Annotated in this window: 37 protein-coding genes (1 of these 37 only partly in view); 9 read left to right on the forward strand and 28 right to left on the reverse strand. The window is 38.7% G+C overall.

Going from position 1 to position 57,671, the window contains the following annotated elements; genetic code table 11:
* On the forward strand, positions 1-836 hold the 3' portion of the coding sequence (locus tag ABS766_RS08770) for a hypothetical protein (protein ID WP_408084762.1). It extends 430 nt beyond the left edge of the window; only the last 836 of its 1,266 coding nucleotides appear in the window; the start codon falls outside the window, past its left edge; its stop codon occupies positions 834-836.
* A 93-nt stretch (positions 837-929) separates the two neighbouring features.
* Entirely contained in the window at positions 930-2,354 is a 1,425-nt protein-coding gene (locus ABS766_RS08775) for an L-serine ammonia-lyase (protein WP_408084803.1), read from the forward strand.
* A 75-nt stretch (positions 2,355-2,429) separates the two neighbouring features.
* Here the strand turns inward: ABS766_RS08775 and ABS766_RS08780 are convergent, their stop codons facing one another.
* From ABS766_RS08780 to aroC, 3 genes are all read right to left on the reverse strand, one after another.
* Entirely contained in the window at positions 2,430-3,356 is a 927-nt protein-coding gene (locus tag ABS766_RS08780) for a T9SS type A sorting domain-containing protein (protein ID WP_408084763.1), read from the reverse strand.
* A gap of 126 nt (positions 3,357-3,482) precedes the next feature.
* Positions 3,483-4,280: a T9SS type A sorting domain-containing protein gene (locus ABS766_RS08785; RefSeq protein ID WP_408084764.1), complete on the reverse strand. Its 798-nt coding sequence runs from the start codon at positions 4,278-4,280 to the stop codon at positions 3,483-3,485.
* Between the two features lie 123 nt (positions 4,281-4,403).
* Positions 4,404-5,450 carry a chorismate synthase gene (gene aroC, locus ABS766_RS08790; protein ID WP_408084765.1) on the reverse strand — a complete coding sequence of 349 codons (1,047 nt, stop codon included), beginning with the start codon at positions 5,448-5,450 and terminating at the stop codon, positions 4,404-4,406.
* Between the two features lie 387 nt (positions 5,451-5,837).
* On the opposite strand from aroC, the gene ABS766_RS08795 reads away from it, so the two are divergent.
* From ABS766_RS08795 to ABS766_RS08805, 3 genes are all read left to right on the forward strand, one after another.
* On the forward strand, positions 5,838-6,671 hold the full coding sequence (locus ABS766_RS08795) for a UDP-2,3-diacylglucosamine diphosphatase (protein ID WP_408084766.1): 834 nt from the start codon (positions 5,838-5,840) through the stop codon (positions 6,669-6,671).
* 55 nt (positions 6,672-6,726) lie between these two features.
* Positions 6,727-7,524, forward strand: coding sequence for a hypothetical protein (locus ABS766_RS08800; RefSeq protein ID WP_408084767.1), 798 nt, complete (start codon positions 6,727-6,729; stop codon positions 7,522-7,524).
* A 101-nt stretch (positions 7,525-7,625) separates the two neighbouring features.
* Positions 7,626-8,120: a hypothetical protein gene (locus ABS766_RS08805; RefSeq protein ID WP_408084768.1), complete on the forward strand. Its 495-nt coding sequence runs from the start codon at positions 7,626-7,628 to the stop codon at positions 8,118-8,120.
* Between the two features lie 102 nt (positions 8,121-8,222).
* On the opposite strand, the gene ABS766_RS08810 is transcribed toward ABS766_RS08805, so the two are convergent.
* The 5 genes from ABS766_RS08810 to ABS766_RS08830 all read right to left on the reverse strand — a co-directional run bounded on the left by ABS766_RS08810 (position 8,223) and on the right by ABS766_RS08830 (position 16,552).
* Complete coding sequence (locus tag ABS766_RS08810; protein WP_408084769.1) at positions 8,223-9,614, reverse strand: TolC family protein; 1,392 nt, start codon at positions 9,612-9,614, stop codon at positions 8,223-8,225.
* Positions 9,615-12,044: an ABC transporter permease gene (locus tag ABS766_RS08815; RefSeq protein ID WP_408084770.1), complete on the reverse strand. Its 2,430-nt coding sequence runs from the start codon at positions 12,042-12,044 to the stop codon at positions 9,615-9,617.
* 2 nt (positions 12,045-12,046) lie between these two features.
* A complete protein-coding gene (locus ABS766_RS08820) occupies positions 12,047-14,461 on the reverse strand; it encodes an ABC transporter permease (RefSeq protein WP_408084771.1) in 2,415 nt (804 codons plus the stop codon).
* A 57-nt stretch (positions 14,462-14,518) separates the two neighbouring features.
* Positions 14,519-15,223, reverse strand: coding sequence for an ABC transporter ATP-binding protein (locus tag ABS766_RS08825; RefSeq protein WP_408084772.1), 705 nt, complete (start codon positions 15,221-15,223; stop codon positions 14,519-14,521).
* An 87-nt stretch (positions 15,224-15,310) separates the two neighbouring features.
* A complete protein-coding gene (locus ABS766_RS08830; RefSeq protein WP_408084773.1) occupies positions 15,311-16,552 on the reverse strand; it encodes an efflux RND transporter periplasmic adaptor subunit in 1,242 nt (413 codons plus the stop codon).
* 142 nt (positions 16,553-16,694) lie between these two features.
* On the opposite strand from ABS766_RS08830, the gene ABS766_RS08835 reads away from it, so the two are divergent.
* The 3 genes from ABS766_RS08835 (at position 16,695) to ABS766_RS08845 (ending at position 20,415) form a co-directional block, all read left to right on the forward strand.
* Positions 16,695-18,047, forward strand: a complete 1,353-nt coding sequence (locus ABS766_RS08835; RefSeq protein ID WP_408084774.1) for a sigma-54-dependent transcriptional regulator — start codon at positions 16,695-16,697, stop codon at positions 18,045-18,047.
* Between the two features lie 29 nt (positions 18,048-18,076).
* Positions 18,077-19,369 carry a sensor histidine kinase gene (locus tag ABS766_RS08840; protein WP_408084775.1) on the forward strand — a complete coding sequence of 431 codons (1,293 nt, stop codon included), beginning with the start codon at positions 18,077-18,079 and terminating at the stop codon, positions 19,367-19,369.
* Between the two features lie 101 nt (positions 19,370-19,470).
* The gene (locus ABS766_RS08845) at positions 19,471-20,415 is read left to right on the forward strand and encodes a hypothetical protein (RefSeq protein WP_408084776.1); all 945 of its coding nucleotides are present in this window, start codon (positions 19,471-19,473) and stop codon (positions 20,413-20,415) included.
* Positions 20,416-21,130: 715 nt separating this feature from the next.
* On the opposite strand, the gene ABS766_RS08850 is transcribed toward ABS766_RS08845, so the two are convergent.
* The 20 genes from ABS766_RS08850 to ABS766_RS08945 form a co-directional block, all read right to left on the reverse strand.
* Positions 21,131-22,792, reverse strand: coding sequence for a T9SS type A sorting domain-containing protein (locus ABS766_RS08850; RefSeq protein WP_408084777.1), 1,662 nt, complete (start codon positions 22,790-22,792; stop codon positions 21,131-21,133).
* 118 nt (positions 22,793-22,910) lie between these two features.
* Positions 22,911-24,137, reverse strand: a complete 1,227-nt coding sequence (locus ABS766_RS08855) for a SusE domain-containing protein (RefSeq protein ID WP_408084778.1) — start codon at positions 24,135-24,137, stop codon at positions 22,911-22,913.
* A 205-nt stretch (positions 24,138-24,342) separates the two neighbouring features.
* On the reverse strand, positions 24,343-26,115 hold the full coding sequence (locus tag ABS766_RS08860; protein ID WP_408084779.1) for a class I mannose-6-phosphate isomerase: 1,773 nt from the start codon (positions 26,113-26,115) through the stop codon (positions 24,343-24,345).
* A gap of 7 nt (positions 26,116-26,122) precedes the next feature.
* Entirely contained in the window at positions 26,123-27,331 is a 1,209-nt protein-coding gene (locus ABS766_RS08865) for a glycoside hydrolase family 76 protein (protein WP_408084780.1), read from the reverse strand.
* A 19-nt stretch (positions 27,332-27,350) separates the two neighbouring features.
* Positions 27,351-28,922, reverse strand: a complete 1,572-nt coding sequence (locus ABS766_RS08870; RefSeq protein WP_408084781.1) for a RagB/SusD family nutrient uptake outer membrane protein — start codon at positions 28,920-28,922, stop codon at positions 27,351-27,353.
* An 11-nt stretch (positions 28,923-28,933) separates the two neighbouring features.
* Complete coding sequence (locus ABS766_RS08875) at positions 28,934-31,957, reverse strand: SusC/RagA family TonB-linked outer membrane protein (RefSeq protein WP_408084782.1); 3,024 nt, start codon at positions 31,955-31,957, stop codon at positions 28,934-28,936.
* A gap of 142 nt (positions 31,958-32,099) precedes the next feature.
* Entirely contained in the window at positions 32,100-33,011 is a 912-nt protein-coding gene (locus ABS766_RS08880; protein WP_408084783.1) for an ROK family protein, read from the reverse strand.
* A 1-nt stretch (position 33,012) separates the two neighbouring features.
* Positions 33,013-33,735, reverse strand: a complete 723-nt coding sequence (locus tag ABS766_RS08885; protein WP_408084784.1) for a GntR family transcriptional regulator — start codon at positions 33,733-33,735, stop codon at positions 33,013-33,015.
* A 147-nt stretch (positions 33,736-33,882) separates the two neighbouring features.
* Positions 33,883-36,051, reverse strand: coding sequence for a TIM-barrel domain-containing protein (locus tag ABS766_RS08890; protein ID WP_408084785.1), 2,169 nt, complete (start codon positions 36,049-36,051; stop codon positions 33,883-33,885).
* A gap of 144 nt (positions 36,052-36,195) precedes the next feature.
* Positions 36,196-38,364, reverse strand: a complete 2,169-nt coding sequence (locus tag ABS766_RS08895) for a GH92 family glycosyl hydrolase (RefSeq protein WP_408084786.1) — start codon at positions 38,362-38,364, stop codon at positions 36,196-36,198.
* Between the two features lie 16 nt (positions 38,365-38,380).
* Complete coding sequence (locus ABS766_RS08900; protein WP_408084787.1) at positions 38,381-39,817, reverse strand: glycoside hydrolase family 125 protein; 1,437 nt, start codon at positions 39,815-39,817, stop codon at positions 38,381-38,383.
* Positions 39,818-39,841: 24 nt separating this feature from the next.
* Positions 39,842-42,145, reverse strand: coding sequence for a GH92 family glycosyl hydrolase (locus tag ABS766_RS08905; protein ID WP_408084788.1), 2,304 nt, complete (start codon positions 42,143-42,145; stop codon positions 39,842-39,844).
* 2 nt (positions 42,146-42,147) lie between these two features.
* Positions 42,148-43,953 carry a glycoside hydrolase family 2 protein gene (locus tag ABS766_RS08910; RefSeq protein ID WP_408084789.1) on the reverse strand — a complete coding sequence of 602 codons (1,806 nt, stop codon included), beginning with the start codon at positions 43,951-43,953 and terminating at the stop codon, positions 42,148-42,150.
* 61 nt (positions 43,954-44,014) lie between these two features.
* Positions 44,015-45,181 (reverse strand): glycoside hydrolase family 76 protein, encoded by a 1,167-nt coding sequence (locus ABS766_RS08915; protein WP_408084791.1) that lies wholly within the window; start codon positions 45,179-45,181, stop codon positions 44,015-44,017.
* 74 nt (positions 45,182-45,255) lie between these two features.
* Entirely contained in the window at positions 45,256-46,383 is a 1,128-nt protein-coding gene (locus ABS766_RS08920) for a SusE domain-containing protein (RefSeq protein WP_408084792.1), read from the reverse strand.
* A gap of 26 nt (positions 46,384-46,409) precedes the next feature.
* The gene (locus ABS766_RS08925) at positions 46,410-48,029 is read right to left on the reverse strand and encodes a RagB/SusD family nutrient uptake outer membrane protein (RefSeq protein ID WP_408084793.1); all 1,620 of its coding nucleotides are present in this window, start codon (positions 48,027-48,029) and stop codon (positions 46,410-46,412) included.
* Between the two features lie 11 nt (positions 48,030-48,040).
* The gene (locus tag ABS766_RS08930; protein WP_408084794.1) at positions 48,041-51,064 is read right to left on the reverse strand and encodes a SusC/RagA family TonB-linked outer membrane protein; all 3,024 of its coding nucleotides are present in this window, start codon (positions 51,062-51,064) and stop codon (positions 48,041-48,043) included.
* A 328-nt stretch (positions 51,065-51,392) separates the two neighbouring features.
* Positions 51,393-52,445: a LacI family DNA-binding transcriptional regulator gene (locus tag ABS766_RS08935; protein ID WP_408084795.1), complete on the reverse strand. Its 1,053-nt coding sequence runs from the start codon at positions 52,443-52,445 to the stop codon at positions 51,393-51,395.
* A gap of 499 nt (positions 52,446-52,944) precedes the next feature.
* Positions 52,945-54,114 (reverse strand): MFS transporter, encoded by a 1,170-nt coding sequence (locus ABS766_RS08940; RefSeq protein ID WP_408084796.1) that lies wholly within the window; start codon positions 54,112-54,114, stop codon positions 52,945-52,947.
* A 14-nt stretch (positions 54,115-54,128) separates the two neighbouring features.
* On the reverse strand, positions 54,129-56,483 hold the full coding sequence (locus ABS766_RS08945; protein WP_408084797.1) for a GH92 family glycosyl hydrolase: 2,355 nt from the start codon (positions 56,481-56,483) through the stop codon (positions 54,129-54,131).
* 226 nt (positions 56,484-56,709) lie between these two features.
* Between ABS766_RS08945 and ABS766_RS08950 the strand changes: the two genes are divergently transcribed.
* A complete protein-coding gene (locus ABS766_RS08950) occupies positions 56,710-57,438 on the forward strand; it encodes a GntR family transcriptional regulator (RefSeq protein ID WP_408084798.1) in 729 nt (242 codons plus the stop codon).
* The last annotated feature ends 233 nt before the right edge of the window (positions 57,439-57,671 follow it).

A 57,671-nucleotide genomic window follows, 5' to 3' on the forward strand; every position in this document is an offset into this window, starting at 1 on the left:
TTGAAATTGACGATAATCGCTTTGTAGAAAGTTATGAGATGACAATTCCAGATGAACCAACCTACATCATTCATAATGAAAATATTCCTGATGAGTTAAAGAATAAAATTTACTCATTACAAACAAATTCAGAAATCTTAATAAGCCATATCAGGCAGAACAACCCTCATGGTTATTGTTTATTGGGGTCTTTAGGATCAATCAAAATAATAATTAAAGACGCACCAAAGCCGTTAGATTTTGTTCCTGATTTAATAGTATCACAGCCTAAATCTAAATCGGTATACAGGGGAATTTCAAATGCATTAAAGATCAATGTACCGGATGTCAAAAGTTTTAAAATAACAGGTGATGGCAATTTAATAAGAACCGGATACAATAGCTATAACTGGAACGTAACTGGTGTATCTGCTGACAGGGCTTATCTTGATTTTGAAATCATTATGCCTAATGATTCTGTAATTCAGGATAGGTATCATTTTTATGTAAAAGACATTCCTGAGCCAATCACTCAGATAAACGGCTATGGGTGTAAAAAATGTCTTGTCGAAATGAATTTAAAAGAACTTGAGGAAGCTAAATTGACAATAGATTTTCAACAGGTAGATTTAGATATAATTCGTATGACTTATATACGGAGATTTGAAGTAGTATTTCCTGACGAAAGCAAGTCAGAAGTAGAAGGCTATAATTTTGACAAAAAAATATTGAAAAAAATCAAAGCTTTGCCATCTGGCTCAATTATTACTATAAATATTCTTGAATACAGAATCCCCGGAGTTTGTGGGTATTTAGTTAATATGCCTGGGCCCGTAAGAGTTTTACTAATTAACTAAATAAGTATAACAAACAATTTACTTACTTTATCGTTATAGCTATTTCAATTTATATACCTTTGCGGGCGTTTGTAAATACTGTTTTTTATGGCAATGACGGAATGTATTTCGGTTTTTGATATGCTTAAAATAGGCGTTGGCCCCTCCAGTTCACACACTCTTGGCCCCTGGCGTGGTGCTGAACGATTTTTAGGGGAACTGTATGATGAAGATATATTTAAGAGGGTAACACGTATTAAAGTTGACCTTTACGGTTCTCTTTCCCTTACCGGAAAAGGGCATGCTACAGATTTTGCCGTCATGTTAGGCCTAAGTGGGGCCGATCCCGAATATATCCCTGTTGAGGATATACATAATGTTATCGAAAATATCAGGCTTAAATCAGAATTACATCTGGGGAATAAAAAAACGATAAGTTTTGATATTTCCCAAGATATTATTTTTAACAGGGAGTTTTTACCTTTTCACGCTAACGGGTTTACATTTACTGCATATCACCCAAAAGGTGAATATACTTCTACTTATTATTCAATTGGCGGGGGCTTTGTTGTTACAGAAGAGCGTACTATTGCAAAAATAAAAGAAGAAATTAAACAATCTTTTCCTTACTTGGTAAACAATGCTACGGAGCTTTTAACGTATTGCCATGGTCTTAATAAAAGTATTAGCGAGGTAGTGTATGAAAACGAAAGATCACTTCGTTCAGAAAATGATATTCATCACGAACTTATGCGAATTTGGAATACCATGCTGGAATGTATGTACACCGGTTGCCATACCGAAGGTATATTGCCAGGCGGGCTTAATGTAAGGAGGCGTGCCTATGATATGCATCAAAAGCTTATTGGCCCCTTACCCTATTCATCCCCGCAGGAATGGTTGCAGGTAATACGTAAAACAGAGGTGAAGTTTAGACAAATACTAAAATGGGTAAGTTGCTTTGCGCTTGCCGTTAATGAAGTAAATGCTTCATTAGGCCGTGTGGTAACTGCTCCTACCAACGGTAGTGCGGGGGTTATACCTGCTGTATTAATGTATTATATTGTAATAGAAAACCACGAAGCAGATGAAAACCAGATCAAGCAATTTTTATTAGTAGCCGGAGAAATAGGAAGCATCTTTAAAAAAGGCGCTACTATAAGTGCTGCTATGGGTGGTTGCCAGGCAGAAATTGGCGTAAGTAGCGCTATGGCTGCAGCAGCGCTTTGCGAGGTTATGGGTGGCTCACCGGAACAGTGTCTTATGGCCGCTGAAATAGCCATGGAGCACCATTTGGGAATGACGTGCGACCCTATAGGTGGGCTCGTACAAATTCCTTGTATAGAACGCAATACCATGGGAGCCATAAAAGCTATAAACGCCACAGAACTTGCTTTAGAAACTGACCCGAGAAATGCAAAGGTCCCGTTAGATAAAGTAGTTAATACCATGTGGCAAACAGCAAAAGATATGAACAATAAATACAAAGAAACCAGCGAAGGTGGGCTTGCTGTTACTGTAAATAATGCAGACTGCTAAAAAAGCAGAGGAAAATATATAAAACAAAAAAGCAGGCTTAAATGCCTGCTTTTTAATTATGTAAGAATTTTTTATTTAGTTCTTAACAATTTTTTGAGTAGTTGAACCTTTATCAGATGATACAGTTACCATATAAATACCTTTAGCAAGGTCAGAAACATTTACGCTTGCATCAGAAACGCCTTCAAAAGCAGCAGTCCTTACAACACGGCCGTTTAGATCAGTAACAGAAATATTGTTGATAGCGCCACCATTTGATATATTAATTACATCTGTAGCTGGGTTTGGATAAACAGATACTGACGCTAAAGTATTATTTTTAACTGACGCTACGGCTGTAGATATTTGTATGTTATCAAAATATGCTTCACCTGCAAAATTATCATGTGAAATAACAAATTGTTCAACAATTGTAGCTCCAAATATACTTCCTGTATACACAGAATTATCATCAACAAAATATTCTATTGTACCATAAACATTATTTTGTACAACTTCTACATGATACCAAGTTTCAGGATTAAAGCTCACATTTTCAACAACAACATAATCTAAAGATTCTTCGTCTTCAGGATCTGTATAATCTAAAACTACCAAACTTCCATCAGCGGCAAATACAACTCGCGAACTAACAAACCCCTGTGTTGGAGACTGTGCTGAAAAATAAAAATTAGAATCTTCTTCAGCAAAAGAAGATGAATAAAAATCAAAAGAGTGAGTAATAACTTCTCCTGATTCATTAAATGTAGGACTAAAAGCTCCTAATGTAGCATGTGCTGTACCATTCTCAGGAACAAGTTTTAAAGAGTATGTACCCTCACTTGCTTGTTCATCATTAATTAAAAATGTTCCAGCAGATGCTGCTTGGGATATGCCCCAACCATTTTGTCCATCGATATCACCTGTTGTGAATCCCTCAGATGGTTCAAATGAAGTTTCCTGTGCCGTTACATTGAAAAAAGTGGCAGCAATTACTGCCCCAGTAAGTAGAATTTTTTTCATGATGATAATTTAAATTAATTTTTATCAAAAATAAAAAAATAATCATAACATAAGCATTATGATTATTTTTTTTTAGGTGTAAAAAATGTTTTTTTTGCTTCTTTTCTATAAAGAATTGATAATTAATTAATTTTTGATTATCTTTTTAGTTAATGTCCCATTGTCAGAGGTAATTGTAAGCATATAAACTCCCGCTGAAAGATCTGATATATTAAGTTTGGCTTCAGAAATTCCTTCAAAATTTACTGCTTTAACTGTACGTCCGTTAATATCTGTAAGGGCAAGGGTATTAATTCCAATATTTTTTGCTGAAATATTAATCATATTACTGGCAGGATTCGGGAATACCGAAAAAGCATCCACATCCAATTCTTTAATAGAGGCGAGAGAAGATACATTAATATCATCTAAAACAAATTGTGCCCCATCAACTCCACTATAATTAAAAGCTAAAATCGCAGATTGACCGCTATAATCAGATAGTGATACTTCTGCAGTAAAAGGGGTAAAAGAGTCTTCTGCAACAGTATAGGGTGACTGGGTTTCATCCCATATTTCTGTCCAGGTAGTACCTCCATCGGTTGAAATTGAAACGGTAAAATCATAATTATCATTTGGATCAATTGCCCAATAATAACTAAAAGACGCCATAAAACTTAATTGTCCAGCAGAAGGAACTGTAAATTCAGGAGATATAAGTGTTTCATCCTGGTCTACCAGAGCCTCATCATATTCCACCTGTACAGACTGCGCCCCTTCCAAAGGACCATCAGCATATAATTCCCATGTAAAATTTGTATTTGTCGATTCCAGATTCCATCCTTCAGGAGGAAAAGTTGTACCTTCAAAATTTTCGCTCAACTGGGCATTCATTGATGCTATTGAAGCAAATAAAAAAGCGCTAATAAGTAATTTTTTTTTCATGATGTATAATTTAATTTTAATCTAAAATAATAATAAAAAGTATTTCGAGCAATTTTTATTTAAAAATAATTAACAACATAACTCATAAATTAAAACTTAATCAGGCTTATTGTTGAACATAAATCAAATTAAAGCATAATCTGCTAAAACTAATGCAGCCATTGCTTCAACAATAGGTACAGCACGGGGTACAACGCATGGATCATGCCTTCCTTTACCCTGCATATCGGTAATCTGTCCTTTATTATTTATAGTCTGCTGTTTTTGCATTATGGTTGCAACAGGCTTAAATGCAACCCTGAAATAAATATCCATACCATTACTTATGCCTCCTTGTATACCACCGGAAAGATTGGTTTTAGTAGTGCCATCAGTGTTAAATAAATCATTATGCTCACTCCCTTTCATACGTGCGCCGCAAAATCCGCTTCCATATTCAAAACCCTTTACCGCATTAATAGAAAGCATTGCTTTACCAAGTTCTGCATGAAGTTTATCAAAAACAGGCTCTCCCAAACCTACAGGTACGTTTTGTATTACACATGTAATTGTGCCACCTACTGTATCTCCCTGTTTACGTATTTCTTTTATATAAGTCTCCATTTTTTCTGCTGTTTGTATATCCGGGCAGCGTACTGCATTAGATTCCGTTAAAGAAAAATCAAGTTCCTGATACGGTTTATTTATAAAAATATCCCCTACAGAAGACACAAATGCATTAATTTTAACCTCTGGAATAAGTTGTTTAGCAATAGTCCCCCCCACTACTCTGCTAATAGTTTCACGCGCAGAGCTCCGGCCCCCACCTCTATAATCTCTTATACCATATTTTTTATCATAAGTATAATCTGCATGAGAAGGGCGGTATACATCTTTTATATGGCTGTAATCAGTAGATTTTTGATTTGTATTATAGATAATGAAAGCTATTGGTGCCCCTGTAGTTTTACCTTCAAAAATACCACTTAAAAATTCAACTTCATCTGGCTCTTTACGCTGAGTAACAATAGAAGACTGGCCGGGGCGCCTCCTGTTAAGTTCATGTTGTATTGCCTCAAAGTCCAGTAAAACCCCCGCCGGGCATCCATCAATTATTCCTCCGATTGCAGGTCCATGCGATTCTCCAAACGTAGTTAATGTAAATCTTTTGCCAAATGTATTTCCTGCCATAATTTCTTGCTGTTAAAAAAAAGAAGTAAAGATACATAGATATGAAATAATTAGCTATCCTAACAAAATTAGAATTATTCCCATTTCCATAATTGGATTAGTATTTATTATTATTTAAAATAAATTGATTTTTATATTGAATAGCTCCTAAGGATTAAATCAACAAACCTAAAACTCTCCTGCTAATTTAATAATGAACTTTATTTTGTTAGATCCTTCAGTATTTAGAAGACTTTAAAAAAACTTATAAAGCGTAAGTATTCTCAAAATTTTACCTTTCAAAATGATATGTCATAGGAGTAATTACTTTACCAATTCTTAAAACAATTATAACTTTAAGATAAATACATGATATAATCAATCTACGTATTTTGCAGAAAACAACTTATGAAAAAACGTAACGTTGATGTAGTTGTAATTTCTGATGTACATTTAGGTACTTATGGGTGCCATGCAAAAGAATTGCTTGCCTATTTGGCAGATATAAAGCCAAAAACCCTGATTTTAAATGGTGATATAATTGATATATGGAATTTTAGAAAATCATATTTTCCAAAATCCCATTTAAAAGTTGTTAAGCGTCTGCTAAATTTTGCGGCCAAGGGTACTAAGGTATATTATATTACAGGCAATCATGATGAAATGCTTAGGAAATTTGCCGATACAGAAATGGGTAATTTTACTATAGTAAATAAAGTAGTGTTAGAGCTTGATGGAGAAAAAGCGTGGTTTTTTCATGGCGATATTTTTGATAATAGCGTGCATCATGCCAAATGGATAGCCAAACTTGGCGGTATAGGCTATGACTATCTCATACTACTTAACAGATTTATAAACTGGATTTTGGTAAAAATGGGGCGTGAGCCTTATTCCCTTTCAAAAAAAATTAAAGCAGGTGTAAAAAAAGCTGTAAAATTTATTTCGGACTTTGAAACTACCGCTGCTGAACTTGCCATTGAAAATAACTATACTTATGTTGTTTGTGGGCATATACATGAACCAAAAATAATTAAAAAACAAAATAAAAAAGGGGAGGTTTTGTATCTAAACTCTGGTGACTGGATAGAAAATCTTACAGCGCTCGAATATAATAAAGGGCAATGGAAGATGTATCAACATAGCAATGAAAAAGTAAAAGATGCAGAAATATATACTGATACTGAAACAGAATTTATTGATAACCCTCAACTTTTAGCAACTTTGTTATTTGATAAAAAATAAGTTATACTTTTTATTAAATGTTAGTTATATTAGCAAAAATTAATTAACTAACCTAATGAAAAACATCTTTATAACACTTTTTACTGTTTTTTTTCTACTATCATGTTCTGATAATGATAATGATAATAATGACAATAGTAATGAAACACAAAGTTACCTGCCTTTAAATAATGGTAAATACTGGGTTTACGATACTCAAACATCAAATGCTGCCGGCCGTGACTCTTTATATATAGCTAATGATACACTAATAGAAGGAAAGAGTTATAAGAAATTTAAAACTAAAAACACTCCTACTGGTTTTTATTCGGGTGCATTAAGTGGAAACGGAATAAGGCAAGAAGGAAGTAAGCTACTTGTTTCAGGAGGCACATCTGTAATCCTATCTGAAGAATTTCCCATATCCCTTGCGGTAAACGATTTTGTCCTTTTTGATGCTAATGCAACTGCAGGATCAATACTAAGCACCAAATCTGGTATGTTGGAGCAGCCTGTTGATGATATATATACTATTAAAATAGAATACGGCATGTCAAGCATGGCACAACAGGATAGACCAACATATACTACACCTGATGGTACTACTTATACAAATGTAAAAGTAGTAACTATAACACTAAATATCAAGATAACTGCTATTGTAACTGTTGACACATTTACCATACCTATAGAAATTATGCCTGCCCAGGACGCTTTAGTATCTACCCAGTATTATGCCGAAGGCGTTGGTGCTATACGTGTAGTGACTGATATAGATTATGAGCTTATAGATACTTCTTCACTCAATATTAATGTAACTGTGCCAGAATCAGGGTCGGAACATCAAGAGGAAGTATTAATAGATTATAATTGAGTTATGTTTAACAAAATCATAACTGTTAAAACTTTAACATAAACTTATTCTTACAAAAAGCTGATTTTATATTTGCCTTAGTTAACAATAACTCTATAACTATGAAAAAAGTAATTTTATCAGCTTTTATGCTTTTTGCATTAGCTTTAAGTGCACAGGCACAGGAAAGAAACGCATTAGGTTTACGATTGGGTGATAACGATGGATTTGGAGGTGAAATTTCATATCAGCGTACACTGGCATCGTCTAACCGTGTTGAACTTGATCTTGGCTGGCGCGACTCAAACCATTATGATGCCTTTAAACTTGCTGCCCTATACCAATGGGTAATGAATATTGAAGGTGGTTTTAACTGGTATGCCGGTGTTGGTGGCGGTGTAGGTTCATGGAGTTATAATAATGATGGCCCGGGGCCTTATCATGATGATGACAACGGAACCTTTGTATTTGTAGCAGGCGATCTGGGTATTGAATATAACTTTGATATCCCCCTACAGTTGTCACTGGATTTTAGGCCGGAACTTTATTTTAATGATGATTACGGGGGAGACAATTTTGGACCGGATATTGCTTTAGGTGTGCGTTTCCGTTTCTAAACAATATAAAACAAAAATAACATTAAGGGCTGCCTGTTTTATCAGCGGCCCTTTTAGCGTATATTAACTTTATAGTTAGCTTTCTCAATTTTTATATGTCTATTAAAAAGTATTAAACTGAAGAAATTGAAGTTTATATTTAATATACTGCACAGTATATTGAGCTTTAAGTAAATTATATTGTGCCATAAGCATTTGGTTTTTTGAAGTAGTAAAAACAATAGCTTCAACAAGGCCACTACTAAATTTAGCCTGTGTGGTTGTAAAAGACTTTTCGGCATATCGCCTTGTATCTTCCAGTTGATTTATCAATATCATATTTTGCCTTTTTTTTGCTTCTTCCTGCTCTATGGTCTGGCGTAGCTTTATTTTTTCCTTTTCGCTCTCAACCTGTCTTTTCTTATATTCAATTTTAGCAAGTTGTACGTCTCTACTTGTGCGAAGCCCATTAAATATTGGCACATTAACCTGAAAACCTATATAGTGATTTTTATTATCATTAATTTGTGTCCAGAAAGGGTTTACCTGCTGGCCACTGGCCTGGTTGAGTGGAAGGTAATAAAAAGAAGAATAGCTGTAAAAAGCATCTAAAGAAGGTAAATATTTATTTTTTTGAATTGTTACATCTTTTTTTGACATTTCAATTGCCAGGTTCGCTGCGCGTATAGACGGATAATTTTTAACTGTATTTTCAAAAACACTGGTTTCTATTTTCTCAGTCACTATTTTTTCTTCTACTTCAGCTAACAAAATATCATCCGGGTCAATATCTTCAACATTTAATAATTGTAATAGTGTAAGTTTTTGACTATAAAGTAACTGTTTTGTTTCTAAAATATTATTCTCTTCTTGTGAATAGCTTACTTTTATATCATACAAATCACTATTGGGTTTGCTGCCCAATGTTACCTCTTTCTCTATTCTGTTAAGGTTAAACGTTGCATTTTCAAATTGGTTTTGCTGAATTTTAAGCAGTTCCTGGGTATATAACACATTAAAATAATTTTCCAGTATAGATAAACAGTACTCCGCAGCCGTAGCTTCTTTATCTGCTGCTGCTTTTAAAACGGCAATTTTATTGCGCCTTGCTGTAGTAAATACATTAAAATCTAAAAGCGTTATGCCTGCATTAAGTGCAAAGTTATCAGATTGTATACTGGAGCTTATCCTGTTATTAGTTGCAGGGTCTATGGTTGAACCTACACTATAACTCTGGCTGGCCGAAAAGTCAACCTTAGGTAGATATTCCATAATAGGGCTACGGTGTGTAGTTTCGGCGCTAAGTATCTCAAGCTGGCGCAACTGAAAATCCGGGTTGTTTTTCTTCCCTGTTTCAATGCAATCCTGTAACGTCCATACTTCCTGAGATGTAGCACTACAAACAGTAAACCATAAAAGTATATATATAAATGCTTTGCCTTTCATAAATTGTAATGTGTAATAGCCTGCAGGAATGCGCGTTCCTGCAAGCCATTGATTAATAACTAACTTCAATTATTCGTATTTAAGATATTTCAATACATTGGCGTTTGTTGCAGCATAGGCCTTTGAAATAACAATTATAAGCGTTAAGGCAAGTAGAAATAGAAAACCTGTAATAAAAGGAGCATAAGAAATAGTAATTCTATAGGCAAAATTATCCAGCCATTTATCAAGCAATATCCATGCTGGTATCAAAGCAATAATAAAGCCCAGTATACAAAACAGCATATACTGCCAAGTCAATTCCTTTAAAAGCAGTATTGTATCTGCCCCCAGCGTTTTCCTTATAGCTATTTCTTTCATCCGCCGTTGTATGCTAAAAGAGGCTAAAGCAAATAAACCAAACAGAGAAATAAGTATAACCACTACGTTAAGTAACGAAAACACATTGCGCTGTTGTACATAATTCTCATAACTACGGGCAAAGTTTTTATCTACAAAACCATAATTAAAGGCGTAATCTGGGTCTACCTCCTCTACCCATAATTTTTCTATTCCTGCCAATGCAGACTCCATATGTTCCGGAGCCACTTTTACATAAATCTCATGACAGTTTTGCAATTGCCCGTTTTCAACCTTATACTGAAACAGCATCATTGGTAGTATTTTTATATTAGGACCAAACATGTGAAAGTCTTTTACTACGCCAACAATTTTTAGTTTTTTATCCTCCTGATAAGTAATATATTTATTAATGGGATTAGCTTCATTAAGCATCTTGGCAGCTGTTTCATTAATAATTACTGAATTAATAGTGTCAGATGCTATATTTTTAGATAAAAACCGCCCTTTCACCGTTTCTAATTTAAGTATCTCAGGAAGTTCAAAATCCATACCCATAATCTGTATGGCAATTGAGATATCTTTATAAGAAACTGTAGATTGCTGGTACGATCCTCCGCCTATTTTAAAACTACTTATGGCAACCTCATCTACACCCCTAATTTTAAGCATTTGTTCTTTAACCCTGCTGTAGTTACGGCTCATTTTCTGCCTGTATCCTTCTTCCCTGTAATTATAGGGGTTTCGGTAGTATACATCTACAATTTGTTTACCGTTAAAACCAAGGTCTTTTGTAGTGACGTATTTTATTTGTTGGTGCACTATATACGAGCCAATTATAAAAAAGAATGCTACAGCAAACTGCAGTACAAGCATTGCATTTCGTAACCATATTCCTTTTTTACTTCTTGAAAAATTTCCCCTCAGCACTTTTATAGTTTCAAACTTTGCAACATAAACCGCCGGAAATATGCCTGCCAAAAGCACTACTATTATAAAAATGGCAATAAGCTGAGTGTAAAATGTATTTTCATGAAGCTCAATATTTTTCCCCAGAAATATATTGTAATAGGGCAATGAAATTTCGACAATCATTAATGCACATAAAATAGAAAATGAAGTGGTTATTACAGTTTCAAAAATAAACTGCCGTATAATATTGTTTTTAGATGCTCCCAGTATTTTACGTATGCCTACTTCTTTAGCCCTTTTAATAGCATTTGCCGTAGCCAGGTTACTATAATTAACAATAGAAATTATGAGTATAAGCAAAGAGAGTCCCATCATAGTAAGCAGAAATTGGTAGTTGCCCCTGCCTTCTGCCGTGTCATTAACTTTTGACTTTAATCTCAGGTCTTTAAGCTGTTCCAGCGATACTTTTGTAACCCCATAACGTGTAATATACTCTTCCTTACTCATACCAGACTCTGCAATATTTTTTTTAACAGTATTTTCATAGTATAAGGCATCAATCTTTTCCCTCACCAAGGGTGCATCAGCAGGGTTTTTTAGTTTTATCAGCATGCCAAAACTAAACATGCCCCATCTTGTTTCTGTCTCTTTTAGTTTGGCCCCAATTGCATTAATAACAGCATCGGGTTCAAAAGAAGATTTACCCTTAATACTATAAACTCCCTTAACAACAAGGTTTTTATCACCATAGGTAATTTGCTTGTTAAGAGGGTCTTCATCTCCAAATATTGCTTTTGCAATACTCTCAGATATTGCTATACTGTTTGGGTTAAGTGCTGTGCTTGAACTGCCTTTTATAAACCTGAAAGGAAAAAAATTAAAAAAATTATTTTGGGCATCTGTTACCTTAGACAGCACAATCTTTTTTTCTTTATATTTTAGCACATCACTTTCATACCAGCCTGTTAAATAACAATACTCTTTTACCTGGGGCACTGATGCCGTAAGTGCCGGGCCTAAGGGTGCAGAGCTTGATCCCCACACTTTGTCCTCGCCTAAATCTGTAACTGTAAAAAAAACATTCTCCTTGTTGGGGTTCCAGGCATTATAACTATGTTCGTCATTCCAGTACAACATTGCAAAAATTAATCCTGCTACACCAAGGCTTAACCCAAGAATATTTAAAACATTAAAAATTTTATTATGTTTCAGGTGGTATAAATATAAGCTCAACCAGTTATGTATCATGGCTATTCGTATTTCAGATATTTAAGAATATTAACGCGCGTAGCAGCATAAGCCCTGGTTAACACCACAATAAGCGTAAGCAGCATTAATACAATAAAGCCAATAATAAATGGTATAAATGATATTGTTATTCTGTATGCAAAATTATCAAGCCACTTATTAAGCAGTAGCCATGCGGGTATAGTAGCAATTATAAACCCGGCAATGCAAAAAATAATATATTGCCCTGAAAGCTCCCTTAGCAGTACTTTAGTTTCGGCTCCTAATGTTTTACGTATAGCTATATCCCTCATTTTTAGTTGTATACTGTAAGAAGCTAAAGCAAACAGTCCAAACAGCGCTATGGCTATTACTACACCGTTAAGCAAAGAAAAAAGGTTTTTCTGGTCTATATACTCCTGATAGGTTTTTTGGTAATTTTTATCTACAAACGAATAGCTGAACGGGTACTCCAGGTCAACTTTAGAAGACCAGAATTTTTCTATATCACTCAAAGCAGGGGCCATCTCATCAGCAGAAATTTTCACATAGATTTTATTCAGGTTATAGGACATCCAGTCAATTGTCTTAAAGTGAAAGAATGACATAGGGGGTATTTTATTTTGGGGGCCAAACAAATGAAAATCTTTTACTACACCAACAATTTTAAGTTTTTCGCCATTCCATTCCACCGTTTTGCCTATGGGGTTTTTCTCGTTCATCATTTTTACAGCTGTTTCATTTACCAGCATATTATTTATGGTATCAGAAGAAAAATTTTCTGAAAGCTGTCTTCCCATAGCCATTTTTATATCCATCATCTCCAACATATCAAAATCAATAGCCATGTTTTGACTCTGTATAGTATTATCTTTATAGGAAAAGCTTGATGAAGAGTCAGACCCGCTTCCAAATGAAAATGCCGCGCCCGATACTTTTTCTACTCCTTTTATTTTTTTGAGCTCATCATATACAAGCCTGTAGTTATTATAAATAATATTAGGGTCATCATAAGAAACTTTCCGGTATATAATTTCAACAACCTGGTCACCTTTAAGTCCTAAATCTTTATTACTCATGTACTGAACCTGCTGATAAACTACATAAGAACCAATTATAAAAAATGTAGCAATTGCAAATTGCAGTACCAGCATACCATTACGTAGCCACACACCTTTTTTGCTTCTGCCAAAATTACCCCTGAGAACTTTTAACGTTTCAAAATTAGACACGTATACCGATGGGAAAATTCCAGCCAGTACCACAACAATAATAAATATGCATATAAGCTGAATATAGAACTGGCCGTTGCTTATTTCGAGTGTTTTTTTAAGAAATTCATTATAATAAGGCAGGGAAAGTTCTACAATAACAAGAGCCAGTAAAATAGCCATAGCTGTAATAAGAACTGTTTCAAAAACAAATTGCCGTATTATATTGCCTTTTGAGGCACCAAGTATTTTGCGCACCCCTACTTCTTTGGCTCTTTTAATAGCATTAGCCGTAGCCAGGTTTACATAATTTACTATAGAAAGTATAAGAATAAGTACCGAAAGGCCTGCCATAATAAGCAAAAACTGGTAATTGCCTTTTCCTTCGGGTGTGCCATCTACTACAGAATGTAGTCTAATTTTTGAAAGCGGCTCTAATATAACCGATATGGTGCCATACTTTTTAATATATTCAGCAGTAGAAAGCCCTTCTGCTTTAGCTAAAGGTTTCAGCCTATATTGTAAATATATATTATCAATCTTCTTTTTTACTATATTTAACTGTTCGGGTGTATGTGCTTTAACCATAAGGCCGAAGTTAAAATTACCCCATTGGTTTTCATTACCATTAAGCCTTGTTTCTTCCATCAGGTTAGTTACTGCCTCTGGCTCAAAAGAAGATTTGCCGGGTATCTTATAAACTCCCCTAACTATAAGTTTACGTCCGGAGTATATTATCTCTTTACCAACAGGGTCTTCATTTCCAAAAAGCCCTTCGGCAACCTTTTCTTCTATAACAATACTGTTATTGTCGGGCAGCGCGTTTTTTATATTGCCTTTTACAAATTCAAAAGGGAAAAACTCAAAAAAGTTTTTTTGTGTATCGGCTATATTTATCTGCGTCTTTTTTTCTCCATAGTGAATTATCTCATAATAGTACCAGTTATTAAAATAACAAAACGCTTCTATTTCAGGTATATCCTTCATGTATTTTGCCAGCGGATATACATTATGAGGCCATACCATGCCATTACCTAAATCAGAAGCAACAGTAAATACTTTATCTTTTTCCGGGTTCCACTGGTTATAACTTTGTTCTTCATTCCAGTATAATATGGCAAATATAAGTCCGGCTATACCAATGCTCAACCCTAAAGTATTAAGGGCTGTAAAAAACTTGTTTTTCTTTGCATTATATATAAATATTTTGAGCCAGTTTTTTAACATGATTGTATTATTTAAATGTTGATTTGATTGATGATTGAATTTTTTATATCATATTAATTAACTGGTAATCAAAACATCTACATTTCTGCTATTCTGCTTTTCGTTAAGTATCATACCATCCTTCATAAAAATAGTTCTTTGTGAAAATGAAGCATCATAATCAGAGTGGGTTACCATTAATATGGTAGCACCACTAGCATGTAAATCGGTTAACAGTTCCATTACCTCATTGCCATTTTTGCTATCAAGGTTTCCAGTAGGCTCATCGGCAAGAATTATTTTTGGGTCATTTACCAATGCCCTTGCTACTGCCGACCTTTGCTGCTGCCCACCCGATAGTTGCTGCGGATAGTGTTTTAGCCTGTGCGAAATACCCAAACGCTCAGCAATAGCCTCTACTCTTTTTTTTCTTTCAGCAGAAGGCACATTATTATATATAAGCGGTAGCTCTATATTATCATAAACCGAAAGTTCATCTATAAGGTTAAAGTTCTGAAATACAAAGCCTATATTTTCTTTTCGTATTCTGGCCTTCTCACCCTCACTTAGCCCGTTTATTTCTTTATCAAGTAGTTTGTAGCTTCCGCCAGAAGCTCCATCCAGTAAACCTATTATATTAAGCAGGGTAGATTTTCCACATCCCGATGCCCCCATTATAGTTACAAACTCGCCCTGTTTTATTTGTAATGTAATATCATTCAAGGCTTTTGTCTCAACTTCTTCTGTCCTGAATACCTTTGAAAGTTTCTCTATTTTTATCATAATTCTTTTTTTTAGCCCACAGCGTGTAGGTGTAATTGTTAACGATCCTTTTTTTGATTGATGATTAAAACTCCTTATTTAGTATAATTAATTTTCAAAATTTAATATTTCTACATCTTTATAATCTGTATAGCCTGACGTTACCACCTTCTCCCCTTTTTTAAGCCCACCAAGTACTTCATAATAAAGAGGGTTTTCCCTTCCCAATTCTATTTTGCGGCGTTCGGCACTGTTTCCGTTTACAACAAATATCCATTTTCCTGAAGTATCTTCATAAAAGCGGCCTTTGGATAACACCAAAGTCTTTTCTTTTTCAGAAAGTATTAGCCGTACACTAAAACTAAGCCCCTGCTGTAGCGTAAGCTCTTTATCCGTCATAAAATTAAGTTCTACGGTAAATCGTCCTTTTATAATTTCAGGGATTACCTTACTCACCACAACATCAATTACACTCCCTTTATGTTCAATCCTTCCCTTTTGATTTTGCGATATACGTGGAAGATAATACTCATCCACTTCAGCAACCAACTTATAACCCTTCATAACGTCTATCTTTCCTATATTATCTCCTGTGTTATAGTTTTTACCTAATACGGGTTCAAAAGAGGTAAGCCTGCCGGCAAGCGGGGCGGTAACCAAAAAGTTATTTTTATTTTTTCTTAATATACCAAGGCTTTTATACATAATAGCCTGCGATTGGGATATTTGCGATATTTGTATTTGGTTTGCCTGTTTCTCTTTTTGTATAGTTTGCTGTATTATACTTTTTCGCTCTTTTTGAAAGCGAAAATTTTCCTGTGTTTTTTCCCATTCATTTTTAGAGATAATTTCTTCATTATATAACTTTTCATGCAAATCATACTGGTTTTTAGCATCCTGATAATCATGGTCTATAGCAACAAGGTCTTTGGCCATACTAAGCTCCTGATTTCTTAAATCAAGTTTAGCTTTGCTAAGGTTATTTATTTGCTCTATTATAGAAGTTTCCTGTGTTACATAGCTCAACTCTGTATTTGGATTATATAACCTTGCCAGGGGCTGGCCTTTTTCTATAAGGTCTCCGTTTTCTACAAATATCTCCTGTATTGCCCCTCCTTCAATTACGTTAAGCAACATAGAATTTAATGGTTCTACTTTTGCCTGAAAAACTATAAAGTCTTCAAAATATTCTTTTTCTACAGTTTTAATAGTTATCTCCCCTTTCTCTACTGTTAAACTTCTCTTTTTGGTTAAGGCAGAATAAACAAAATATCCTAAAAGTAAAAAAGCAGGTATTACCAGTAACAGGTATTTATTTTTTTTACTTTTACGGTTAATGATGGTGTCCATATCAGGTTCTTTGGCATGTAAATAAGCAATTTCATGCCATACATTTAAAAAACATAATGTATTGTTAAACAAATAAATACAAATAAAAAATAATACCCTACTGTCCGAAATCGGACAGTGTTTGTCCGAAACCGCACAGTACATGAAAAAAACACAGGCCAACATAGTAATTATAGACGATAAAGAAGATATACTTTTTGCTGCAGAAATGGTTTTAAAGAAACATTTTGAACAGATTTTTGTAATGAGCGATCCAAAAAAAGCCATTCAGCTTCTGGCAGAAACCCCTATAGACGTAGTACTTTTAGATATGAATTATAGAATAGGTTTTGAAGATGGGCGCGAAGGTATTTACCTGCTTAAAGAAATTAAGACATTGTCACCCCAAACCATAGTAATACTGATGACTGCTTTTGGCCAGGTGGAAACCGCTGTTGAAGGCTTAAAACTGGGTGCTTTTGACTATATATTAAAGCCTTGGGATAATAATAAGTTGACAGAAACAGTTAAGTCAGCAGTTATTGAATACCGTCGCTCAAAAAGGCATACCCCTGTACCACCCCAAAAAACAGAATATTTTACAGGCAGGTCGATCGCTGGTAAACGCGCTTATGCTTTAGCAGAAAAAGTAGCAAAAACTGATGCCAATGTACTCATATTGGGCGAAAACGGTACTGGTAAATATGTAATGGCAAATTATATATACCAAAATTCTTTAAGGGCACAAGAGCCGTTTATACATGTTGATTTAGGCTCATTAAATGAAAATATTTTTGAAAGCGAACTTTTTGGCTATGCCAAAGGTGCCTTTACAGATGCAAAAACCGATACCCCGGGCAGGTTTGAGCTGGCCCACAAAGGCACTATATTTCTTGATGAAATAGGAAATGTACCGTTACACCTGCAATCTAAGCTGCTTCAGGTAATACAAAATAAACAGATAACGCGCTTAGGAGAGGCCAAACCCCGTACCGTTGATGTGCGTATAATAACTGCCACCAATGCAAACCTTAAACAACAAACTGCTTTAAAGCTTTTTAGGGAAGATTTATATTACCGTATTAATACTATGGAAATAGTGCTGCCACCGCTAAGAGAGCGCAAAGAAGACTTAGCGGGCCTTGCTTTATTTCTTTTAAATAAAATGGCTTATAAATATGGCCGTGAAAATGTAGTATTTTCTCCTGATGCAGTGGTGCAAATAGAAAAACATAGCTGGAACGGAAATATACGCGAAATGGAGAACCGCATTGAAAGGGCAGTAATTTTATGTGAAGATATAACTATTACAACAGCCGACCTTGACCTGGATGAAATAAGCATAGTAGATAACAGGCCAGACAGCCAACTTTCTGATATGGAGAAATCAGCGATAGAAAAAGCTTTAATTAAACATGATCATAATATAAGTAAAACCGCTGAAGAATTAGGTCTTTCCAGAGCCGCCCTGTATAGGCGCCTGGAAAAATATGCCATAGATAAAGATAAATTATGAAATCCTTCAAGTTATATCAACTATTTTTTTTGAGGTTAATACTTATAATAAGTATAGCCGGTACAGGTATTTTTACTTTTATAAAAAATCTCAATTATACATCATTTTTTTTTCTTGTAGTTTTTGTATTGTTATTTATCGAATTGTTCAATTTTATAAAAAATACCTATCTTTTTTATGATAAAACAATTATGGCCATGCTTAATAATGATTTTTCTGCCGATTTTTCTAAGCACAGCGATTTTGAAAATTATAAAAACTTGTTTAAGCTATATGATGTATTAAAATCCCGTGAGCATGAACAGTTAACCAAAGATGTTGTATACAGGTCTATTTTAGACAACATAGAAACCGGAGTGCTTATATTGCATAAAGCATCAAAAGAATGGGAAATATTTCAGATGAATGAATATTTTTCAACGCATTTTCAGGTACCCAAACTCTCAAAGTGGAACTACTTAAAAAATTATCTTCCTTCACTTTGTAATATAATAGAAGAACGATCTTTCCAAGACTTCCGTATCTCAGTTCAAATACGCACAGACACTTCAGAGCATCAAACTTATATGTTGCAAACCTCAAAAACTGTTATTTTTGAGCAGGAATATTATATCATTCTTTTAGACTCTATACAAAAAATCATTGCAAAAAAAGAAAAGGATGCCTGGATAAACCTCATGAAGGTAATATCTCATGAATTAATGAATTCTATTACCCCTATACGTTCGCTTACACAGAGCCTTAATGAATTTACACAACAGGATGCTCTTTCAACGGAAGATATAGAGGACATGAAGAACTGTGTTAATACAATGATACACCGCAGCGATCATCTTCAAAATTTTATTGAAAGTTACCGTAAACTGGCCATGCTACCTACTCCGAATAAAGAAAGGGTTGAGTTGAGTACATTAATAAATAACAGCCTTTCTGTAATGGTCCCATTATTAAAAAAAGCAGAGATTTCCATTACCACTACTATTACTAATACGCACTGGATAATGGGCGATGCTAACCAGCTTGAGCAGGTGATTATTAATTTGATAACTAACAGTATATACGCCCTTAAAAACAGCCAAATCAAAGAGATTAATATAATTACCCAGATAAAAAACAACCGCAACTTTATTATAATATCCGATACGGGCCATGGTGTAGATAAAGAAATTGAAGACAAAATTTTTCTGCCGTTTTTTACCACAAGGAGCGATGGAGCCGGTATAGGCCTTACTCTATCTAAAAATATTATTGAAGCTCATGGCGGTTACCTTAATTTTAAAAACTTTGATAAGAGTACTTCCTTTACAATCTGCCTCATTTAATCACCTGCTCCCCTATCGTTCCAATTACACAACCTCAACATGTCGATTCATTTTATAAAAAATTTCTTATATTTTCTTAATAATTAATATTTTATTTTATAATGCGCATTATATTCTTATTATCCCTATTTATACATGTTGTTTGTCAAGCACAAACAACAGAAAATGATACTTTGATTATTGTTAGAAAAAATCCCAAAAAGGGTTTTTACAGTGATTACATTTTATTCATCCCCAAAGAAACTCCGCTCAATAAAAAATTATTCCTTTTGGTAGAACCCAATAATACTGGTAAAACATCTGATAGTATATCCGTCCATAAACAATATGCAATTGATTTGGCTTCGGTAAGTTCGGTTGGTAATAATATTTCCACAATGCTTAAAATTCCTTTCTTGGTTCCTGTTTTCCCCAGACCTTCTTCAAAAGAATTAGTATACACCCATGCTTTAGACAGGGATGTAATACTGGAACAATCTGCTGAATATAAAAGACTTGACTTGCAGTTATTAGAAATGATTAATGACAGTAAAAGCATCTTGAGGACCATGAAAATAGAAGTTAGCAATAAAATATTCATGAATGGTTTTTCGGCTTCAGCTACATTTACAAATCGTTTCTCGTTTTTACACCCTGATAAAATAAAAGCATTAGCTATTGGTGGATTTAATGGCGAACTCATGCTGCCACAAGACAAAATCAATGGAATTGAACTCAATTACCCGCTTGGAATAAATGATTTTTTCAAACTATTCAATCAAAAATTTGATTCTGAAACATATAAATCTATCCCACAATTTATTTATATGGGACAACTAGATGAAAATGATGCTGTTCAATTTGATGATGCATATAGCCAAAATGAGCGCAACATAATTAATGCTAATATTGGCGATAACGTACAAAAAAGATATATACAATGTCAAAAAAATTATAAGCAGCATAACTTGAATGCAACATTTAAAAATTATCAAAACGTTGGACATTGGACAACTTCATCCATGAATTTTGAAGTGATAACATTCTTTTTCAATAAAATGAAGTAAACTATAAGAACAAAATAAAAAACCTGTAAATACGTAACTTGGAGATTGCCATTGTTTAATGTACTCTATAATGATATAAATGTGAATTGTGGTGGGCTGTAAGGGATCACAGCCGAACACCTTGTGTCCATTTTGACTCTATTTAATGAATGTCTCGTCCTGAATAGTGATACACAAAAAAGTATCGTATGAACAATTACTTAAAGCGTACCCAAAAAGATTATATACTTAGTTTCAAGCTAATGGTAAATATACGAATCTCATTGTCAAAATCCACATAACCTTCAGACTGAAAGAATAGTTTAATAAACAAAAAATAATAGCTTAGATAACAATTAATAGTTTTTCAAATTGGGCATCAAAAATACTTTATTAGCTATTGCAATTACAATGTTAAAACATAAGTAACTTTAAGGGAAGAATATCTTGCCATGGCCACTTTTGCTGATTACTATTTTTCCCTGCAATTGTTCCTTAATGCCATTTCGATATAATTGCGAAAACGTGCTGTTACCGCGTAATACCGGTAAATGTTCAAAGGGGATGGTCCTATACACAATAAAAAAGGGATAATCTTTCGACTATCCCTTAAAGCTATCATATTCTTTAATAATTCTTCACTGTATCTAATTATAAACTAAAAAAACACTAAGAAGTTATGATAAAATTTATTTTCGACTTGTATGTGCTAGTTTTCAAATTCGTCTTTAAAAAACTATATTTTAATTACTTTTATCGTTTTCTGGCTGCCGGTAGCCGATGTAAGTTTTACAAAATATACACCTGTTGCTAATCCTGAAAAAGAAACCTGAGACATGTTTGATCTCTCTTCTTTTAATAGTTGACCTGAAAGGCTGTAAACAGAAATATTATTGATGTTACTTGTATCTGATATTGTTAATATATCTTTTACCGGATTTGGATAAACACTCGCATTTGCAATTGAGAAATCCTGTGTTGCAAGAGAAGTTAACACCGCGCTTACTGCAAATAAATTAAATACGCTTTCAGACTCTGCCATAGTTGCAGATACACCCTCAAGCTGCTTTGACTGGTTAGCTTCAGCTACCGGAATAACAATCTGGAAAAGGTTAGGCGCATTGCCAAAGTTGTCAAGCTGGCCTGTAACAATATTGCCGCGGCCTATTGCTGTTGCAACCATTTCAAGGCCGGTGTTAGAAAACCATCCAGGTACAGTAAAATCTCCTGCTTCCTGGGTAGTGCCATCAGCAAAGTTAAGTGTTACATCTACGTTAGCACCGTTGCTTGATGTTACCAGAAGGTATACCGTTTCTGTAGCTTTAGGAGTAGTAAATGTTACTGTTCCTTCTGCCTCACCTGTGCTTAAACGCAACACATTGTTAGCAGTATAAGAACCAAATTGATAATCAGGACCCGGCGCCATATTATTTATAATTCCGTCTTCAGGTAAACCAAATGTTATAGGTGTATCTTCTGCCGTAAGCTGGAGGCCTTGTGAAATAAGTACATAATCAAAATCATCTACGTCGTTAGTTGTAGAAGTACTCATGGCGCCAACGCCGTTTGCAACAACATCATAGTTAAAACCCGATGCTATAGTAAGGAAATCTGAATTTTCAGGTGCTTGTGTTACTAAAAGCCCTGTTGCACCCATAAGGTTAAATACAGTTTCGTCGTTTTGTTTTGTAATAGTTACACCAGAAACCATTTTAGACTGGTTTTCTTCGCTTATCATAATTTCAATCTGAAACAGGTTTGGCGCATTGCCAAAATCGTCAAACTGGTTAGTTACAATATTAGCACGACCAACGCCAGTAGCCACCATAGGTAAACCTGAAGCCGAAAACCATCCCGGTACTGAATAAGTACCTATTTCCTGAGTAGTACCGTCAGAAAAATTAACGGTTCCTGTAACATCTGCTCCGTTGCTTGACGTTACCAGTAAAAACAGCTTCTCTAACGATTGCGCGTTTGAAAACTCTAAAGTACCCTCGCTGCCGATAGTGGTAAGACGAAGTGTATTGTTTGCCGAATACGACGCCAGCTGATACGTGTGTGGCGATGTAAGGTTTGAAATTACACCATTTTCAGGAAGCCCAAAAGTTATTGGTGTAGCATTTTCATCGAGTTGAAATCCTTGGGAAATAAAAACATAGTCAGCATTATCTGCATCGTTTGTTACAGTAGCGCTAAGTGGCCCTACTCCATTGGCAATGATATCTTCATTATACCCAGAGCTTACTGCCATGTGGGCAAAATTTTCGCCATCTACCATTTTGGTTTTCTTTGTTTTTGGTACCACTCTTATGTCACCAAAAGCGTGAACAGGAAAGGAAATTACTACTGCCACTATAAGGGCAATCATTTTTCCGGTTAAATTGTAATTTTTCATCATAAATATTTATTAGTTATTAATAAGATGGCGATAAAGGCATAAACAATCGCTGCTTTGTAAATCTTTGATAACAAAATTGTTTACAGCGATTGTTTTGTTCCCCTTTGCCAAGGTTTTCTTAATTTAATTGCAGTTCATGGTAATAGCTGTCTGCTGCCGGATCAAAAACAATACGTACTGTAAACGCATTGCCATTAAAGGCATCCGGAAATTTCCATGCGCCTTCCCACTGTGTTACCCCAGGTGCTAAAAAGTAAGTGTTATAGTATGATGCTGGCTGACTTCCGTTTGGCCGCACATTGTAAGCTGTATAACCCTCTATTACAGAGGCATTCATATCAGCATTATGGTAGCTACCAAGTGCGGCAGACTGTCCATCTAATTCAAAGTCAAAGCGATATCGTTCTTCTTCCCATGCTAACCACGACGGAGCTTCGGGAGCGCCTGGTGTAAGAAACTCAAAATAACCATTAGTGGCTTCAAACACGTGGTTGCCCACATAGGTTAGCTGTGCCTTATACAATTGATTTGCCATTATTATAAGCTGCACATTCTCAATTCTTTCAAAAGATATAGTGAGGTGCGTTAAGTCCATCCTTACCCGGTAAGCTCCTTCATCAAGCGTAAAAGCCGTAGGTTGGTTGCCAAATGTAATTTTGTTATCATCGTTAAGATGGTAAATAGATGCTGTCTCGGCATCGTTAGTGTTTGCAATATAATATTCCCCCCCTTTTAGGTAAGTGATAGATTCAAACATACCGGGGTCAAAATTATCGCCAGGCATTTGATTCGTTAGCTGTTTAAAAGCGACAGCGTTTGAAATATCCGCACCTTCTGTAGCTGATCCATAAATGTACATAAACTCAGGAAACGTAGCTAAACCTTCCGGCCTGGTAAGGGTAAGGGTAAACGTTTCTGAAAATTTTTGTACATAATAACTACTAGAGGCCTGTACCGTCCAGATAACCTGGCCTGTGCCCAACGGTGCAATACCGGCAGACTCTGCAATAACATTTAAATAGGCCTGGCTTAATGACAAGCTTGTCGCGGTGCCACTGTTATTAGAAACGGCTTTATATATAGGATCTGAAAAATCGCCACCTATCATATCAAAAAGCACTGTATACTGCACCAGGCCTCCATCTTTAGCCTGTGCCGGTGTCCATGAAAACGAAAGCGGTGTTCCGCTTTGAGTGTCTATAGTAACGGCAGCATTATTCAAAGGTGTAACCAGATTGCCCGTTTCAGCTATTTCTGGTTGAAGCCCATTGTTGTCGTCATCTGAGCAGGAAGAGCTGCTTATAGCGACAATTAGAGTTAAAAACACATAAATTATTTTTTTCATGGGTTCATATTTAAAATTAAACACGTTTCTCTAAATCGATTTAGTAAAAGATAGGCAATAATCCCAAATTATCAGGTACAAATGTTTGCACATTGTAAACTTAATAGATTATGGGATATATTTTGCGTATTCAACAAATTTTTATGTACTTTTTTTTGTTAAATAAAATTATTATGCTTTGTGGCGCAAGTAGAGGCATAAAAATTTACTTGATAAATGACTTTACAACCAGTGCAGGTTTATCACTCTTATTCTTTATTATATAGTGATTGCAAGCTGCTGGTATAATAAATGTTTCGGCATAGGCAAAAACTGCACTTTCACCATTAACAATAATTTCGATATGCTCTCCTTCTACCAGGCTAAGTACATGAGCTTTCTGATTAGTAGCAACCCTAACTTCTGTACCAATACTATACCTGTGCACATCATACAAATGGTTAGCGTGTGTAGGTAAATGTTCCAGCGTCCAGTCATCGCCCGTTTCAATTACTTCAGGTGAAGATATTAACTCGGCGCTTACCCTGTCGCCTTTGCGCTCAAAGTCAAGATTTTCCATTCCCCTGTCTATATTTATAGGGCGTGGCTTGCCATCCATATCAAGGCGTACCCAGTCATACATTTTAAATGTATAGATGTAAGGGGTTGCACTTATTTCGAGTACCAAGTTGTTTTCTCCTGATCCGTGTATTGTACCGGGAGGGATAAGGTACAAGTCGTGCTTATTAGCCTTAAATGCCTGTACATAATCATTAATATTAAGGGCAACCGCATTATCGGCACTGTGTTCTAAAGCCTGCTTGAACGCATCGGGGTTAATATTTTCCTGAAAGCCAAGGTATACCAGTGCGTCGTCTTTTTTATCGAGTATATAGTAGGTTTCTTCCTGGGTTATTGATTCGCCAAAATGCTGCTTCATGTATTCCATCTGAGGGTGGCATTGTATAGAAAGGTTGCCCCCGTCAAACGTGTCCAGAAAATCAAAACGGATGGGAAATTCATATTTATAGGTATCAAAGTCAGTACCTAATACATTCTTGCCAGCATTGTACATTAAAAAATCAAATGAATACTCCAGCAATATACCTGCGCTCTCTATAATGATACCGTTTTCCGGCACAATAAGCTCAAAAGACCATGCATAATTAGGTACATCTTTTTCAAGCCCCTCTATTTTATCTTTTATCCAGCTACCACCCCACACACCAGGTTCAAACCAAGGCCTTACCCGTATAGGACTTTTGGAAAGCTTAGCAATGCTGTCGCGCCATGTGTTTCCGGTGGTCCAGGTGATTTCATCTGTGCGTTGCCCATCTACAAGGTAATCAATAGCTGTTTTAATATTGTTTTTATGCTTATTAAGCACTAACCAATCTATAAAGTAAAAGCGCTTGTACATTTTTTTAGGGTCAAAGGCATCGCCGGCGCCCAGGTTCGTAACCGAACCTGCCCTTGATCTGAATTGTATTTCGTTTTTACTAATATCAAAATAAACCATTTTGGCCTCTACCGGAAGCATATGCGCGCCTATACCATAGTATATTACCATACCACCCTCATGCTGTGGGCTGCACAGTTCATTAAGTGCAGAAGCGTTATAAAAGTCGCTAAGCTCAAGGGTTGTTATTTTACCAAACACAGGATCGTCGCCGCCTAAAAAAGGAGCAATCATTTCATCAATTTCATGCTTTGGCTTAAGCGCGCTTTCTATATTAATCCAGGTAGGTTCCTGTCCCATCGCTAAAAAAGCATCATTAAGCTGTTGTTTTACATCATCAAAACGTATACCTACATATCCGTCTATTTTAACGCATTTATATTGGGCAAGTTCTTTTGCCAGGGTATCATAACCAATAGTTATTGTACCATCCGGAATAGAAAATACCGGATAAATATCATATCCGCTTACCGATGGCTTGTTAGTAACCGGCAATTGAAACTGGCTTGTCTCCCTGATTTTTGTTTGTGTAGTCTCCATTATTATTTTATTCTTCATTTAAATACAACGATGCCCTTCCATACGCTTCTACTAAAGCAGCCTGATGTAGCAGCCAGTAATACCTGCCCGGGTTGTTACCAGACCAGTCTTCATAAAACTGCCCCTGACTGTTCCTTGCATGATCCCATGCATAATCGAGGTTATTGATAAATACCTGAACGTACTGGTCGGCCTGCGGAACATGTTCGGTAAGCCTTATATACGATGTCATTAATTCTGTATTAAACCACGAATCGTTAGCCGGGTAAAATAACCTGTCGTTACGCACGCTGGTCCACTCTGAAAATGCCGACTGCGCCGTAGCCGTAGCCTGTGTAATATACAACTGATCTCCTGTTATTTCAAAAAGGTCTACAGCCGCCATAATCATCATCGCCGCATTATACGTCCATTTTGTGGCATCAATTTGCTGTGTAGTTATGTGCTTGCTGTTATAATACAGGTTATCTCCAGGATCGCGAAGTGTGTTGTAATTCCATAAATATGTTCTCTTAGCAAAATTAAGATACACAGGGTTATTAGTAAGCTTATACAACTCTGCCGTAACAAATGATGCATATGCTGTGGTATTAGCCGCTTTTATACAGTTAGGTCCGGAGTTACAACCGGCGCTCTGCCCTTCAAACCAGTACAGGCCACCACCCAGCACATCATCTTCGCCAGACATTATAAACTCTGCAACAGAAATTGCGCGCTCCAGATAAAAGGGGCTGTTTGTGTTTTTATAAGCATCAATAAGCTCCATGGCAACAATGGCACTGTCATCATAATAATGGTCGGTACTTTGTATAGCTGTCACATAAGCTTGGTAGGTAGGCAAATTTGGCCTGCTATCGTAATATGCCTCAAGGCCGCCAAATTCCTTATTTAAAATTGCCTCATCATAGCCCAGCTCAAACAATACATTTCCAGCGGTTAGCATACCCACATAGGGCCATAAATAGCTGTACTGGTTGTTGTCTCCGCTCTGCGCAGGAAAGTTTTCGCGGTACAAATCACCTATGGCATAGTGCGTTTGTATCATATCATAAGTAAGTTTTGCCCTTTCTTTATAGCTAATTGAGGTACCTGTAGTATCTGTGCCCTCGCCATTATTAATCATTTGTTCTTCGGGAGACGGGTAGTCGTTACACCCAAAACACGCGAAAGCGAAAGCTAATGCTAAAACTACAACATTCATCATTTTTGTTTTCATAATCATTAATTGTTTCTTATTACCAGTTAGGATTTTGCGAAAGGTTTGGATTAATATCTCTTTCGCTCAGTGGTATAGGCCATAAATAATGCCTCGCTTCATTAAATGTTCTAAAATCAACCCTTATATAGCCATTATCTTCCGGGCTTAAATCAGTTTTAATACCATGCGCCCAGCCATTTAGCACTTCATCAGCAATTCTCCACCTGCGGATATCAAAAAAGCGGTGGCCTGCCTCAAATGCCAGCTCTACCCTTCTTTCATTTCTTACCAGCTGTGTTAATTCTGCCTGGGTGCCGCCAGGATATTCCAACGCGCTTGCTTCAAGGCCCGCACGCTGTCGGATAGCTCCTATAGTCATATCCCAGTCTGCCTGGCTAAATGTGCCCAACGCTATCTTAGCCTCGGCATAGTTTAGCAATACTTCGGCATAGCGTATTAAAATGAGGTTTGTGCCTGAATAGATTTGGTTTCTGGCCTGGTTATCATAAAATTTATTTACATAATACCCTGTAGGAGTAGAATTTGACGAAAAGTTTAAGCCATCGGGCGATGATCCGGGTGTGGTATTAATGGTAACCTGAGCACCACTGAAATTTGTAAGGACCGTACCATTATGTATTATTGATGCCGATAACCTGGGATCCCTATTTGCATAAGGGTTTAGCTCGTTATAACCCGAAGCAGGGTTGTCTATTGGCAATCCGTTAATCATGGTATAGGCATCTACCAACTCCTGCAGCGGAGAAAAGTTTGCATACCCGCCTAATGATGGTGGTATTAGTGAATATTGTATATCATGCTCCCTATTGGTAGGTATATATTGCAAGCTTAGTATAATTTCAGAGTTTACCTCATTAGCCTGTTTAAATAAATTTGCATAGTTGCCAAATAAAGAATACTGCCCTATAAGCTGCTCTGATAGTGCCGCTGCCTGGGCATAATCTTCATTATATAAATGTACCCTGGCTTTAAACGCTATCGCTGCGCCTTTGGTTATCCTGCCCGATTCGGTAGCAGGATAGCTCTGTGGCAGTTCTTCTATAGCCTGTTCCAGTTCGCTGTATATAAAATCAAGCACCTCCTGCTTTGGTGTACGGGTTAGCACCAATGCCTGCTCAATACTTATTTCATCAAGCACTAATGGCACATCGCCGTAAAGCTCTATAAGGTAAAAATAATGCCACGCACGTATAAACCTCCCCTGCCCCTTATAGGCGGTACGGTTTGTTTCGGTAATATCGGTAACATCATCTATATTATTAAAGAAAATATTAGCGCGGCGGATGCCCTCGTACCTTGCAGACCAGAAACCGGTAACAACACTGTTAGAGGGATCGTAGTTTCCGCTGCCAATATTGCGGTAATCTTCACGGCCTTTGCTATACGCATCATCAGATAAAGCACTAAGAAATAAATAAGTATCATCATCCATCAAATCAGCATACATTGAGTTTAAGAAAATACGGGCATCTTCATCCGTTTTCCAGAAATTCAATTCGCTTTGAGAATCTACCGGTGCTAAGTCAAGGTCAGACGAACAACCAAAAATCACCAGTAAAATAAACGTCAGTACAGTATATTTTTTCATAATCATTTTTTTTAAAAATTCACGTTTAACCCCAGAGACCATACCCTTGCTACAGGATATGCCCTGCCACTGGCATCTACGGCTTCCGGGTCTACACCAAATTTTGTAAGTGGGCTTACCGTAAGCAGGTTAAAGCCAGTGGCATATATTTTAAAGCTCTCTATACCGGCAAAAGGTATATCTTCTCTTGTAAGCGTATAGCCCAACTGTACATTTTTTAACCTTAAGTACTGCGCATTATGTATATAAAAATCAGAGCGTGCGGCATTATTTATAGATTCTGAACCTACGGTAAGGCGCGGGTAAGAAGCATCAAGGTTATTGGGTGTCCAGCGGTCCAGGTGGCTTTCTAACACAGGACCTTCATTATTGTTATGAAATGCCTCTACTATTTCTCCCCTAAGCCACTGCTGCCTTTTTCCTACACCTTGTATAAAGAATGAAAAGTCCCAATGTTTATAGTTAATGTCATAGGTAAACCCATAAGTATATCTTGGGAACGCGTTGCCAAAAATAAATCTGTCGTTTTCATAATCAATTTTACCGTCGTTGTTACGGTCTACATACCTAATATCGCCCGGTTTTACGCTGGTGGCAAATATAGGCGTGGCACTTTGCGCAACTTCTTCTGCAGAGTTATAAAATCCGTCAGACCAAAGCGCGTAGTATGAGTTAATAGGATAACCCTCTTTGAGTATTGTTTGCACGTCAGAACCATTTATGTATTCTCTGCCCCTGAAGTTCTCAACAATATTTTGGGTATCAGAGATATTGAATTTTACTCCATGGTTAAAATCGCCGGTTTGAAACCTGTAGCCGGCAGAAATATCCCAGCCCTTGTTGCTAACCGACCCGGCGTTTTGAAAGGGCTGACCCAAACCGTAAGTAGCAGGCACAGGAAGTTGCAGCAATATATCTTCGGTAAGGTTCTCAAATACGTCAAACGACAGATCCAGTTTCTTATTGAAGAAAGAGAAGTCTACGCCGATGTTTTTCATCGTAGTAGTTTCCCATGTACGGTTACCGTTAGACACCGAGTAATATGCCCCCTGTGCAGAACCTCCGCCAAACGAGTAAACATTACTAGACGTACTTACTAAACTCTGGTAGCCATAAAGGTCGTTTATATCCTGGTTACCTACCTGGCCCCATGACGCCCTCACTTTTGCAAAAGAAACAATATCTTTAAGTGGTGCAAAAAAGGCTTCTTCGCTTACCACCCATCCTGCAGAAACAGAAGGGAAAACACCCCAGCGGTTTTCGGTAGAGAAACGCGAAGAACCGTCATACCTTAAATTAGCCTCAAACAAATACCTGTCGGAGAAATTATATCCCAGCCTGCCAAAAAATGAACTGATAGACCATTCGTTACCAGACCCGTAAGTACCATTTCGCTGTAATTCCTGTGTGTTATTAATTACTCCGAAGTTATTGCCCGGTACATTAAGGCCAGTTACTCCAAAAAACTCTGTTTTAGAAGTTTCTGACGATGTACCTGCCATTATATCAAAATTATGCTTTTCTGCAAATGTTTTTTTGTACGTAGCCGTAAGATACGGGTTGATGTACAGGGTACGGCTGTAGCTATCGGAAACCGAGTTTTGATTGTTGCCACCCCCAGGATAAACATAGGCAATAGAGCGGCGGAACTGGTGCATTTTATTACTTACCACATTACCTCCAATTACACCATGCAATACTAAATTCTTTATCGGTTCATAATCAAGGGTAAAAGTAGCCAGTACCTCATCATTTTGATATCTTGTAGACCCGCCCTCTTTTAACTGCGCAAGCGGGTTAGAGTTACTGCCGCTCACAAGGGTATAATTTCCGTCTTCGTCTATTATATTATATATAGGCGGTGTACGCACGGTAGGTTCTATAATAAAATCAGTATAATAAGCATGGTCCTTTATGTCATTTCGGGCAAACGACATACGACCGCCAACCTTAAGTTTATCATTTACAATTTTATCAAAGTTCATCCTTGCATTATACCTTTGATAGCCGTAGTCAGGCCCCTTAAACATACTCTCCTGGTCTACATAACCTAATGAAGCCATGTAGCTAAGTCCATTATCGGAACCACTTAGTGAAAGGTTATGGCTGGATTGCATTGCAAAATCTTTATATAAAGCCTCGTTCCAGTTTACATTAGGACCGTTTTCTTTAAAGCCTAATATCTGCTCCTGGGTAAACGCCGGCGCCATACCTGAGTTTACAAGTGCTTCATTTCGCAGGGTAGCATACTGCCATGAATTAGCAAACTTAGGGAAGTTAGTAGCTTCCTGCATGCCAAACATGGTTGAGTATACAAACTTAGGTTTACCTTCTTTACCGCTCTTAGTAGTTACAAGTATTACCCCGCTTGCAGCACGGGATCCATATATAGATGCAGATGCGGCATCTTTAAGGATAGAAATACTTTGTATATCGTTAGGGTTAATATTGTTTAACGAACCGGGAACACCATCTACCACTACCAGCGGTGTATTACCGTTTATAGTGTTTACACCACGGATATTGATAGATGATACTGAGCCCGGTGCCGAAGTATTTTGCTGTATAATAAGTCCAGATGCCTCACCCTGTAAGGCTTGGTATGCATTGACAACCGGCTTTCCGTCGATATCCGAAGCACTAATTTCGCTTACCGCACCGGTCAGGTTTACTTTTTTCTTGGTTCCGAAACCAACAATCACCACGTCATCAAGCTGGTTCACATCGGCATCCAATACGATGTTAACAGTCGTTTGATTTTCTACCGTTACTCTTTTTGATGCGTATCCTATATATGATACTATAAGAACGGCAGGAGTTGTAGTTAACTGAATTTGAAAACTACCATCAATGTCGCTGGTTGCAGCGTTCGATGTTCCTTGTTCTACAACAGATGCTCCCGGCAACGGGCCATTAGCATCGGCTATAGACCCACTTAACTTACGGTTTTGCGCATTTGCCACAAATCCGAGGAAAAAGAGGATGACCAATAATTTGAGTTGTTTTTTTAGCATGGCTATATCGATTAAGTACATATGTTTGAACATATGTAAAATTATAAAAAAAATATACACTTGAAAATTTTAATCAATTATTTTTCAACAATTATTAAAAAATAATTACATTATTTAAATATGTTGCTTTAACACGTGGATTTAACAACATTAACAGCAAAACTTACATAATTTTCAGCGTAGGTAAAAGTTCGTCGTAGTAAGCGTCATCAAGCAATAATGCGCCACCTATTATCGCAGCTTCTTCACCAAACTTTGAAACATATATCTCTATATCAGGTAATGCCTCAGTAAGTGACGGGCCAAAAAAAGAATACGCTTTAGATATATTTCCGCCTATTACCAAGACTTCGGCACCAAACTTTTGAAGATAAGGGAGTAAAAACTGCCCTAACTCTTTACCAAGCCAGTTAAATACCGGCTGTACATTAGGATCTGTATCGACAAGGCCGCAGAGTGCCTGAACATTTTTTACTGAGTTACCGGATAAAGTAGTATAGTATTTTAGTATTCCGCGCGTTGAAAATACATCATCTGCAAACTGGCCGTTATGCTGCTGGTTGTATAAAAATCCGCCTTTAGGCAACAGCTCGCCATCCAGTACAGGCTGCCCGTTTACAACAAACGACGAACCAAAACCCGTACCTAATGTTATTGCCACTGTCCTGGTGTAAGCCGATGCTTTACCTATACGCGTTTCGGCAACCGAAAATGCGGTAGCATCGTTTATAAACCTTACTTTTGAAGGATCTATTTCTAAACGTGCCGCAAGTTCGTTCCTTACGTTTACATCAAACAATGCGTCGAGCTTATCTACATTCTGCATCTTACTTATACCGTTGTAATAATCAAAAGGGCCCGGCATGGCAATACCAATACCTTGTATTTCCGAAATGCTTCTAGACGCAATCGATTTCGAAATTACATCAAACCAAGCGTCTAAAATTTCACCTTTAGGTGCGTGCGCATTTACCTTTGCAAAGGCAAGTGAGTCTTCGATAATATGATTGTTTGAATGTTCAAACATACCACTTGTTATGTGGCTTCCGCCGATGTCAACTCCTATACTATACATGTTATTTTCTTATTTCTATTGAATATGTAAACTTATCGTTACGGTAGTAACCTATATTGTATTCTAACGGCCTGTCTCCCGGATCCAGCACAAAACGCTCCCTTATTAAAATAGGCTCATCTTTATCTATACCTAAAACTGTAGCAAATTTGCCTGCCCTACCCGCCTTTATTTTCTCACGGGATACAGACGGCGTCCAAAGGTAATCCTGCTCTAATATTTCGTATAACGGCCTCTGGAAATCTTCCTTGCCCGTTAACCCTATACGTGGCTGAAAGTAACTTTCAAAAAACACAAAAGGCTCATCAGTTCCTTTTAACCTGCTTAACTTCAAAATCTTAGTATCAACGTCAATATTCAGAAAATTGGCTATCTTTTGGTTTACCGTAGTCCATTCTACCTCAAGCTTAAGGTTTTTAAATGGTATACCCATTGAGCTCATCTCCTGCGTAAAACTGTGCCATTCGCTAAGGTTAGTCGTAATGTCCTTAGACGCAACCTTGGTACCAACACCCTTTTTCCTGGTAATTAAACCCTCATTTTCAAGCTTGTTTGCCGCCTGCCTGATGGTATTGCGTGATACTCCTAAGCGTTGCGACAGTTCCACCTCCCTGGGCAAGAACGCGCCGTTCTTGTATTCTGCCAAATCAATTAATGAACGCAAAAGTTGCTCCACCTGAATATGGAGCGGTACAGGGCTATAATGATCTATTTTTAGTTCCAAGAGCGAAATTTTGAATGTTTGTCCTTTTGTAGGAACAAAGCAAAAATACGAATATAAATTTAATATTCTAAAGTTATACTTTTCGCTATACAAATTTTAAGCAAACCATTTTCAATCCCCATACCACCACCATAAAAACAGAACAGCTTAAATTAATGAAACAGTTACACCGTCTTTTAAAGTACCTGTCGCATTATATTCTTTGCCGTTAATTAAAACTCTCGCATTTATTTTATTAATTTCCTTGCTGCTGTCTCTTTTTCCGGACTTGTCTTTAAGCTTGATGATTACTTTTTTACCTTTAGTTTGCGCAACAAAGTTAAGAAGGCCGTAATCTCCTTTTTTATACTCTAAACCATCATACCCGTCAATATACAGTTGCCCGGCTGCTTTACCATCCTTGTCTAAGCACACTAATAACGTTAGCGTATCAAAAGAGTTTTCATTAGTATTCTGTATCACGTTGCCTAACGGGAGTATGCTGCCGCCTTTTACTTTAATAGTAGCCTGGTACTTATCTTCCAAATCACCATCAATAAGGCTGAATTTTTCCCATATGCCGGCAGGAAGGTTTGGATTTTTAGCAAAAGCAGGGATTACCAAAAGGTTTTCGCCTACAAGAAACACCTGCTCTTCTGCCCTAAGGCGTGCATCTTTAGTGTCGGCAAAAAACACAGGAGCCATAACCGGTAAGCCTGTGGTGCTCGATTTGTAAAAACTTGTATACAAATAAGGCAGCAGGCGGTAACGGCGCTCTAAGGCAATGCGCGACGACACCTCTATTTCAGGGCCGTAAGCCCAGGGCTCCTTATTGTTTGTACCCGCGCAGGCATGGCCCCGGGCAAATGGCATAAATACACCAAAACTAATCCAGTTAGCCCACAACTCGCCACTAGTGTTTCCTAAAAACCCGCCAATATCCGGCCCGTTAAAAGGCTGCCCGGAAAGCCCCAGCGTAATAGACATGGGAACCGAGAGTTTTAAATGTTCCCAACTTGCATAGTTATCTCCTGTCCAGGTGGCGGCATAGCGATGCCCCCCTAATAAATTAGAACGCGTAAGCAAAAACGGCCTTTTGTTAGGGTTTGCTGCGGTTATGCCATTATAAGATGCTTCTACCATTAGCCTGCCGTAGGCGTTATGGTAGAGCAGGTGCGGTCCCTCAGGCAAGTTACCCCCTCCCCTGTGCACATTGTCAGACGGCATGGTACCCAGCCGCTCACTTTCAGGTATATCACTTTCAAAAACAGCGGGTTCGTTTACATCATTCCACACGCCATCTATACCGGTAGCAAGAAAATTTTTGTACAGGCCTGCCCACCACTCCCTCGTTCTGGGCATCGAATAGTCAGGAAAAGCGCAATAGCCCGGCCATACCTGTCCCTGATATTCTTTGCCATTGCTTCTTTTTACCCAAACATCATTTTTTGAACCGGACTGATAAACACTGTAGGTAGTATCGGCCTTTACACCGGGATCTATCATATACACCGCCTTAAACCCTTTGTCATGCAAATAGCTGTTGAGTTTTGTAGGATTGGGAAATCTTTTTTTATCAAAGGTAAATACTTTGTAACCGTCCATATAGTCAATGTCCATCCAGATAACGTCGCACGGCAATTTCTTTGCCCTAAATGTGTCAGCTATCTCCTTTACCCGTGTTTCGCTGTCGTAAGAAAAGCGGCACTGGTGGTACCCCAATGTCCACCTGGCGGGCATTTTCATAGTCCCGGTAAGTTCTGCCAATCCCTTTAAAACCTCCTGTGGAGACGCGCGGTCTATAATAAAAATACGAAATAATGCTCCCTCGGTATTAAATATAATGGCATCAGAATTTGTATGAAGCTCAGCCTTCCAGGATGTATCAAATAATACTCCAAAGGAGGTACCATCCTTTCGTACCCCCATCACCCACGGGTGGCTCTGGTACAGGCGCTTACCACCCTCAACGCTGTAAGCGCCGGTATCCGTATTCCATAACTTGATAGACTGGCCATTTCGCAACAGTGGACCAGTAACCTCCCCCCCACCATATAAGCTTATTTCTCCATTTAAGCTTAAACGGGCGCTTGCCTTATTATTTTCAAACGAAATTTCGGGCACCAGCGTCCATGATGAAGGCATAGTTCCTTTAACTACAGGCTCATTTTCTAAAATAAGCGAAGGCGTTTTATTTTTGTCGAAACCTGTAGGTACAAACATTACTATATTGTCTCCTACCAGTGTTTTACTTTGTATGGTAACCGCTTTTTGGGCAGTTCCGCTCAGCACGGTAACTGCCGTTATAACAAAAGCAATACTGTTTTTAAATTTCATATTTATCACTTTTTATTGGCCAACATACCCGAGCTAATCGTGTATATTGCGCCGTTAAGGTTAAATGGATTCTTTAAAGTTTAAAAGTACCTGGCTGTAACACCAGGTACTTCAAACCCAATTATAAAAAAATAACCCAAATTTTCATTTTGTTTTAACTTCCAGTGTACCGCCTTCAGAAAAAAGTGTGTGCGGAATAAAATACCCATTTACTTTTTTTCCGTTAAGGAATATCTCCTTTAAATTGCGGGTTTTTCCACTGTTTGTAATCGTAAACTTTTTGCCCTGTCCGGTAGTCCATTCTACCTTGTCAAATACAGAAACAGTTACTATGTACTCAGTATCAGCCGGTGACAACGGGTAAAGCCCCAGGGAAGCCCACACATACCATGATGACATTTCGCCTGCATCATCCATACCGCTCATTGCCAGCCCTTCAGGACCTATGCCATACATTGTAGCCAAAACTTCATCAATAATTTTTTGAGATTTTTCGGGCTTACCCACAAAGTGATATGAAAAAGGCGACTCGTGTGCCGGTTGGTTGCCATGGCAGTACTGGCCTATAAAACCGGAAATATTCCAGGCAATGTATTCAGGATTCCACGGTTTGGTAAAAAACGTATCGAGCTTTTGTTCAAAGGGCTTTTCACCCCCGTACAGCTTTACCAGCCCTTCCATATCCTGTGGCACATAAAACGACACATTCCATGCATTTGCCTCACGGTACATATACTCATAATACGGATATTCCGGGTTAAACGGTGTTATCCAGCTGCCATCTTCAAGCCTTCCTCTCATAAAATTTGTCGACTTGTCGAATACATTTGCATAATTTTTTGAGCGTTTAGAAAGATCTTTATAATGCTCTCCATCCTTCATTTCTTTTGCTAATAGTGAAAGTGCATAGTCGTCATAAGCATATTCCAGCGTTTTTGTAACGCCGGCCTTTCCTTTGCTTTCTACGTTCGGATTTTTAATGTCCGGGTCGGATATATAGCCTTTTTTGATATACTCGGCTATAAAAGGGCGCGTTCCCCCCTCTATATAGGCATTATTGATTAAAAGTTCGTAGGCTTTCTTTACATCATAATTCCGTATACCGCGGGCATAAGAACCGGCGATAAAAGACGCCGCGTGGTCTCCGTGGAAAAAAGTTGGCATAAAGCCTTTAATCTCGCCTTTGTTTATCATCGAATTGATCACATCATTAGTTACCTCCGGCGAAAAAATGCTCAGCAGCACCAGCTTGTTCCTGTAATCGTCCCAAAGTGAAGGCAAGGTATAGTACCTGTAATTTTCTTTTCTTGTTTTGCCGGCATCATCCGTAAACTCTCCGTTAACGTCACTCCTCAAGGCAGGCCATAAAAACGACCTGTAAAGCATGCTGTAAAACATTTTATTCTGTGCTTCGGTACCGCCCTGTACTTTAATTTTGTCTAAAAGGGTTTCCCACTCTGAATCGCCCTGCGCTTTAATTTCATCAAAGCTTTTACCGGCGGCTTCAGCCTTAAGGTTTTCGGCAGCGTTTTCAACACTCACAAAAGACAAGCCTATTTTTAAGGTTACCGGGCCCGCGCCATCTTTTACAGACACCAGGGCATAGCCATCGCTTTTACCCGCCTTCACGCTTTCGATATCCTGAATATCAGTGCTTACTGTTGCATAAAAATATACTTTTTCTCCACCTGTCCTTTGGTAGCCGCTAATACCGTCTTTACCCACCTGTTGTATCTGCCAGTCGTTAACATGGTTATTGGCTTTCCCAAGGTCAAAAAGTATCCTGCGCCCTTTATTGTTTTTAAAGGTATATTCGTGTATACCACACCTGAGCGTGGAAGTAAGCCTTACCTGAACATCATAACTTTGAAGGTATACCTGATAGTACGCCGGGCTTGCTTTTTCGTTATCATGGTTAAATTCCGACTTAAACGGATAAGATGCGTCGGCAGGAACCGGAAGTACCGGGATGTGACATAAATTCCAATGCCCTTTATTAGTATGCGTAAAGCTTACTATTTCCTTCATTTCATACTCGTAGCCTGCGCCGGAGCCGTACTTTGTCATGGGGCTGAGCTGTACCATAGCATTAGGCACAGATGAACCCGGAAACACCAACCCTGCCCACACACGCATATCGGCTGGCGGGGTATACCCTATAATTTTAGTATCTAATAGGGGTGCTGTACCTATAAAAGGGTTTACCAGCGTGGTAAGCTTTTTAGTAGTTTGGGCTGCCGCCGGCATCATAATTCCCGCAGAAAGGCATAATCCCATAAGGGCAAAATGTATCCTGCTTTTAAAATAATTCATAATAATAGTATTAAATTTAAGATGCTAACAACAATGGATTTTTTTTATAGGTATTCCACAGCAACTCTCCAAACAGTGTGTTTGTCCACGCAAACCACGCCCTGGTAAAGTTTTTAGCATCGTCTTTATGAAAAGACTCGTGCATAAAGCCAGTATCGCCATGGCTGGCTTTTAGCATTTTTATACAGTCTTTAATCTCATCATTATTATTGCTGGTCATAGCCCTCATTATGATAGCCATCGGCCAAATCATGTCCATACCTACGTGGGGGCCTCCTATGCCTTCGGCAACCTTTCCTTTAAAGAAAAACGGGTTATCGGTAGAAAGTATAAACTTTCTTGTATTCTGGTAAATGGTATCGTTAACATCTATAGCATTAAGGTAAGGCAATGCCAACAGGCTTGGCACATTTGCATCGTCCATTAGCAGGTGGTTACCAAAACCATCTACTTCAAACGCATAGATATCGCCATATTTTTTATGGTTAACAATGCCGTATTTTTTTATCGCTGCATCTACCTCTGCACTTAAGGCTTCCAGTTCTTTTGCGGTAGCTTCATCTTTTTTGATAGTACGCATCATTTCTGCCGCCTGCTTCATGCTCACTACGAGAAAGAAGTTTGACGGTATGAGAAACGAAAACACGGTAGCATCATCACTCGGCCTGAATGCAGAACACACCAGCCCCACCGGGTTTACCGGATAGCCGTAGCCTTTAAGCGGCCTGGTATCTGTTGCAAACTGTGTTGTCCTTTGAAACGAGTACGGGTTTTTTCCTGTTTTTTCCTGCTGGCTTTTAAATACCTGCAAGGTTGTTTTAATGGCTTTTACCCAGTTAGCATCAAATGGAGTGGTGTCGCCAGTATTTTTCCAGTAGTTGTAGGCCAGCCTTATAGGGTAGCAAAGTGAATCTATTTCATATTTACGCTCGTGAACGCCGGGCTTCATATCAGTATGGTCTGTTGACCACTCGCCTTTTTTTTGCGGGTCGTTATAAAATGCATTTGCATATGGGTCTTTTAGCACATACTCTGTTTGCCTGTTTATAACGCCTGCAATAAGGTTTTTAAGTTTTTTATCCTTGCCAGCAAAGGCCATGTAAGGCCATACCTGCGCAGAGCTGTCGCGTAACCACATCGCATCAATATCGCCCGTTATTACATAGGTATCAGGCTTACCGTTTTTATCAGAATAGGTTACTGTGGTATCCAGCGTATTAGGAAAACAGTTATTAAACAGCCAAGCCAGTTCTTTGTCTTTTACATTTTTTTGAAACTCTTCTATGGTCTTTTCAACCAGCATACTTTCAAAATTCCGTTTATTTTTAGGGGTTCTTACCACTGGAAAATCTTTTATCGCCATGCCGGGCGTAGCCGAAAACAATTCTGAAGGATTTATCAGTGTAAGGCTACTTAGTAATGCTGTATTTTCTAAAAACTTTCTTCTTTCCATTATTATTACAAGTTTATGCTTAAGCTATTTTTCGTTTGTGAGTGAGTAGGGTAAATCTTCTATCTTTATTTCCCTGGTGGTATCGGGTGTGTCGGTCATTTTTAAATCAATTACCGCACCATTAGTAAGGTCGTCATGGCTTAGCCAAAGCTTAGTATAGGGTTTACCGTTTAAGGCAGCCGATTTTATATAACGGTTAGCATCGCTGTTATCCGGGGCATTAATGATTACCTGCTTACCATTGTGCAGCTTTAACGTAACCTTTTTAAACAGGGGCGCTCCCATAACATACTGATTTGTTGCCGGGGTAACGGGGTAAAAGCCCATAGCCGAAAAAACATACCATGCCGAGGTTTGCCCGTTATCTTCGTCTCCGCAATAACCGTCGGCACCCGGGTTGTACAGCCTGTTAAGCGATTCCCTTACCCAATATTGCGCCTGCCAGGGTTTGCCTGCGTGGTTATATAGGTAAATCATGTGTTGTATGGGCTGGTTGCCGTGGGCATATTGGCCCATATTTGCAACCTGCATTTCCCTCATTTCATGAATAAAGCCGCCGTTAAAGCTGTTGTTGAACACCGGTGGCATTTTAAACACGCTGTCCAGCTGCCTTGCAAATACTTCCTTACCACCCATAAGGTTGATAAGGCCCTGCACATCATGAAAAACAGACCAAGTGTAATGCCAGCTGTTGCCCTCGGTAAAACCTTCGCCCCAACGTATAGGGTCAAACGGTTCCATAAATTTACCTGACGACATTTTTCCCCTCATCAGGTTATGTTGCGGGTCGAAAATGTTTTTGTAATTAAGGCTGCGTTTTTTATAAAGTTCGATTTCTTTTTTAGGACGTTTGAGCGCTTTTGCAAGCTGATAGATGGCAAAGTCATCATAAGCATACTCTAATGTACGCGCAGCGCTCTCGTTTACCACATCATATGGCACATAGCCCAGCTTGTTGTATTCGTTTACACCTACCCTGCCTACTGCCTTAAGCGGCCCGGCATTGTTTGCGCCATGCAGTACCGCCTCATATAACGTGTTGATATCATAGCCTGCCTTGCCACCAAGCTTAAGGTAAGCATCAGATACTATAGAAGCAGAGTTATTCCCTATCATGATATCCCGTAAACCGGGGCTTGCCCATTCGGGAAGCCAGTCGCTCTCTTTGTAGGCGTTAACCAGCCCTTCCTGCATTTTTGCATTCACTTCAGGATATATAAGGTTAAGCAATGGGAACAATGACCTGAAGGTATCCCAAAAGCCTGTATCTGTATACATATAGCCAGGTAAAACTTTGCCATTATACGGGCTATAGTGTACTGCATTGCCATTCTCATCGTACTCATAAAACATACGCGGAAACAGCAGCGAGCGATACAGGCACGAATAAAAAGTAGTGTTTTGCACAGCAGTGCCCCCTACCGGAACAATCCGACTAAGGTTATCATTCCAGGCGTCTTTCCCTTGCTGTTTTACATTATCAAAGCTTAGTGCTTTAACTTCTTTAAGGTTACGTTCAGCCTGCTCCTGACTGATAAAAGATGACGCTACTATTGCATTAACCTTTTCGCCTGCTTTAGTTTTAAAGCCTATAACAGCGCCGGTATGGTTACCGGTAACTTCGGGCTGGTCGCCCAAATTGTCTCCGTTAAAGGTGGCCGTGGACGTAAAGGGTTTATCAAAAACAATTACAAAGTAATTTTTAAAGTTAGCAGGTACCCCTCCACTATTCTTTGTACTATAGCCTATAATTTTATTTTCACCGGGAATTATTTTTATATATGATCCGTTATCAAACGCATCTATTACCACATACGCCTGGTCTGTTTCAGGAAATGTAAACCTGAAACGGGCGGCCCTTTCGGTAGGTGTAATTTCGGTGGTAACGTTATGCTCTGCCAAGTATACCTTGTAGTAGTAGGGTGTTACTTCTTCCGCTTTATGAGAAAACCAGCTTTGTCTTTCGTCTTCCTTAAACTTTCGGCTACCCGTTATCGGCATGATTGAAAATTGCCCGTAATCATTCATCCATGGTGATGGCTGGTGCGTTTGCTTAAACCCTTTTATCTGGTTAGAGGCATAGGTATAGGCCCAGCCATCGCCCATTTTACCGGTTTGCGGTGTCCAAAAATTCATCCCCCAGGGGCGTGCTATTGCCGGATACACATTGCCATTGCTTAATTCATGCCGGGAGTCGGTACCCATTAACGGGTTTACCCAGTCTACCGGTGTCCTGGCATCGGCAGCCTTTACAAGATCTGCCTGCTGTGCAAATACCGTTGTAACAGGCACCAAGATGAAAAAAAATAACACAATTATTTTTCTCAAAATTATTCGCTTATACTGTTAATAACCTCTTTGTTTACTTTATTTACCCGCTGGAAATCCATTTTATCTACCTTACGGTCGTAGGTCATAAAGCCATTTACTTCGCCTTCAACATCTGTAGTCTGGGTATAAACTGCAGCAGAAAAACCAGCTTTGGCGAGTTTTTTAAGTTCTTCGGCATATTTTACATAAAGGTCGGTAGTCTCGGTAGTATTTTTAAATTGGGTATACCCCCAGTTTCGGTCAGTTTGCCATAGGTGACCTTCTACCGGAAGGCCTATTCCGCCATATTCGCCCAGCACCGTTACGCGCCTTGCGTCATATAATGGCATTTTTGGGTCCGGATAGTGGTGTATGTCCAGTATATCAGCGGTTTGAAAATGGTTGCCCCCGCTTGCTGAGTTTACAAGCCGGGTAGGGTCATAATTTTTTGTCCACTCCGCTATTTCAACTGTTTTAAACTGTCCCCATGCCTCATTAAACGGTACCCATACCGCAATACATGGATACGGATACAGGTTGTCTAAAATTTCTTTCCACTCCTTTCTGTAAATCGCTTCAGATTCCGCGGTTCTTTTAAGCTCGTTACCATCAAAATACTTGTGCATTTGCCATATAGGGTTGTCATCGCCACTTGGCATATCCTGCCATACCAGTATACCCATCCTGTCGCAATGGGTGTACCAGCGTTGCGGCTCTACTTTAACGTGCTTGCGTATCATGTTAAAACCTAATTCTTTAGTTTTAACAATATCGTATTTCAGGGCTTCGTCAGACGGAGCAGTGTACAGGCCATCGGGCCACCAGCCCTGGTCTAACGGGCCAAAATGAAAATAATCTTTGTTGTTAAGCTGCATCCTTACAATGCCCTGCTCATCTCTTTTTGTAGAAATTTTGCGCATTGCAAAATAACTTTTAACCTCATCTACCGCTTTTCCTGATGAAAGCAGCTTAACTTTTATATCATACAAGTATGGGCTTTCCGGTGACCATAGTTTTGGATTTTTCAGCACAATGTCTACTGCCTGGCCGGCTACAGCCTTACCCGACGCAACAGGCTTGTTGTCCTGCATTACGGTTACTTCTATGACATCTCCGGCAGATGTACCTTCTGTTTGCGTTGCAATACTTATTGTGTTACGGTCAATGTCGGCCGTTGGCCTTACAGCCTTAATATATTTTTTGTTTACGGGTTCCAGCCACACAGTTTGCCAGATGCCTGTAACAGGTGTGTACCATATGCCTTCAGGTTTTTTTACCTGCTTGCCTCTTGGCTGCGGGCCGTCATTAGTTGGATCCCATACTTTAACTACCAGCTTTTGGTTTTTGCCTGTAATAAATGAGGTAATGTTGAATGAAAATGGCGAATACCCACCAGAGTGCGAACCCACCTTTACATCGTTTATATATACATCTGCTTTCCAGTCTACCGCTCCAAAATGGAGCATGATGTCTTTTCCTTTCCAGGTATTATCTACGGTAAAGTTAGTTTCATACCACAGCTCGTTTGCAGCGCCTACCTCTTTCATAACCCCTGAGAGGCTTGACTCTGCCGCAAAAGGCACAAGTATCTTACCGTCATATTTTAAGGGTGTGGCCAGGCCGACTTCCTGTATAGCATAATTCCACAATCCGTTAAGGTTTTTCCACTGGCTGCGTTCCATCACAGGGCGGGGATATTCCGGCAGAACATTATTAACGTTAACAGACTCGGCCCACTTAGTCTTTATCTTATCGCCTGCGGGCTCATATTGTGCATAACTTATTGTGCTGATTAACAATAACAATATTGCAACTTTATTCTTCATTGAAAATGATTTAAAATAAAAACACCCGGTAATCGTATGAGCAGATTACCGGGTTATAAAATTATAAATGTCCTGCTTCGTCCAGCATCGCGGCTGCCTCTATAAGCATAACGCCACTGATTTGAGTAGAAAGATCTACATTGCCAGAAGGAGCATTTCGCCAGTTGGGGCCAAACAGCATCGCCGGCCTTAAAATACCCCTGTTGTATGCAGTGGTGGCATTAAACCTGAAAAAGTTTACAAACGCCTGCTTATCGGTAGAGTTGATGTTAGGCTCCATGATAAGTTGTGTAAAGTATCTTACAAGAATACCTTTAAACAAACCTCCATCGCCCTGGCCTTCATCCTTAAGTATGCCATCGGTTGTAAGCTGCGGGCTGGTAATAAGCGTGCGTGCAGCTTTAACGGCTTCGTTAAGGTAACCTGCCTGCCCGGTAGCCTCGTACATCATATGGTTTAAGCCTATCCATGTGCCCATATTATAGGTAAATACCCAACTTGAATTAACCACTTCTACACCGTTTTGTATTGAGATGTTATCCCACACTATACCGCTTATAGGGTCTACCAAGGTATTTTTTTGCCAGTCATAAATTTTTTGAGCCCACTCAAGGTCTTCGGGGTTTCCGTCTATTTCATACAGTTGCAGCGCTATAATTGCCGCAGGCGCGTTAGATACCGCATTTTTTTGGTATGGAGTATCCTGTTTCCAGGTAATGCCACCACCAAAAACGTCATCGCTCCAGCTTTGCTTGATAATGGTCCAAAGCTCTTGTGCCACATCTTTATACTGCTGATCGTTTGTAGCGCTATAAGCACGCAGGCAGGCATTGGCAAGCCATATCATATCATCGTTAAAAACATTATTGTAGGTATTGTTGTTCTTTATTTTAATACCTTCTAACAAAGCCTTCATTTTAGGCAGGTAATTTTCGTCGCCGGTACGGGTGTAACCGTCATACAATACATCAAGCATGTGTGCGTTTCTCCAGTAGTGAAATGCAGGGTTACCCGAATTATTCTCGGTAAACGTACCGTTAGACCCTAGGAATGTGTTGTATGTGGCCTGCTGTAAAGAATCTGCAGTTTCTGACCATGTGTACACTTTTTCATTTCCTTCCGAAAAATCAGGATTTGTTAAAGGTATTGGGTCATCAGAACATGATACCGCTATTAACAGGCCCGCGCCTGCCAGTAAAGTACTTTTTATTGCTGAAATTGTTTTCATAGCTATCTGTTTAAAAAGAAACATGCCTGAGGGAATCAACCCAAACCCAAACCCCAAAGGCATGTTATCATTAATTATAAAATTGTAAAACTGTGCGTGTAGGCCTGAGAGTCTCCGCTAAAGTCAATCATGGCGTTTACATTGCTGTAATCAACATCCGAAGCAAACTTAAAGGTGTTGTTCCATTGGTCGCTTGTCACTGGCACCATGTACCAGTACGATTCAGGAGAATCTGCGTCTGGCCTGTTGTTATCTACATTTACACTGCCAAACCATTCATCGCTGCTAGTGCTGCCGTCTGACATAGTGAACTTGAATTTGTAACGCTCATCCCTACCCCATGATTCCTGTTTGAATTCTATATATTTGTTCAACGCCTCCCACGTGCCGTGGCCCGCGTAAGTATAGTCAAATAAATATTCAGCGTTTGGTGCAAACCATAACTGAACATTTTGCACTTCGGTAATGTTTGTAGAACCATCGCTAAAATCTACCCTTATCCTGTATACTTTATCACCATCACTGTAGGCAGTAGTGCCATCCTGCTTAAGTTTACCGGTATTGTCTATATAATACTCTTCAGGCGTGCCCGATATGCGGGTAATAAATTTATAGTCTCCGGCAGAAAGTTTAGTATAAATTTCAAAAGTACTCGCACCTGTTTTTTTAAACGGTAAGGCCATCGCTGTATTTTCTCCCTCTTCAGATGCAGTGCCTGTAATATACAATTGGTCTGGCGTAGGGAATCCTCCCGGGCGTTGCAGCTCTATAGTATGTGAAACCGCCGCCATCATAAAGTTAAGACCTTTAGACGAGCGCACCGTCCAGATAAGTTTGCCTACATTTTCAGGCTCTATACCGGCCATACCTGCTATTGCGTTTAACCTTGTAAAGCTAAGGTTTAAGCTTTTTTGAAACCCGTTGCCATCGGCAGGTACCACATATACCGGGTTAGAGAAATCTCCGCCCTCGCGGTCAAATACTACATCATACAACACTACACCATTATCTTCGGCCTTAGCGCCCTCCCACTCAAACAAAGCCGAGCCCGGCGCACTAAGATCATAAAATCTGTTGTCTTCGGGCAGGTATAATGCCTGCACGGCAGATACCTTAGTGTGGCTTACTCGGTCATCATCAGAGCAGCTTATGGCAACAACTGCCATAAATAGAAACAATAATTTTGAATATATAGTTTTCATAAGATTTATTTTAATTTTTAAATAGATTACCAGCCGGGGTTTTGTGTTAAGTTACTATTTACCAAGCGCTCGTCACGCGGTATAGGCCACAGGTAGTGCTTACCCGGATCAAATCTGCGCAGGTTAGCCCTTATGTATCCGTCATCCTGAGATGGCAGGCCAAACTGTGCGCCATGCGCCCATCCGTTAAGCACGTCTTCGGCAATTTCCCACCTCCTGATATCAAATATCCTTAGGCCTTCCATAGCAAATTCTGTACGGCGCTCATTACGTATTGTTTCGCGTATTTCGGCCTGAGATAAAGCGGTATCAAACGAAAGTGCCGCGTTGTCTGTAAAGCCCGCACGCATTCTTATGGGCCTGATAGTATTGTCCCACACCCCTGCATCAAACTGGCCTAACTCGTGCTTGGCTTCAGCATGCATTAAAAGCACATCTGCATAGCGTATTAGCATAAGGTTAAGACCTGACTGAAGCGATGTAAGGTGTTGCGGGTCGAAATATTTACGGGTGTAATACGCCGTTGGCGAAGCCGACGAACCCTGTACATACTCATCCGGAGTGCCCGACCCCGGCGCTATAAGTATGGTAGATACACTTCCGTCAGGGTTTGTCCACTGATAGTTATGGTATACTACAGTGGCTGTAAGCCTTGGGTCCCTGTTTGTATACGGGTTATCTTCGTTATAGCCTGAATCAGCTTCATCAATAGCCTGCCCGTTAAGCATCAGATAGCTATCTACCAGTTCCTGTGTAGGTGCAAGGGAATTAAGCCTCGCGCCTACAGATATAGGCGCCATATCAAAAAACTCGCCCCACATCCTAAACTGCGGTACATATTGTATACTCAACATATCCTCGCTGCTGTACTCGTTTTGAGGTAGGAAAACACCCTCGTAAGAAGGGAACAGGCTGTAGTTACCAAACGCACCATTCATAAGTTGCTCAGTAATATCTGCCACTTCCTGCCATCTGCCTTCGTATAGCAACACACGTGCCTTTAGCGCCATGGCAGCCCCGGAGGTTATCCTGCCTTTATCGGCAGCGGCATACTCTGCATTGGTTGGTAAAACGGCAGCAGCGGCATCAAGTTCGTTCAATATAAACTCTACTACTTCGGCGTGTGGTGTCCTGGTAATGTTAAGTGCCTCTTCCAACGACGGATCGCTTGACACAAGCGGTACATCGCCAAACCATGTGGTAAGTTGAAAATGTTGGAATGCCCTTAAAAAACGGGCTTCTCCCTTCATCCTTTCTATAAGCGCAACATCGGCATCCTGGATGCGGTCTATATTTTCAAGTAAAATGTTACATGTTTTTATACCGGCATACCTGCTGCCCCATTCATCTTTAAAACGGGGTAAAGAAGGATCATACGTACCTGCCGCTATAGAGGCTGCGCCTGCTATATCTCCACGGCCGTTAAACGCATTGTCTGACAACGCTTCGTTATAAAAGAAGTAATTGCTGTTTTGCATTTGAGAATAAGCAGTATTTAATACTGTTTGTGCACGGCTTACGCTTGTCCAGTAATTAACATCGGTAAACACATTTTCCGGCGCAAGGTCCAGTTCTTCGCAGCTTGCCGCAAACAGCAGCAGACCCAGCGAAACAATCTTTACATAGTTTTTTATTATTCTTTTCATTTTCATTTTTTTTAGAACATAACGTCAAGACCAAGGCCATAATACTTTAATGAGGGATAAGCCCTGCCACTGTTTCCTCCTGAGGGGGTCATACTATTGTTAAACTCAGACAGTTCAGGGTCTACAAACTTAACTTTAGATACTGTTAGCAGGTTTTGCCCTGATACATACATCCTCAAGCCGGCAATGTCTAAACTCTCCAGTAATTTTTTAGGTAATGAATACCCCAACTGAATGTTTTTTAAACGGGCATAAGCACCGTTGTATAAATACATATCTGACCCCCTCCTGAAATTGTTAGTGTTAGACTGTGTACCATTATTTGCCAGGCGCGGATATGCCGCATCAGGGTTTTGTGGTGTCCAGAAATCAAGCTGGTGGGTATACATGGTCATACCATAATTGTAGTGAAACGGTTCTACGAGCTCTCCTCTAATCATCATAGTACGCTTACCTACGCCCTGTATAAATATACTCAGGTCGAAGTTTTTAAACCCTAAATTATAAGTGGCACCAAACGTGTACCTTGGAAACGGGTTACCGAATATGAACTTGTCCGCATCGTTAATAACTCCATCCTTGTTAAGATCTACATACCTATTATCTCCGGGAGAAACGCTTATACCTTCCGGTACGGCAGCCCCCTGAATTTCTTCCCAGCTGTTAAAATAGCCATCTCTTTTTAACCCTACATACGAGTTAAACGGAAGACCTTCGCGCAGTATCACCTGAAGCTCTTCAACACTGGTTAAACGTTCCTGCCCATTGTTAAAGTCAAGAACTTCGTTTCTGGCATCGCCCAGCGTTAACGTAAGGCTGTGATTAAACAGCTTACCGTTGTGCCTGTAAGTGGCAGTTACTTCCCATCCTTTGCTTCCTACTTTACCCGCGTTAAAATCTGGTAAACCTGTGCCAAAAACACCCGGAACCTGAGGTGGTATAAGTATATCTGATGTTGTTTTGTTAAAATAATCGGCTGTTAAAGAAAGTGCACCGTTAAAAAAATCGGCGTCAAGGCCCACGTTAAACGTGGCGGCTTTTTCCCACTGCAAATCCTGGTTTGCAAAATTGTAGCCGGTACCGCTTACACCTTCATTGTTAAAGCCGTAAGCATTTTGAAACGTAAAGAACGTGGTTTGGTACTGAAAGTTACCAACGTTCTGGTTACCCAAAACACCGTAAGAGGCCCTTAATTTTATATTCCCCACTTTATTCCAATACGACTGCATAAAGTCTTCGCGGGCTATATTATATCCAAGTGTAGCCGATGGGAAGAAACCCCAACGAATTTCTTTGCGGAATTTTGAAGAACCATCGTACCTGAAGCTAAACTCTCCAAAATATTTGTCATCAAAGTCATAAGATACACGCCCAAACAGTGAGTTTAGACTGTTTTTTGATGAACTGTCGTTTGAGTTATAAGAGTTCTCGGCAATAACGGTTTCACTTACCGGTGTACCCAGATCCGGGTCGGTAAATTGCTTAAATATACCAATACCCCTGTCAGAGTGATTTTCGTTAGAATAGCCTATCAACGCACCTACGGTGTGCTTGTCTGCAAAAACTTTGTCAAACTGCAGTAGAAACTGGGTGTTAAGGTCAAGACTCTTGCGGGTTTCGTCGTTAGTATTCCTGTCGGCGCCATAAATACCCTGCGGCAAAAACCTTACTTCTTTAACCCTGGCAAATTGTGAATTATTCCACACACGGCCGCCAAATACGGTTTTAAACTTTAAATAATCGGCAATTTTAAATTCAGCATTAAGAGACCCAAAAACATCATCATTATCATACTTCCTAAAGCCTCCTTTTTCGAGTATACCCAGCGAGTTAAACTGCTGAAGTACATCATTGGTTAGGTAATTCCCGTCTGCATCAACCTGGTCGTAGTATAACGGAACCCTAAAGGCATCAACCATAAGCGTACCTGTGCTTGATGAGTGGTCAGTAATTTTTTGCTTAGAATAGGTTAGTATAGAGGTTAGTTTAAACCTCCCATACTCATTTGTAAGGTTTACCCTATAGTTATAGCGCTCCATACCTTTTGACGGGCCTACAAAATTGCTGCGCTGGTTAAGGTATCCTAAAGACACTAAATACGTAGAATTTGCACTACCGCCAGATACCGTAATATTATGATTTTGCTGTAGTGCGGGCTGCACAATTTCTTCAGCAAACCATTCAGAATCGCCTTTAGCCTTAAAGGCTGCAATTTGGTCTGCAGTAAAAACAGCATTGCTTTCGCCTGAGTTAAAAGCAGCTTCATTGCGTAGCATGGCATTTTCATATCCGTGCACCGGCTTTGTAAAATAATATGGTACGTTATAACCCGTAAGTGTGTTTAATTGTACGGTTAAAGGTGTTTCTTTACTACCTTTTTTCGTAGTTATCAGCACTACACCATTACTAGCTCTGGATCCGTAGATAGCAGCACTACCAGCATCTTTTAAAACAGATACACTCTCTATATCTGCAGGGTTTAGCGCATTGATATCGCCACCTACAATACCGTCTATAACAATAAGCGGACTGTTATTACCCAAGGTACTAATACCCCTTATATTAATATTTAAACCCGCACCCGGCTCAGAGTTTGTTTGCTGGATGGTAAGGCTGGGCGATTTACCCTGAAGCGCCTGGGTGGTATTAACAACCGCCCTACCTTTAAAGTCTTCGTCTCTCACTTGGTCTATCGCACCAATAACTTTAGTACGCTTTTGCGTACCGTAACCTACAACCACCACTTCTTCAAGGCTGGTAGCGCTGTTTTCCATTACCACGTTAATAGGTGTGCCATTGCCGGCTTTTCGCTCTATAGTTGTCATACCTATATAAGAGAAGACTAATACAGACTCAGAAGACCCCACCCTTATAGTGAAATTACCATCTAAATCTGACACGGCAGAATTAGTAGTGCCTTTTTCTAAAATCGATACGCCCGGAAGGGTTTCGCCGGAGGTGTCTTTAATAATACCGGTAACAATTACCGGCTCCTGAAAATAAGCAAATGCATTACCTGAGTTGAGAAGTAACAACAACAAGAAAATGAAACCCGGCCTTAGCAGCAAGCAACGAAACTCGCTAACATTGCTTCCCGGCGGGACAGCTCGTAGAATAAATTTTAAGTTCATTTAAGTTAGTATTAGTTAAGTTACATAGTTTGGGTTGTTATCAAAAAACAAATTTACTAAATCGATTTAGTAAAAAAAATGTTTTTTTTATAATAATAAAATAAATGTTAATTAATATGTATAAAATCAAAAATTAACAAAAATATTATTTAATATTCAAAGAAATATGGAGAATAGAAAAATAAAAAGAAGTTTTTTTTATAATAACAAGAAAAAAAACTGGCTAAAAAATTCAATCGTTGTAGTTATGTTCATTCTTATCCACTGAAATGGAAGAATTCCTGACTAAAAGTTCAGCATCAAGAACAATTTTTTTGGGCAAAAGCACTTCATCTTTAGAATTAAGCAGATGCAGCATAAGTTTCATGAGTTGATTGGCCATTTCCCAAAGCGGCTGAGATACCGCAGTAATTGTAGGAGTAAGTACACTAAAAAAATCGTTATCATCAAAAGTTACCATACCAAGCTTTTCGGTTAGCTCTGGCGCATTTTCCTTAAAGGCTTCAAGCGCCTTAAGAGTAAGATAATTTGTGGCAAAAAACAGAGCGTCTTTATGTTGGCTATTTTTTAAAAAATTTAATATAAGCACTTTGCTTTCTTCAGTATGGGTGTCTTTAAAAGGAATAAAAAGTACCTGTGGCACTAAGCCGTACTCCTGTAAGGCCTCCTTATACCCATCCAGCCTTGCAATCATTTGTGTTTGTTGGGTATCTGTAGTAATAAATAGAATATTTTTATAGCCATTTTTAATTAAATGCATGGTTGCTTCATATGATGCTTCCTTATTATTAATGACCACAATATTACACTCTAGATTCTCAAAATACCTGTCTAAAAGTATAACTGGTATATTTTCATTAACAAGTTTTTTGATTACAGGTGACAGACCCGGAGATGGAACAATTATAAATCCGTCAACTTGTCTTAAGCTAAAAAGGTTTATAAGCTCAATAGATTTGTTATCATCATTTTCATTACTACAAAAAATAACCTTATATCCTTTTTTATAGGCTATATCTTCAATTACCCTGGCAAGTCTGGAAAAGAAACTATTTGAAATGTCTTCTACCATAAAAACCAAAATATTAGAGCGTCCTGTCCTTAAGCTCTTAGCGAGCTGGTTAGGCTGATAATTTATTTCTGCCACATAATCCAGCACCTTTTTTGTGAGTTTAGCAGAAATATGCTTTTCCTCTGCCTTGCCATTAAGAATAAAAGATACGGTGGTTGAAGAAGTATTGAGTGCTTCGGCAATAGATTTTAAGGAAACTCGTTTCTTTTTCATTATATGGTTAATATTATAGAAATTTTAGCGGGCATAAACCGTCAGGGTTTATAAGCCTGTAACGCTATCTTGTTAATTAGTAGTGGTGCATATAAAATATGCTTTAATAATAAATAAGGTTGTCTGCAAATATACCAACTCATTTTACATATTAAACTAAAAATAACCACAGATGGTATAAAATACCTCAGGCCATAAAAAACCATAAGGGTACTTTTATCCTGTAAAATGGCGGGCATAGAAGCCTGTCTGTCATCTATAAAGCAAAAAGCAGGACAAAAATTGCCCTGCTTATCTTTTTATCTATTTTCTATAACATTCCTGCTCATATTGAACAGAATGACTCAATTGCAATTATCTAAATTAAAACATGATAAAATTTTAGTCTAAATGGGATTAGCGTAATTCTGACTTAAATATCCAATACACTTTGAGCCTTCATTTCCGTAATAATAAGATGGCATGTTTACGCATCTATATATGCTTTAAAACTATTACTTTACACACTTACCTCACTAAAATTATTTTTTAGCTTAAACGATGTATACAATAAATAAAGGCCGCAAAATAATATAACGGCCACTGCGCCTTGTAGTGACCCCGCAACATCAGTAGCAAAACCCATAAGTGGTGGTAAAAGGGCACCACCTGCAACACCGGTTATCATAAGCCCCGATATTTCGTTAACCAGTAACGGCCTTGATTTTATGGCCAGTGTATATATTACAGCAAAAATACTGGAAGAGCCTACCGCGGTAACACACACAAAAAATAAAATTAATTCCTGCTGTTTTACAAATAGTAAGATGGCTAACGACAGTACTACCACAAGCATATTTACTTTAAAGAATATAATTTCAGAAACTTTGCGCAGTAACAAAACCCCCAGTACAGTACCTATAGTGCGGGCTGCAAAATAGTAGCTGGAGCCATAAGTGGCAGCTTCTACCGCAAGTCCTGCCCTTTCGATAAGCAATTTTGGCGTTACAGTATTCATGCCCACATCAAGGCCCACTATGCATAATATGCCACCAAAAGCTAATAGTGTATTGTTATCCTTAAGCAAACTAAATGTTTTGCCCATGTTGGCAGTTTTATTGCTTTTAGCTCCCTCATTTATCTTAGTTGCCAGCAACCACAACATAGATAGCAGCGTAACTGCGGTATACACATAAAAGCTTTTTTCCCAAGAGCCATACTTAAGCGAAAAATAACCTACAATAAGTGGGCCCGTAAATGATGATATGGCTTTTACAAACTGGCCAAGGGTAATAAAGCTAGTTAACTGCCTGCCTGAAACCACATTAGTAAGTAACGGGTTAAGAGCTACCTGCAATATAGTGTTACCTATGCCCAACAACACAAATGTTATATAACACGTAACTTCTGTAAACTGTATAATAGGTATAAGCGTAGCGATAAGCGTTATAAGCAAACCGGCCAATACCATTTTCTTCCTCCCTATCGAATCCATTGCCATTGCTACGGGAATAGAAAGTATAAAGAACCATAAAAAAACCATTGAAGGTAAAAAACCGGCCTGGGTTTCACTCCAGTTAAATTGCAGCTGGGCATAAGTAACCGATATACCTACCAAATCACAAAAGCCCATGATAAAGAAGCCAAATAATATTGGAAAAAGCGCTGAAGAATATTGTTTTTTTTGCATAATTAAATGGACTATTATTCAGTCCTTTTTTTATTGGGCTCTGCCCCTACCGACATTTTTAATGTACCACCTTTTGCGACATCGCTTAGGCCTATTGAAAGCTTATCCAGGCTTTTACCGTTTAACGATACATCCTGAAGATATACGTTAGCCTTTTCGTTATTGCTTACCTCAATAGTAAAAGGCTTACGACCTGTTGATGCGGGAAGTTTTATCGAAACTTTATCAAATAATGGGCTGCTTAGCTGAAACGACGGATTGATGTCTGTTAAACCTTTTACATCAAACAGCCCTATAGAAGACATTACATACCAGGCACCCAGCTGGCCCTGGTCTTCATCCTGCCCGTAGCCGTAGCCGTGTATACCTTCAGTACCATAAAACTCATCGCATATGGCATGTACCCATTTTTGGGTTAGATAAGGCTTGCCCGAATAGTTAAACAACCACGATATGTGAAGGTTAGGCTGGTTACCGTGATTATAGTAGCCAGAGAGGCCTGCAAATGCGTCTATTTTAGTACCGCCACCAAAAACATTTTTCTGTGATATTTCAAATATTTTCTCAAGCCTTTCATTAAAGGTATCCTTACCTAATGTTGCTACTAACTCATCAACAGCGTGGGGAACATAAAAAGTATATTGCCAGGCGTTTCCTTCCTGAAAACCGCGCCACGGTTGTGATGGGTCAAAGTTCGACACGAAATTTCCATTAGCATATTTTGGCCTTATAAATTTCGTCTCGTTGTCGTACAGCAATTTCCAGCCGTTTGATAATTTCATGAGTTGTTCATAATCGCTAGTTTTGCCCAGTGCTTTTGCAAACTGCGCTACGGCATAGGCACTGTAAGAATACTCCAGGGTATGTGAGGCCGAAAACCCTGAGCCCTGTGTAGTGGTGTTAAAACCGATATCGTCTATTTGTGGCGAGTAGCCGCGCTCAACAAATTGTTTAACGTCCATTTTTCCGGCACCTTCTATACGGCCCTTCCATTCAAGCTCGTTTTTAAGCGCCGCTGCATACGCTACATCAACATCATAATTTCTTATGCCGCTGTTGTAGGCCGATGCTATAGCCAGTCCGGTAAAGTTTGTACCCACTCCCGAAACATACTTGCCAGATGCGATACCATCTCCTAACCAGCCTGCATCTTTATAAACAAGCAATTGTGCCTGTACCCAGTCGGCATAATATTCCGGGTACGCCAGTGCCCACAACTGAGTAAGATTCCAGAAACCACCCCATATTGCATCGCTGTTGTAGTAATTATATTCAGGAACCCCTTTAGCATTTAAAGGTATTTGCCCCACTTTACCGTTATTCATAGGGTAAGCCCCATTTACATCACTACCCAGGCCACGCCCCAATAGCGCATGGTATAAACCGGTATAAAATTTAATTTTATCCGTTTCGTTTTTTCCTTCAACGGTTATCCTTCCCAGATAATCGTTCCACATAGCCAGGCTTTGCTTTTTGGCTTTGTCAAAATTAAGTTTTTTAGCCTCGGCATTAAGGTTTAGCTTAGCGTTAGCCACAGAGGTAAAAGACAGCCCTATTTTAACGGTTATAGCTTCATTTTCTTTAGTAGTAAATGTAAAGTAAGCGCCTGAACCTTCACCGGCAATTTCTTTTTCGCCGGCTTTCCTGTCGTTTTTATTAAACACGCCATATGCTGAAGCCTTTTTATCCAGTACTGCATAAAAATACATGGCAACCTCAGCACCCTCCTGATATTTCTTTACATATTCGGGCGTTGTTATTACATACCCTTCTATACTGCCGTCTTTGTTAATGGTAACTTTAGCATCTTTTACCGCACCGCTTTCCCCCTGTCTGTTGCCGATGTCGAATATAATATGCGACTGTGCTGATTTAGGAAACGTATAACGCTGAAAACCCACTCTCTTTGTTGCAGTAAGTTCAGCCTTAATGTTGTAATCTTTTAATAAAACAGAATAGTAGCCTGATGTTGCATGCTCATCTTTACGGTCAAAAGCAGATCTGTAACCTTCATCGTTATTTTTAAGGCTTCCCGGTATGGTTTGCAGTGTGCCTACACTTGGCGCTACTACAATACCCCCTACCTGAAATTCGTGTAAACAGGCAAAACCTTCTATAGAGCTATCTCTGTGGTCGTACCCTGTAGCCTCCCACCCCTGAATGTTACCTAAGTGCGCGTTTGTAGATGGGCCGAGTTTTGCCAGGCCAAAAGGCATAGCGCCGGGAGTGTAAAAAAACCAGCGGCTGTGTGCCGTACCTATATTAGGGTCTACATAATCTGATAACTGGCTGTATTTTTTTTGGGCGTTCGTAAACTGTGAAGCAAAACACGCCATAAGCAGTAATATAATGCTTATATTTTTTTTCATATTATATTATTTAACGATTATCAAATTGCGTAAAGTATACTATATCTTTTAAAACAAGTCATTTTATATTGTACATATGTATATACAATATCGTTTTAGCAAAGTAAAGTAATTGTATTGATATAACAAAATCTTATTTTTAATCGTGCGAAATTAATTAACTTTGTACCTATGAGTGTATTAAAATACGTCAGTTCAATAGTGCCATACGGAAGAATTAAATAATATGAAGATAAAATTAGATCATAACAGTCCGATACCTCTTCATATCCAGATAGAAGAACAAATAAGGATAGCCATAAGGGCGGATGAATACCAAAGCGGAAAAAAATTGCCCAACGAAATGGATTTGTCTAAACAATTAGGCATATCACGCAGCACACTTAGACAGTCGTTAAACAAACTTATGATTGAAGGTTTACTGGTGCGTAAAAAAGGCGTAGGCACCTTTGTAAAAAAAACCGGAATAAACTCTAAGGCCCAAAACTGGCAAAGCTTTTCCCAAGAAATGAAAACTCTGGGTGTTACCATAAAAAACTACGAGCTGCACATAAGCTGGGTGTACCCCGATGAGCAACTGTGCCTGTTTTTTGATATTGCTAAAAATATTAAAATATTAAAATTAGAACGCCTGCGCGGAAAAGAAGAATACCCCTTTGTTTACTTTATATCGTATTTTCACCCAAGGATAGGACTAACCGGCAATGAGGATTTTACAAGGCCGTTGTATGACATTTTAGAAAGTGATTATAACTCGGTTGCAAATTTTTCTAAAGAAGAAATCAGTGCCATAGCGGCCACCCCTTTTTTAGCGGAGAAACTCGAAATTAAATCAGGCGAACCGGTGCTAAAACGAATGCGCTTTGTTTACGATCCCGGTACACGCCCGCTCGAATGGAATGTAGGCTATTATAAAGCCGACAGCTTTATCTATACGCTTGAATTTGAACGATAATTGGAATTGCAATAGTCTACGATAGGTTTTTGATGTTAATTTTTCCTTTATAAAGATTGGTTTTATGCCACTTTTAGATTGTTTTGAGCTATTAAGTTCATATGGGGCGGTCTAATAGAGGGCCAGAAATTTATTTGTATTTAAAACTGTCCAACCTAAAAATAATTTATTTACCGTCTTGTCGTTCCCGCATAGTCGACATAAAAGATTGTTTCATCTATGTTATACCACTT

Source organism: Flavobacterium rhizosphaerae (assembly GCF_046000445.1).
Lineage (GTDB): Bacteria > Bacteroidota > Bacteroidia > Flavobacteriales > Flavobacteriaceae > Flavobacterium > Flavobacterium rhizosphaerae.

Bases quoted from the DNA above. Each gene is read 5' to 3' on its own strand.
- ABS766_RS08845 (WP_408084776.1), top strand. From the start codon at position 19,471: ATGCGCATTATATTCTTATTATCCCTATTTATACATGTTGTTTGTCAA.
- ABS766_RS08800 (WP_408084767.1), top strand. From the start codon at position 6,727: ATGAAAAACATCTTTATAACACTTTTTACTGTTTTTTTTCTACTATCA.
- ABS766_RS08880 (WP_408084783.1), bottom strand. From the start codon at position 33,011: ATGTATAGTATAGGAGTTGACATCGGCGGAAGCCACATAACAAGTGGT.
- ABS766_RS08920 (WP_408084792.1), bottom strand. From the start codon at position 46,383: ATGAAAACTATATATTCAAAATTATTGTTTCTATTTATGGCAGTTGTT.
- ABS766_RS08860 (WP_408084779.1), bottom strand. From the start codon at position 26,115: ATGGAGACTACACAAACAAAAATCAGGGAGACAAGCCAGTTTCAATTG.
- ABS766_RS08895 (WP_408084786.1), bottom strand. From the start codon at position 38,364: ATGAATTATTTTAAAAGCAGGATACATTTTGCCCTTATGGGATTATGC.
- ABS766_RS08945 (WP_408084797.1), bottom strand. From the start codon at position 56,483: ATGAAAAAAAATATAAGCATTATATTACTGCTTATGGCGTGTTTTGCT.
- ABS766_RS08825 (WP_408084772.1), bottom strand. From the start codon at position 15,223: ATGATAAAAATAGAGAAACTTTCAAAGGTATTCAGGACAGAAGAAGTT.
- ABS766_RS08830 (WP_408084773.1), bottom strand. From the start codon at position 16,552: ATGGACACCATCATTAACCGTAAAAGTAAAAAAAATAAATACCTGTTA.
- ABS766_RS08900 (WP_408084787.1), bottom strand. From the start codon at position 39,817: ATGGAAAGAAGAAAGTTTTTAGAAAATACAGCATTACTAAGTAGCCTT.
- ABS766_RS08785 (WP_408084764.1), bottom strand. From the start codon at position 4,280: ATGAAAAAAAAATTACTTATTAGCGCTTTTTTATTTGCTTCAATAGCA.
- aroC (WP_408084765.1), bottom strand. From the start codon at position 5,450: ATGGCAGGAAATACATTTGGCAAAAGATTTACATTAACTACGTTTGGA.
- ABS766_RS08855 (WP_408084778.1), bottom strand. From the start codon at position 24,137: ATGAAAAAAATAATTTATGTGTTTTTAACTCTAATTGTCGCTATAAGC.
- ABS766_RS08815 (WP_408084770.1), bottom strand. From the start codon at position 12,044: ATGATACATAACTGGTTGAGCTTATATTTATACCACCTGAAACATAAT.
- ABS766_RS08935 (WP_408084795.1), bottom strand. From the start codon at position 52,445: ATGAAAAAGAAACGAGTTTCCTTAAAATCTATTGCCGAAGCACTCAAT.
- ABS766_RS08780 (WP_408084763.1), bottom strand. From the start codon at position 3,356: ATGAAAAAAATTCTACTTACTGGGGCAGTAATTGCTGCCACTTTTTTC.
- ABS766_RS08870 (WP_408084781.1), bottom strand. From the start codon at position 28,922: ATGAAAAAATATACTGTACTGACGTTTATTTTACTGGTGATTTTTGGT.
- ABS766_RS08925 (WP_408084793.1), bottom strand. From the start codon at position 48,029: ATGAAAAGAATAATAAAAAACTATGTAAAGATTGTTTCGCTGGGTCTG.
- ABS766_RS08820 (WP_408084771.1), bottom strand. From the start codon at position 14,461: ATGTTAAAAAACTGGCTCAAAATATTTATATATAATGCAAAGAAAAAC.
- ABS766_RS08950 (WP_408084798.1), top strand. From the start codon at position 56,710: ATGAAGATAAAATTAGATCATAACAGTCCGATACCTCTTCATATCCAG.
- ABS766_RS08915 (WP_408084791.1), bottom strand. From the start codon at position 45,181: ATGAAAACAATTTCAGCAATAAAAAGTACTTTACTGGCAGGCGCGGGC.
- ABS766_RS08850 (WP_408084777.1), bottom strand. From the start codon at position 22,792: ATGATGAAAAATTACAATTTAACCGGAAAAATGATTGCCCTTATAGTG.
- ABS766_RS08775 (WP_408084803.1), top strand. From the start codon at position 930: ATGACGGAATGTATTTCGGTTTTTGATATGCTTAAAATAGGCGTTGGC.
- ABS766_RS08875 (WP_408084782.1), bottom strand. From the start codon at position 31,957: ATGTACTTAATCGATATAGCCATGCTAAAAAAACAACTCAAATTATTG.
- ABS766_RS08940 (WP_408084796.1), bottom strand. From the start codon at position 54,114: ATGCAAAAAAAACAATATTCTTCAGCGCTTTTTCCAATATTATTTGGC.
- ABS766_RS08910 (WP_408084789.1), bottom strand. From the start codon at position 43,953: ATGAAGAATAAAGTTGCAATATTGTTATTGTTAATCAGCACAATAAGT.
- ABS766_RS08795 (WP_408084766.1), top strand. From the start codon at position 5,838: ATGAAAAAACGTAACGTTGATGTAGTTGTAATTTCTGATGTACATTTA.
- ABS766_RS08865 (WP_408084780.1), bottom strand. From the start codon at position 27,331: ATGAAAACAAAAATGATGAATGTTGTAGTTTTAGCATTAGCTTTCGCT.
- ABS766_RS08890 (WP_408084785.1), bottom strand. From the start codon at position 36,051: ATGAAATTTAAAAACAGTATTGCTTTTGTTATAACGGCAGTTACCGTG.
- ABS766_RS08805 (WP_408084768.1), top strand. From the start codon at position 7,626: ATGAAAAAAGTAATTTTATCAGCTTTTATGCTTTTTGCATTAGCTTTA.
- ABS766_RS08835 (WP_408084774.1), top strand. From the start codon at position 16,695: ATGAAAAAAACACAGGCCAACATAGTAATTATAGACGATAAAGAAGAT.